45 protein-coding genes, 1 pseudogene and 1 riboswitch (2 of these 47 only partly in view) are annotated in these 57,671 nt (G+C 56.1%); of the genes and pseudogenes, 23 read left to right on the forward strand and 23 right to left on the reverse strand.

All coding sequences use genetic code 11. The annotated features are described in order from the left end of the window. The 7 genes and pseudogenes from GUC22_RS13170 to GUC22_RS13200 form a co-directional block, all read right to left on the reverse strand. On the reverse strand, positions 1–196 hold the start of the coding sequence (locus tag GUC22_RS13170; RefSeq protein WP_008813515.1) for an HAD family hydrolase. 641 nt of this gene lie to the left of the window's left edge; 196 of the gene's 837 nt are visible here — the first part of the coding sequence; it begins with the start codon at positions 194–196; its stop codon lies off the left edge, out of view. Continuing rightward, positions 193–1,842 (reverse strand): annotated as a pseudogene (locus tag GUC22_RS13175) (metallophosphoesterase family protein). The gene GUC22_RS13170 and the pseudogene GUC22_RS13175 overlap by 4 nt, the downstream one beginning before the upstream one ends. Positions 1,843–2,019: 177 nt before the next feature. Next, positions 2,020–5,142 (reverse strand): hypothetical protein, encoded by a 3,123-nt coding sequence (locus GUC22_RS13180; protein WP_160183567.1) that lies wholly within the window; start codon positions 5,140–5,142, stop codon positions 2,020–2,022. 100 nt (positions 5,143–5,242) lie between these two features. After that, positions 5,243–6,676 (reverse strand): restriction endonuclease, encoded by a 1,434-nt coding sequence (locus tag GUC22_RS13185; protein ID WP_160183568.1) that lies wholly within the window; start codon positions 6,674–6,676, stop codon positions 5,243–5,245. A 20-nt stretch (positions 6,677–6,696) separates the two neighbouring features. Then, positions 6,697–7,500, reverse strand: a complete 804-nt coding sequence (locus tag GUC22_RS13190; RefSeq protein ID WP_160183569.1) for a TIGR02391 family protein — start codon at positions 7,498–7,500, stop codon at positions 6,697–6,699. Positions 7,501–7,521: 21 nt separating this feature from the next. Next, positions 7,522–8,001 carry a hypothetical protein gene (locus GUC22_RS13195; RefSeq protein ID WP_008813520.1) on the reverse strand — a complete coding sequence of 160 codons (480 nt, stop codon included), beginning with the start codon at positions 7,999–8,001 and terminating at the stop codon, positions 7,522–7,524. A gap of 569 nt (positions 8,002–8,570) precedes the next feature. Then, complete coding sequence (locus tag GUC22_RS13200; RefSeq protein ID WP_154955005.1) at positions 8,571–11,324, reverse strand: LuxR C-terminal-related transcriptional regulator; 2,754 nt, start codon at positions 11,322–11,324, stop codon at positions 8,571–8,573. A 246-nt stretch (positions 11,325–11,570) separates the two neighbouring features. On the opposite strand from GUC22_RS13200, the gene GUC22_RS13205 reads away from it, so the two are divergent. From GUC22_RS13205 to lpdA, 4 genes are read left to right on the forward strand one after another with little or no spacing between them, the layout of a single operon-like run. Then, positions 11,571–12,530, forward strand: coding sequence for a thiamine pyrophosphate-dependent dehydrogenase E1 component subunit alpha (locus GUC22_RS13205; protein WP_004137130.1), 960 nt, complete (start codon positions 11,571–11,573; stop codon positions 12,528–12,530). 11 nt (positions 12,531–12,541) lie between these two features. After that, entirely contained in the window at positions 12,542–13,561 is a 1,020-nt protein-coding gene (locus GUC22_RS13210) for an alpha-ketoacid dehydrogenase subunit beta (RefSeq protein ID WP_004137131.1), read from the forward strand. A 3-nt stretch (positions 13,562–13,564) separates the two neighbouring features. Then, positions 13,565–15,094: a 2-oxo acid dehydrogenase subunit E2 gene (locus GUC22_RS13215; protein ID WP_160183570.1), complete on the forward strand. Its 1,530-nt coding sequence runs from the start codon at positions 13,565–13,567 to the stop codon at positions 15,092–15,094. After that, positions 15,078–16,475 carry a dihydrolipoyl dehydrogenase gene (gene lpdA / locus GUC22_RS13220; protein WP_049090398.1) on the forward strand — a complete coding sequence of 466 codons (1,398 nt, stop codon included), beginning with the start codon at positions 15,078–15,080 and terminating at the stop codon, positions 16,473–16,475. The genes GUC22_RS13215 and lpdA overlap by 17 nt, the downstream gene beginning before the upstream one ends. 43 nt (positions 16,476–16,518) lie before the next feature. Here lpdA and glgX read toward each other — a convergent pair whose 3' ends face one another. From glgX to treZ, 3 genes are read right to left on the reverse strand one after another with little or no spacing between them, the layout of a single operon-like run. Beyond that, positions 16,519–18,594, reverse strand: a complete 2,076-nt coding sequence (glgX, locus tag GUC22_RS13225; protein WP_049085290.1) for a glycogen debranching protein GlgX — start codon at positions 18,592–18,594, stop codon at positions 16,519–16,521. Positions 18,595–18,596: 2 nt separating this feature from the next. Further along, a complete protein-coding gene (gene treY, locus GUC22_RS13230) occupies positions 18,597–21,137 on the reverse strand; it encodes a malto-oligosyltrehalose synthase (protein ID WP_160183571.1) in 2,541 nt (846 codons plus the stop codon). Continuing rightward, positions 21,134–22,921 carry a malto-oligosyltrehalose trehalohydrolase gene (gene treZ, locus GUC22_RS13235; protein WP_134878430.1) on the reverse strand — a complete coding sequence of 596 codons (1,788 nt, stop codon included), beginning with the start codon at positions 22,919–22,921 and terminating at the stop codon, positions 21,134–21,136. The genes treY and treZ overlap by 4 nt, the downstream gene beginning before the upstream one ends. Positions 22,922–23,168: 247 nt before the next feature. On the opposite strand from treZ, the gene GUC22_RS13240 reads away from it, so the two are divergent. Next, a complete protein-coding gene (locus tag GUC22_RS13240) occupies positions 23,169–24,053 on the forward strand; it encodes an SDR family oxidoreductase (RefSeq protein WP_049090394.1) in 885 nt (294 codons plus the stop codon). A gap of 50 nt (positions 24,054–24,103) precedes the next feature. Here GUC22_RS13240 and GUC22_RS13245 read toward each other — a convergent pair whose 3' ends face one another. Further along, on the reverse strand, positions 24,104–24,334 hold the full coding sequence (locus GUC22_RS13245; RefSeq protein ID WP_024358173.1) for a hypothetical protein: 231 nt from the start codon (positions 24,332–24,334) through the stop codon (positions 24,104–24,106). Positions 24,335–24,651: 317 nt separating this feature from the next. Between GUC22_RS13245 and GUC22_RS13250 the strand changes: the two genes are divergently transcribed. Together GUC22_RS13250 and ivy are read left to right on the forward strand one after the other, a co-directional pair. Next, positions 24,652–24,813 (forward strand): YqaE/Pmp3 family membrane protein, encoded by a 162-nt coding sequence (locus GUC22_RS13250; RefSeq protein ID WP_004120471.1) that lies wholly within the window; start codon positions 24,652–24,654, stop codon positions 24,811–24,813. A 79-nt stretch (positions 24,814–24,892) separates the two neighbouring features. Next, positions 24,893–25,336, forward strand: coding sequence for an Ivy family C-type lysozyme inhibitor (gene ivy / locus GUC22_RS13255; RefSeq protein WP_154063176.1), 444 nt, complete (start codon positions 24,893–24,895; stop codon positions 25,334–25,336). A gap of 104 nt (positions 25,337–25,440) precedes the next feature. On the opposite strand, the gene nqrE is transcribed toward ivy, so the two are convergent. Further along, the gene (gene nqrE / locus GUC22_RS13260; RefSeq protein WP_032711060.1) at positions 25,441–26,052 is read right to left on the reverse strand and encodes an NADH:ubiquinone reductase (Na(+)-transporting) subunit E; all 612 of its coding nucleotides are present in this window, start codon (positions 26,050–26,052) and stop codon (positions 25,441–25,443) included. A 120-nt stretch (positions 26,053–26,172) separates the two neighbouring features. Further along, positions 26,173–27,711, reverse strand: a complete 1,539-nt coding sequence (locus GUC22_RS13265; protein ID WP_064342663.1) for a cyclic diguanylate phosphodiesterase — start codon at positions 27,709–27,711, stop codon at positions 26,173–26,175. A 272-nt stretch (positions 27,712–27,983) separates the two neighbouring features. On the opposite strand from GUC22_RS13265, the gene GUC22_RS13270 reads away from it, so the two are divergent. The 5 genes from GUC22_RS13270 (at position 27,984) to GUC22_RS13290 (ending at position 34,109) form a co-directional block, all read left to right on the forward strand. Further along, a complete protein-coding gene (locus GUC22_RS13270; protein WP_160183572.1) occupies positions 27,984–29,309 on the forward strand; it encodes a glycoside hydrolase family 10 protein in 1,326 nt (441 codons plus the stop codon). A 30-nt stretch (positions 29,310–29,339) separates the two neighbouring features. After that, positions 29,340–29,792: a nuclear transport factor 2 family protein gene (locus tag GUC22_RS13275; RefSeq protein WP_004137151.1), complete on the forward strand. Its 453-nt coding sequence runs from the start codon at positions 29,340–29,342 to the stop codon at positions 29,790–29,792. Positions 29,793–29,915: 123 nt separating this feature from the next. Further along, positions 29,916–30,338: a hypothetical protein gene (locus tag GUC22_RS13280; protein WP_004137156.1), complete on the forward strand. Its 423-nt coding sequence runs from the start codon at positions 29,916–29,918 to the stop codon at positions 30,336–30,338. 16 nt (positions 30,339–30,354) lie between these two features. Continuing rightward, positions 30,355–33,462 carry a multidrug efflux RND transporter permease subunit gene (locus GUC22_RS13285; RefSeq protein ID WP_160183573.1) on the forward strand — a complete coding sequence of 1,036 codons (3,108 nt, stop codon included), beginning with the start codon at positions 30,355–30,357 and terminating at the stop codon, positions 33,460–33,462. 11 nt (positions 33,463–33,473) lie between these two features. After that, on the forward strand, positions 33,474–34,109 hold the full coding sequence (locus GUC22_RS13290) for a TetR/AcrR family transcriptional regulator (protein ID WP_024358181.1): 636 nt from the start codon (positions 33,474–33,476) through the stop codon (positions 34,107–34,109). 17 nt (positions 34,110–34,126) lie between these two features. Here the strand turns inward: GUC22_RS13290 and GUC22_RS13295 are convergent, their stop codons facing one another. Together GUC22_RS13295 and GUC22_RS13300 are read right to left on the reverse strand one after the other, a co-directional pair. Beyond that, a complete protein-coding gene (locus tag GUC22_RS13295; RefSeq protein WP_024358182.1) occupies positions 34,127–34,687 on the reverse strand; it encodes an RNA polymerase sigma factor in 561 nt (186 codons plus the stop codon). 5 nt (positions 34,688–34,692) lie between these two features. After that, on the reverse strand, positions 34,693–35,118 hold the full coding sequence (locus GUC22_RS13300; protein ID WP_004120488.1) for a hypothetical protein: 426 nt from the start codon (positions 35,116–35,118) through the stop codon (positions 34,693–34,695). A 198-nt stretch (positions 35,119–35,316) separates the two neighbouring features. On the opposite strand from GUC22_RS13300, the gene ykgR reads away from it, so the two are divergent. Then, positions 35,317–35,418, forward strand: coding sequence for a small membrane protein YkgR (ykgR, locus tag GUC22_RS27545; RefSeq protein WP_004137159.1), 102 nt, complete (start codon positions 35,317–35,319; stop codon positions 35,416–35,418). Positions 35,419–35,456: 38 nt separating this feature from the next. Here ykgR and GUC22_RS13305 read toward each other — a convergent pair whose 3' ends face one another. Next, positions 35,457–36,599 (reverse strand): alpha/beta hydrolase, encoded by a 1,143-nt coding sequence (locus GUC22_RS13305; protein WP_024358183.1) that lies wholly within the window; start codon positions 36,597–36,599, stop codon positions 35,457–35,459. Between the two features lie 168 nt (positions 36,600–36,767). On the opposite strand from GUC22_RS13305, the gene GUC22_RS13310 reads away from it, so the two are divergent. The 9 genes from GUC22_RS13310 to GUC22_RS13350 all read left to right on the forward strand — a co-directional run bounded on the left by GUC22_RS13310 (position 36,768) and on the right by GUC22_RS13350 (position 46,723). Further along, on the forward strand, positions 36,768–37,802 hold the full coding sequence (locus GUC22_RS13310; protein ID WP_024358184.1) for a LacI family DNA-binding transcriptional regulator: 1,035 nt from the start codon (positions 36,768–36,770) through the stop codon (positions 37,800–37,802). A 184-nt stretch (positions 37,803–37,986) separates the two neighbouring features. Next, positions 37,987–38,910: a sugar phosphate isomerase/epimerase family protein gene (locus GUC22_RS13315; protein WP_160183574.1), complete on the forward strand. Its 924-nt coding sequence runs from the start codon at positions 37,987–37,989 to the stop codon at positions 38,908–38,910. A 14-nt stretch (positions 38,911–38,924) separates the two neighbouring features. Next, on the forward strand, positions 38,925–40,097 hold the full coding sequence (locus GUC22_RS13320; protein WP_024358186.1) for a Gfo/Idh/MocA family protein: 1,173 nt from the start codon (positions 38,925–38,927) through the stop codon (positions 40,095–40,097). A 153-nt stretch (positions 40,098–40,250) separates the two neighbouring features. Beyond that, positions 40,251–40,352: riboswitch (TPP riboswitch) on the forward strand. A 69-nt stretch (positions 40,353–40,421) separates the two neighbouring features. Further along, positions 40,422–41,117: a TenA family protein gene (locus tag GUC22_RS13325; RefSeq protein ID WP_024358187.1), complete on the forward strand. Its 696-nt coding sequence runs from the start codon at positions 40,422–40,424 to the stop codon at positions 41,115–41,117. Next, positions 41,114–41,842: an ABC transporter ATP-binding protein gene (locus GUC22_RS13330; protein WP_024358188.1), complete on the forward strand. Its 729-nt coding sequence runs from the start codon at positions 41,114–41,116 to the stop codon at positions 41,840–41,842. The genes GUC22_RS13325 and GUC22_RS13330 overlap by 4 nt, the downstream gene beginning before the upstream one ends. Then, positions 41,839–42,579, forward strand: a complete 741-nt coding sequence (locus GUC22_RS13335) for an ABC transporter permease (RefSeq protein WP_032711032.1) — start codon at positions 41,839–41,841, stop codon at positions 42,577–42,579. The genes GUC22_RS13330 and GUC22_RS13335 overlap by 4 nt, the downstream gene beginning before the upstream one ends. A gap of 24 nt (positions 42,580–42,603) precedes the next feature. Continuing rightward, the gene (locus GUC22_RS13340) at positions 42,604–43,539 is read left to right on the forward strand and encodes an ABC transporter substrate-binding protein (RefSeq protein WP_102649818.1); all 936 of its coding nucleotides are present in this window, start codon (positions 42,604–42,606) and stop codon (positions 43,537–43,539) included. A 307-nt stretch (positions 43,540–43,846) separates the two neighbouring features. Continuing rightward, positions 43,847–45,232: a diaminobutyrate--2-oxoglutarate transaminase gene (locus GUC22_RS13345; RefSeq protein WP_024358191.1), complete on the forward strand. Its 1,386-nt coding sequence runs from the start codon at positions 43,847–43,849 to the stop codon at positions 45,230–45,232. Positions 45,233–45,241: 9 nt separating this feature from the next. Next, a complete protein-coding gene (locus tag GUC22_RS13350) occupies positions 45,242–46,723 on the forward strand; it encodes a pyridoxal phosphate-dependent decarboxylase family protein (RefSeq protein ID WP_162626001.1) in 1,482 nt (493 codons plus the stop codon). A 254-nt stretch (positions 46,724–46,977) separates the two neighbouring features. Here the strand turns inward: GUC22_RS13350 and GUC22_RS13355 are convergent, their stop codons facing one another. Then, complete coding sequence (locus GUC22_RS13355) at positions 46,978–47,760, reverse strand: SDR family NAD(P)-dependent oxidoreductase (protein WP_101868239.1); 783 nt, start codon at positions 47,758–47,760, stop codon at positions 46,978–46,980. 119 nt (positions 47,761–47,879) lie between these two features. Here GUC22_RS13355 and GUC22_RS13360 point away from each other — a divergent pair, with 119 nt between their 5' ends. Next, on the forward strand, positions 47,880–48,428 hold the full coding sequence (locus GUC22_RS13360) for a TetR/AcrR family transcriptional regulator (RefSeq protein ID WP_064342655.1): 549 nt from the start codon (positions 47,880–47,882) through the stop codon (positions 48,426–48,428). 2 nt (positions 48,429–48,430) lie between these two features. On the opposite strand, the gene GUC22_RS13365 is transcribed toward GUC22_RS13360, so the two are convergent. The 6 genes from GUC22_RS13365 to GUC22_RS13390 all read right to left on the reverse strand — a co-directional run. Next, positions 48,431–49,174, reverse strand: a complete 744-nt coding sequence (locus tag GUC22_RS13365) for a glutamine amidotransferase (protein ID WP_098362682.1) — start codon at positions 49,172–49,174, stop codon at positions 48,431–48,433. Between the two features lie 103 nt (positions 49,175–49,277). Then, positions 49,278–51,197 carry a penicillin-binding protein 2 gene (gene mrdA, locus GUC22_RS13370; protein ID WP_049090384.1) on the reverse strand — a complete coding sequence of 640 codons (1,920 nt, stop codon included), beginning with the start codon at positions 51,195–51,197 and terminating at the stop codon, positions 49,278–49,280. Between the two features lie 184 nt (positions 51,198–51,381). After that, complete coding sequence (atzF, locus tag GUC22_RS13375; protein ID WP_160183575.1) at positions 51,382–53,178, reverse strand: allophanate hydrolase; 1,797 nt, start codon at positions 53,176–53,178, stop codon at positions 51,382–51,384. Next, positions 53,175–56,780 (reverse strand): urea carboxylase, encoded by a 3,606-nt coding sequence (gene uca / locus GUC22_RS13380; protein ID WP_064371758.1) that lies wholly within the window; start codon positions 56,778–56,780, stop codon positions 53,175–53,177. Before uca ends, atzF begins: the two co-directional genes overlap by 4 nt. Positions 56,781–56,948: 168 nt before the next feature. Next, positions 56,949–57,584, reverse strand: coding sequence for an urea amidolyase associated protein UAAP2 (locus GUC22_RS13385; RefSeq protein ID WP_004138008.1), 636 nt, complete (start codon positions 57,582–57,584; stop codon positions 56,949–56,951). A gap of 10 nt (positions 57,585–57,594) precedes the next feature. Continuing rightward, positions 57,595–57,671, reverse strand: partial view of an urea amidolyase associated protein UAAP1 gene (locus GUC22_RS13390; RefSeq protein ID WP_064342652.1) — the 3' portion only. 652 nt of this gene lie beyond the right edge of the window; 77 of the gene's 729 nt are visible here — the last part of the coding sequence; the start codon falls outside the window, past its right edge; it ends in the stop codon at positions 57,595–57,597.

The following is a 57,671-nucleotide window of genomic DNA, read 5'->3' on the forward strand; positions in this document are numbered from 1 at the left end:
ATGGCAACTCTAGAGTAGCAAACGGCTTTTCAGAATTACCAAACCTCTGATGAATGACCTTATACTCCGACAAAAGTATATCTAAAGGAACATTTATCTCCTTTGATAGTTCCTCAGCCATAGCACTAAATGATTGGGAATAAAAACTCACCCAATCGTACAGTGTATTATCCAAATCGGTAATAAGTAATTTCATGATAAACCTTCAATAGTATAGGTTGCCGTTTCATTTGCTCCGTTCTGTCTATCGAGCTTGAAAAATTTGAACGCTAGCTTTTCACCAGAAAAATCCATTATACATGAATAGTTAGCACAATCTTGACTTGGCAATTCTGAACTAGCAACCCCTGAACTTCCCAAAGAAACTATTTGGAAAGTATGTTCAGGATTTGAATCCGACACTCGTTCTAATGGAGATAGTATTTTTTTTATTGTAATACAACTACTTCTATGCATATGCCCATGAAGAATATAGTCAACTTTATGTTTCACCACCCAACGCAACAATCTCTCCGCATCTAGTGTAACACTATATTTTGAATCCAAATAGGCATCTTCGGCCTCATTAATTGAAGTTAGGTGATGATGGAGCATAGCAATTCTTGTGACCCCCCCTTTTTTAGATATATACTCTCCACTTTTGTTCATCCATCCCATAGATTCCGCAACATTACTGAGTTGTTTCTCACCGATAAACCCCATACCCAAAAATGAATCTTTAACTTGTTGTAAAACACATGAATTTAAGGCTGCCACTTCAACTATTTTGTGCCCTCCCAATAAAAACTTTCTTCCTTGCGAGAGATCTTCTTCAGGTTTTCTTTGGAAAACATCTTTATAAAAGTTTATATAGTTTTCTTTGCTTCCTTTATGATAGTTTTCTGCAAGAGTTACCCATGGAGTATCAGTAGTAGGCTTTCCCATTATTTTAAAATATTCTTCTTTAGAAACCAAACCAACATCATGATTCCCTGGGCAAATAATTATATCATCCGGTGTAAGGCTAAGAGAAGAACTAACATCTTTGATAAATTTCGAAGCCAGCTCAAATCCCTCAACCTGTGATTGTCAAGTCAAATCACCTGAAATAGCCAATCCGGCACATTTATTTCCATTGCTATATTTGTCTGCCAACTCTACTACACGAGAAGATAAACATTTCTGTTGATCATTATCTTGCGCTGGAAACGCATGCTTGCCTTTTCCGTTATCGAAATGAATATCTGAAAGCCAGATTATAAACTCCCCTTTTTTTTGGCTATATTTTTGGTTGAAATTATAAGGAATATAATGGGATGCTAACAATTCATGCTGAAGATCAGCATCAATAGCAGGTCTAACCTTCCAAATTGTTCTATCTTGTTCTTTTAATTCAGTTACTGAAAAAACAACTTTATTGAAAAGCTGTTCATCTAAATCCTTTGAGGTGGTAAATAATGAATCTAATGGAATATAGGATAAGGTTTTGAGAACATCATCATTATCATGAATTTCACAAATTTCAGAAACTTTTAACCAACCTAACAACTCATCTTCATTATAATACCTTGGTGTTTTTCTACCATTATCAGGAGCCTTCTTCTTGCTATCCCCAGCAGCTGAGGAGCAGACTTCTTTTAATTCGGCCCTATAGAATTTTAGTCGCCCTGAATCAAAGAAATATATTTGCGTGAGATTTTCGGCAGCAATTCTTAGTTCTTGTGATGGAAAGACCTCACCAGATTTTGCCCACCATCCCCACCAAACATCCCCTTCCTCACGAGCAATTTGGTTATGCTGGTCGATGGTAAATCCTTCACTTTTTCCTAGATCACGGAACCTAAAAATGTAAGTCTCTTTCATTTACTTCATCCTTAAATGCAATGGTTTTATAATATCTTCGTTTTATCAGTAATTCATAGTGAACTCAAATTCGAGTCTTATCTTTTTGAGAATAGCGTTAAGTAAGGTAATCACCTCGCTACCTTCTTCCAGTTTGCCTGATTACACCAATACGATCCGGCAGCTGCTAATGCATGTTCATTCAATCGGCTCGCTTAAATCAATGGACTCAATAGTCTTTGCTAAAGGTATAGATTGGCGGGGAAAGTCACGTCGAAGTCGGCGGGCTAACTCTCCCAATGCATCACTACGATCCATCGCATGATGGACTAGCAAAGACGCAACCTGCCGAACCTGAGCCTTTGCGCCAGGCTCACGACTATTATCCTGCCCGCGAAGTGCATTACGCCACCCCAGTGTTGCCCTGTTTACATCAATTTGATCCAGCACTCGAATTAAGCCTGAAGGCTGGACTTGCACGAGGAGACGAAGAAACATCAGAGCCTCATTGTAAAAAGTGGGGCTGGGCTGAGATAACGCCTCTGCTAACCCACTGTAGTGCGGTTCAAGAAATGTAGAAACCAGTGTTGGCTCCGACTGAGCAATCCTAGCCAAAACTAATGCTCCCAGTGGCCAATCGACGTGACCCCAATGGCTGAGTGCAATGCGTCTGCCCGCGGCTATATGACGTAACGCGCTAGCCGGCGCGATGGCTGCGAGATGCGTCGACATGTTGACGATACGCGGCTCATTGCGCGCAATCATATCCTGAATTGCGAGTCTCGCTGCTGGTACGATGTGCGCAACTCCGAGCAGCATTCTCGCATCGCCGATATTTTCCGCCCAATCCGAGCCTATCGCTTGGTCGATCTCGCTCCAATTGAGTGCTAATACCGTCTCCTCGAACTGCTTTGGCGAGGCCTTATGCATGAAGCTAAGAAGCCCTGCGGCAGCTTGGAAGTTTCGTTGCGTACTGCGCGACAAAGAGATCGCGAGATCCTTAGGCGACCAGCAACGGCAGATTTTCCGCCCCACCTGCCGCATTCTTCGGGACGGTGCCAACTTGCCAACATAGATGTTAAGCGGATCGTAGAGCCGCAACGCGTTCCACACGATATCGTTTAGTTCGTGGAAAGACTCTTGCGGAGCGGCACGCAGTCGATCGGCGATGGCCGGGATAAGTGCTTCGATCAAAGTGAACCCGAACTCTGATTCGACGTAGCAGAAATGTTCGCAAAAATCGGCAACGACCGATAGGTAGGCATCTTGCGGCCACTGTGACACAATGCGAAGGCACGCATCGTGATCAATGTGTTCGAGATAGCATGCCTTCCACATATCATCTCTACAAGCACCTATCATCGAAAGCAGATCGGCAATCTCACCCGCATGCAACGGGGCAGCAGCACTGATCGCCTTTGCTAATGCGCGTGGATCAACTAGCATGACGATGTTTTCACCAAGTGCCCTATTAGTATTGAGTACATGATTAAGCACGCGGCCAATCGCATAGCATGCACCTTCCGGCGCCGCTTGTATCCACTCTGCAAGAGTCTCACTATGATCGGCAATCGTTTCCATCTCATCGGGCAGATAGCTATGCAAATTATTCAGTAACCAGCAAGCATGCCGAATATCAAGTGGTTCTGTCGCTACCCAGCAGCGTTCTAAAGCGGGAGTAAGCCATGCGGGCTGTACAAGCCTTCGCCACATCCCAAATTCGCCAGCTAACGAAAGTTCGCTAAGTAGAACACTTAGGCCACTGAGAGGCATCTGAATGTCGGTCAGAACTGTTCTGAGCATAACTGCAATTGTCTGGCGCTCTTCGGCTGTCTGTCCGTCGAGAATACGTGCCAGGAGTACAATGGCAAGACGCTGGTGTGGACAGCGAAGGTCGTTGAAACTCAGTAAAAATCGTTGCGCTACAAGCCAATCAATCGCAGCATTTCCATCTGAATTCGACAACTCGTCCCCGACTAACCGCAACAACATTTCGCGCGAACAGTGCGCATCACGTGATGCCAACTGTCGAATTGCCGCAGCTGCAAGAACCACGTCAGCGCCTGCTGCGCGCGCAGAACTTGCCATTGCATTCGCTCGACGCCATCCTCCTCCAAGGATGAAACAGAATTGCCAGGGATAAAGCGCTTTCTCCGCTGCATGCTCAAGGCGTAGATCGAATTGCTCATCTCCAGGCCGATCGCCGATGCGATCATCGGCTTGACGAACAGCGGCAAGTGTTGCTTCGCGGGAAGCCAGAAAACCATTCGCAATAACCCGAACCGCTCGCTTAGCATCAAGATGGATGGCGCCTGGAAAGCCGCTCTTATCTTCGGAAATCGTGTACGCACTTAATACCCATCGCGATGCAGTGGCCCGTTCTTCCAACTCACGAAGCAATGCTGGGCGAGTCAGGTGTGCATCATCAACGATGTAGAGTGTCGGTTTCAGACTCTCATCAAAAGAAGGTATCTTTCCAATTGGGTCGGCTAATCTTAGGACACGCCAGCCGCGACAATACATTTGAAGTGCCACTTGAAGAATTGAGATTGATTTCCCAGCTCCCGGTACCCCCGCTAGTCGAGCAGTTCCTGCGCGCTCCAGGTCTGCAGTCAGTAGAGCTACCTCCGGAAGAATGGGACAAGCAGCGACATCTGCAGGCCCGAGTGGACGACCCATTAGAGCAGGCCCAAGATCACGAGGCTTTTCGAACTTAACCTCAGACCAAACTGATGCTTCAATATTGAGTACTGATGATCTTGGTGCGAACACAATGAGGCTCCGCCGGATCTGATCAAGCTCCTCGGAACTTGGTAACGCGCGCAGAGTTGCCATGATTTTAGGCAGATCGCTTGCATGTTCGGGATAGATTTCTTCGATCACTTCCTGATGAGTAGATAGCAGCGCTTGAATCGTATCCCATCCAATAGCAACTACGGGAAATTTTCCTTCCTTCACGCGTTGTTCGGACACTAGTCGGGCATGTTCTTGAAGTCGCGCATCATTAGGCGCTGTAGTAGCAAATGTCCAGTGTCCAAGCTGTGGTTTAAAATTTTCGGCCTTGATGAGTTCCGTATCGAACTCCACGATAGTCGCCTTGGCCCCATAACCTTCGTTTTTCCCTTTGCATTGCACACCAAAATTTATGCCGGGTGTTGCCTGTGGCGTTCCATAGACATCAACACCGTGCTGTTTTTGCCCAGACCGACCATTTTTTTGCGTAAGGGGCGACCTCCACACTGCGGCAAACAATGCACGAGTCAAATCTTCGAATTTCTCCCACGACTTTGGCGGGAGAATCTTTTTGTCAATAAAGTCCATTGCACAAGCCACTTTGTAAGTATTTTGAGGAACAGTCATCGCCTTCGCTTTAACCACATCCTCAAGAACGTGACTAGTCAAGCATCAGGAGTAGATTTTATTATTTCAGAGTTCCAAGTGGAATGAAAAGTAATCCATTTCGACTTGGGTAGCTGACAACGGCATGATCTCCCCACACCAAAACGGCTCTCGGGCCGTTAAGCGCTTCACCAACAAATAGAATTTTTTTTATTTGAAGTGAAGCACGATCTAACGCTACAAGCTCATGATTGTTTCGATTGACCGATAACAGCAAGTCTCCACTCACCGTTTGCGATAACGGGTCTGCCCATGCGAAAAAATTATTATTATCATTTGAGGCAAAGCGAATTTCTTGAGTTAGCTCCCCTGATTCCGGCTCTATTACACAGATGCCACGCTTGGACTGGAACATGCCGACATAGATGCGATTGTAGAGATCGTCATATGTTAGACATGCAGGGGTTGAATCATCTGCGCGACCATTGCTTATCTCGGCGAGCTGGACGTCCGCCGTATATGTTTGACGACTTAGGTCGTAGATAGCTAAATAGCAGTTAGCATGTGGATAACTCAGTCCGTGGATGCGTCCGCCGCGTTGAATGCCAATGTAAATTAATGGCAGCGTCGGATGTCGTAGCAGCGACATGCAGCCTCGGCCACCTTCGGGATATGCTACTGTCTTTACAACGTATGTGGCACTGTCAATGATATAGAACTGGTTGACTCGATTGCTTGCGAAATAGATTTCTTTTTCGTTTTGTGACACTGCTAATTGTCCGTCACCACCCCCAGGTAACACTATTCTTTTAACGATAGCATGCGTAGCCAAATCAATAACGAGCACAAAGTCCGAAAAAACCTGGCCGACAAACAAACGGCCATCTGCAATAACTAAGCTACCAGGAGGATGGCTCAAAATCTCTCTTTCACCGTTTTGCGGGGAGTTCGACTCATATTTATCCAGGTCGATGGTACGTATGATTGACTTGGATGATGGATTAACGATTGAAATGCTGCATCCAGCCCAATTTGCAGTTATCAGGAAGTTGTTATGCAGGAGAATGTCATGTGGTTCAAAGCGGCTTGGAAATTTATAAATCGGGGCTCCATCATCACTACTGTCTAGAGTAAGAGAGGCTTCTGAAGTTGCTGCCCGTGCAGTCTTGGCAAAATCATCCAAGGATGTGACCAAAGTGATGTTCGACCCTCGTGCCGCATCCTGTGCTCCAGGTTGGAAACCTACCTCACTGACCATGATTCCTCGATCGGCACCAAGGTCATCAATGATGCTCTTGAGAGCAAGCACCTTTTCCTTAGGAACGCGAGTTTTCCACAATTTGCATTCGATTACCCAAGTACAGAGGATACCCGATCGAAGAAAGGTCGCGTAGACGTCAATATCATGGGTCGCTCGAACACCTTTGGCTCGATAATCAACCAAAGCATTACATCCAAGACGTCGAAATACTTCAGCTGTGGCCTCCTGATAAACTCGCCAGTCCGCGTAGCTCATGCAACTCCCCAATAATGTGACTATATTTTTCTCTGTGTGCCATCCAGCTTGCGATGAATAAGCGAAACCAACGTAAGGATGTCCAGCGCATCCAATTCAGACATGGGCCAATTCTTCTTAGGCGAATGGGCCAGTGGATTGCGCACAGCGCCGAATAGACCAATAAGTAGGTTCGCAAAACCTTTTTGTTCACTCTTTTCTGAGTCGGTAGTGAGCGGTCCCAAGGTCAAAACTGGTTGTTGTCCGGTAAATGCCTTGTTCACCAAGTCGGCACCATCGCCGCTCAACCCAGACAACTGACGAATACGTTCCGCAACCCCTTTCGTCGCCTCGAAGACGGCATGAAAATAGTTTTCGTCCAGAAGTTCTGCACGACAATAGTTCAAAACTTCTGCATGCACAGCACGGCTTTCAAGTGCAGCCTTAAGTCGCCCGGCGCGGGCTCTGGCAGAATCGAGTGTTGTTGCTTTAGTGGCGTTCGTAACCTTACCATCTTCACGGACATAAAAGCCGGAAAAAGCTAGGACAACATTGAGTTCATCACGCCTCCAGGTAAATACTGCTGGATCACGAGCGTAATTTACCGGGTTCATCGCACGGTTAATGAACATGATGAGATGGTTGCCGACCTGATATTGGTTCTGCGCACCTACGAGCGCATTATACAGCCGTTTCCATTTTGTCATGCTTGGCGATGTGTCGACAACTTTGATTTCTTGTAGAAGTCGCTCGATCTGCGACCCACTCAAGCCACGTTCGGTATCAGCAAGAACGCGACAGGCGGCTTCAAGGTGCTGAGAGTTGAATAATGGAATACGTATCATAAATTATCTTTTTATCACCTTTCAGACCCACTCGAGCGCCGTGATAATCGATTGTCCTTCAGTACCGACCTCCACAAACAAAGCGTGATCGTAGCCAAGCTGCTGCTTATAACCTTGAAGTTTCAGTAGATCGATTCGTCTATCGACGCGACTCGTTGATTTTTTAAATTCTAAGACCAGATGATTCTGTTGCGTACCTCGCCGATGCACGATCACATCAGGAAATACTGTCTTTGCTTCAACGTCTTCGCTGTCTGGATAAAGCTCCAAATGTCTGAGCCGTTTAGGTTCTACACCATCCCGGTTATATTCGCAATCTACATTCCAACCGGGGAAAGATAGCTGGAGGTACATCGCAAAGCGAAAGGTAATGGACCGTTCGTTAGCATCAATACTGAGTAGATCATGATCATTGAATAGTAGCTCGGACAATGCATGTGCCACAGGTTCGCCTGGTTCACATTGATTGAGGTAGCGTATTTGATCCGGGGTCAGTGCCATTATCACGCTCGCATACTTAAGGAATTTTATTGGATTTTTCAGTACGCATTCGGTTACCAACTAAAAGGTATAATAACTGAATACTAAAACCTGATGCTCATCACAAAATCAGAAAAACAAGTTCATGAACCAATGGTAGAAAATTCGTATGATTTGTGTTCAGCTACTTGCACAGTTATGAACCAAAACTTAGTTCATAAGTGCATGCTTTGATTGCTCAATGAGAAAAAATTATTTTATTACAGCGGATTGTAAACTTTTTTGTTATAAATTTAATTATGTATTTCCCTCAAACCCAGAATAGTTAAATGGAATTTGGGAGGCCGTGTTGCCACAATTCGCCCCAGTACCCATATCGCCCACCGAACCGGGATTATTCAAATCATTCCAGTCTCTAAAGAACTAACACCATCTTGTCATCCACCTGCCGCCGCAACGCCTGGATATAGCCCCTCCCGTCACGCGCAGTTTCACTCGGATCAGCACCGTGCAATAACGCATCACAAATTTTGTTGCTCCCTGTGAAAGTATGCCCGTCTTAGTTCCACGCACTTTTTTGAGAGTCTGGGTTAATCCAGTAACTTCATTTCCAGAGCCCGACTCATGGCTTGCGTACGACTACTGACTTTGAGCTTGGCGTAGATGTTCTTGATGTGCCATTTCACCGTCTCAGTAGAGATAGTCAAGGAGCGAGCGATTTCTTTGTTCATCTGACCGTCAGCAATGAGCTGCAATATCTGCTGCTCTCGCTCACTGAGATCCAGGTTAACATCAAGATTTTCACGCTGAATCCGCTTGCCTTCAGACTGGCTTCCTTTGCCGGGCCAAAGAGCATCCCCTTCGCTGGCTGCCGAGGTTTCGCGTACACGGACAAGCAGAGGCTGCAATGTCTCGCCAGCATCAAGAAAAATTCGTTTGAGATGCTGTTGTGCCGCTAATTGCTGGGCGGGCTGCAATGCAGCCACGGCAGCCGCGTTTTCGCCACTATTCCACAAGGATAATGACCATAGCGTACGAAGACGCGCTGCGGATAGCCGGTCGCCCCGACGCTCCTGCTCAGTCACGAGTTCACCCAGTAAAAGGCTGGCTTGTGGGGCCTGGCCTGACGCCAGAAGAAGGCGGCTGCGGCTGACGATTGCATACTGAGCTATTGCGCGTTGACAAGGATTTTCGGCATCAATTGTGGCACGGGCCGCCAGTTGTTCAAGTTGCCGTTGCAGCTGCTCTGCGCCTGGATAATTCGCGCGCTGCAGGCGCACCCTCGCCTGCTCTGCTAACAATAAAGCCTGCGGGCGTTGCCATCCGCGAGACACCGCAAGTCGCTGCGCGTGTTCCAGCAGCCGTTCTGCCTCATGCGGCATATCGTCATTTAAGGCCTGACGCGCAAGATAGGTATAGCAGCGACTTAGGGCGTCGGGCGGACCAAACCGATCGATGAATTCGAGTCTATCTGCTAACAGCGTATTTAAGGAGTCCAGGTTCTTACGCTCGTAAGCCATTTCCGCCAGCAGCGGCGCAAGCGTCGCGCCGCTGGTCGACTGGGGGCCGGTATAACGCTCAGCCTGGCGCAAGGCATTCTCTGCATGCCCCCAGGCGTTCTCCAGGTCCCCCTGACCAAGATGGCACTGAGCAATGATAAAAGCGCGATAAACCGAGACAAACAGATTGTCTAATGGACTTTCCGGGCAAGGCATATGCCGCTGAACCTCAAGAGCGTCGGTATAGCGCTGATTAACCACGTGGCAGTAGCTCAGAATATTGCAAATGAGACCATCGACCCATGTGTCTCCGCAGGGCACTTTAGCCAGCAACGGCTCCACAATCGCCAGGCTTTCCGGGATTTTCTCGGCAAAAGCTTCGCAAATTGCGCGCACGACACGTAATTTGAGCCAGGCGTTGGGGGCTATATCATCACGATGATTAACGACCATTTGGTCAAGATTATCCAGCAACTGCCTCGATTCATCGAAGCGGAAATAGTGCGCCAGCGCCCAGGCCAGATTGATTTGCAGGTCAATGCGCGAAGGGTCAGTACTCGCAGGTAAGTGACGCATCCAGGAAACCAGGGTGTCTATATCCCCTTCTTCCGCCAGTGACTGCGCGCCCGCGCCATCCTGCCCGGGGTTATGGATCGGCTTGCCCGCTGCAAGTGCGTGGCGTACCGCCTCGGACCACAATCTCTGTTCAACGAACCAATGACTGGCTAATTCATGTAAATGCTTGAGGTTGATATCGTTGTTCTGCTGCAATATCGTTCGCAGGGTTTCCTGCAAAAGAGGATGGTAGCGAAACCAGCAGCCTTGTTCGTCCAGGGCTGACAAAAAAAGATTGTGCCGCTCAATCCATGCCAGTATCGCTTCACTATCATCACGCCCAGTAACCCCATTACATAACCCAGCATTTAAACGATTAAGAAACGATGTTTTTACAAGAAAATCAAAAACTTCCGCTGGCAATGGGGCAAGTACCACCTCTTTCAGATAACGGGCGATGGCGCGGGTTCCACCACGGATATTGCGCAGCAGATGTTCTGGATCATTGAGCAATTCTGGGGACAACGAAGCGATTTTCATGCCGGCGATCCACCCCTCTGTCGCGGAAAGCAGCCGCTGTACATGCTGATTACTGAGTGGTACGTCAATCGTCTGGCTGAAATAGTTTCTGGTTTCTTCGAGCGTGAATTGCAGGTCTCGATCGTAGATCTCCACCAATTGGTCCTGCGCCTGAAGCAGGCTCAGGGACAAACTGGGGTGAAAACGGCTGCCAATGATCAGATGCAAGGCGGCAGGAGCATGCTTGAGCAAATATCCCAGGGCTTCATATACGCCGGCATCATTAATCATATGGAAGTCATCAACGATCAAATACAGATCGTGCGGACAGTAATGCAGTTGGTTAATCAACCCGGCCAGCAGCTGTTGCGAGCTGGAGGTCGTCTGTTCTTCTATGTTGCGCCAAAAGTCGGCGTCCCAATCGCCATAGAGCGGCCGCAATGCTTGCAGCAGATAAGGAATGAACTGCCATACGCCATCATCATCCTCATCGAGGCTAAGCCAGGCAACGCGTTCGCCCTGGGCAATCATGTGCTGATACCACTGCGCCAACAGCGTGGTTTTGCCAAATCCAGCGCCCGCGCAAACCACGCCCAGACGGCGTTGCTGCATGCGATCGAGGAGTAAAAGAAGCCGTGAGCGCTGTAGCAGCCGTATCGAAGAGCGTGGCGGGACGAATTTGGTCAGGATTAGCGGCAAATCTCTGGTCAGCCGCAGTGCTCCGGAGACCAGTGAAGTTGCCTGACGACTTTTAACATCCGATGGCTTCATCCGTGGTTATCTACCCGTATTCTTTTTTTATCAATTGTACGCCAGAGCCCGGGACGACATGGAACCGCCCCTCTCGATAGATACATAAAATTTATAAAGTTTGACCTCAAGCATGTAAACCCCCTCCTACCCCCCCATGAAGGTGGCTTCGCACCTCCTCGTCGCACTCGTAGATTCATTGCATCGGCGTGGTTAAGGGGCTTCCAGCCTGCCCGCCTGACGACCTTTACTGAGGAGAATTAAGTGATGCTTAACAAACAGGCTTTACTCCAGGCTTACCGTAAGATGCGCGAAATCCGGACGTTTGAGGAGCGTTTGCATCAGGAAAACACCAGCGGTGATATTCCGGGCTTCATTCACCTTTATACCGGTGAGGAAGCCATTGCGGTGGGGGTCTGCGAAAATCTGACTAACGCTGATTTCATTGGGTCCACGCACCGTGGACATGGCCACTGTATTGCCAAAGGCTGCGATATTCACGGCATGATGGCTGAAATATTCGGTAAGGACAGCGGATTATGCCGGGGCAAGGGGGGCTCAATGCATATTGCCGATCTGTCGAAAGGTATGCTGGGTGCGAACGCTATCGTGGGTGGCGCCCCTCCGTTAGCCATCGGCGCTGCGCTGACGGCCAAAACCCTTAAGACCGGTAACGTTGGGGTCTCTTTTACCGGTGACGGCGGTTCTAACCAGGGCCTGGTATTTGAAGCCATCAACATGGCAGTCGTGCTGCAACTCCCTGCCATCTTTATTTTCGAGAACAACGGTTATGGCGAAGGAACGGGCCATGACTACGCCGTCGGTGGTCGTGATATCGCCGGGCGCGCCGCGGGCTTCGGTTTACCGGCAGTGACGGTTGATGGCACCGATTTCTTTGCCGTTTACGATGCCACCGCAGAGGCAGTCAAGCGCGCCCGAGAAGGTGGAGGCCCAAGCGTGATTGAGGCCAAAGCTTTCCGCTGGCACGGTCACTTTGAGGGCGATCCGGCGCTTTACCGTGCTGAGGGCGAAGTTCAACGTCTGCGCGAACAACATGATCCGCTGAAGATTTTCACCGCCAGGGTCAAACAACACATCTCCCTTGAGGAACTGGCGGCGATCGACGCGGAGGTTGAAGCACTTGTCGATGATGCTGTATTCAAAGCCCGCGCTGCTGCCTACCCGGCACCGGAAGACCTGCTTACAGACGTGTACGTCTCATACTGAGGGTGATAACAATGCCTATAAAAACCTATCGAGAAGCGGTCAAGGAAGCCCTGGCCCAGGAAATGGAGCACGACGAACGCGTCGTTCTGATTGGTGAAGACTTGCGTGGCGGTCACGGCGGAAATGCGCCCGAAGAAGCAAGGATAGAGGCTTTTGGCGGTGTGCTCGGAGTCACTAAAGGGCTGTGGACGCAGTTCGGCTCCGACCGGGTGATCGACACCCCCATTACGGAGTCGGCGATCGTCGGCATGGCTGCCGGCGCCGCAGCAACGGGTCTGCGGCCGGTGGCGGAGCTGATGTTTATGGATTTTTTCGGTGTTAGCCATGATGCGCTGTACAACCAGGCAGCAAAGTTCCGCTATATGTTTGGCGGCAAGGCTAAGGCGCCGCTGGTGATGCGGGGCATGATCGGCGCTGGTTTTTCTGCCGCAGCCCAGCATTCGCAGTCACCCTATAATATTTTTGCTACCACACCGGGGCTCAAGGTGGTCGTGCCATCGACGCCTTATGATGTCAAAGGGCTGCTGATCCAGTCGATACGCGACGACGATCCGGTGGTGTTCTGCGAGCATAAAATGCTTTATGACCTCAAGGGCGAGGTACCTGACGAGATTTATACCATTCCCCTGGGCGTCGCTAACTATACCCGTGAAGGTGAGGATGTCACCATCATCGCGTTGTCGGCAATGGTACATAAAGCAAACCAGGTCGCCGACAAACTGGCCAGGGAGGGGATCTCGGTGGAGGTGGTCGATCCACGTACAATCTCGCCTCTGGACGAAGAAGGTATTCTGGAATCCGTGGCTTCTACGGGCCGCGTGGTCATTGTCGACGAGTCAGCCGCGCGTTTTGGCTTTGCTCATGATGTCGCCGCGCTGATTGCTTCCCAGGCATTCCATTTCCTCAAAGCGCCTATTGTTCTGGTGACACCACCACACACCCCGGTACCGTTCTCCCCTGCTCTCGAAAAACTCTGGATCCCTGGCGTTGAACGTATCGAAGCTGCCGTCCGTCAAGTGCTGGAGGATTAAGCTATGAGCGATATCAGGACACTTGAAATGCCGAAGTGGGGTCTTTCAATGGAGGAAGGCGTGCTCGCGCGGTGGGCCATCCAGGAGGGTGACCGCTTCGCCAAAGGGCAGGAAATCTGTGAAATTGAGACCAGCAAAATCGTCAATGTTCTGGAGGCCCCCTTCGCCGGTACGCTACGGCGGATAATCGCCCGAGTGGGAGATACCCTCCCGGTCGGCGCTGTTTTGGCGCTGGTCGCTGACTCTGCGGTAAGCGATGCTGAACTGGATGCCTTCGCTGCCAGTCTGGCCGCGGCGCAGCCAGCAGCTCCTGTCACGCAGACTACCGAGCCTGCTGTAGCGACCGCGGCGCCCTCCTTTGTATCGGCCCCCGCCAATAAGCCTGCGGCATCCATTGGGCAGACCGAGGTACCCATCAGCCTGCAAGGCAAAACCGATCCGACTCAGGTGAATGCCACTCCCCATGCGTTACGGCTGTCTGCGCGGTTGGGCGTTGACTTGAAAAAGGTCCACGGTAGCGGGCGCGGCGAGCGTATCTCCGTGGCTGACCTGGAGAGCGCGATCGTTGCCGCAGGCGGCCGCGTCGCCTCTCCGCCACCGCCAGTGCGTTCCGGCAAAGCGCCGCGATCGCATACCGATGATAGCCAGGTCCCGGCAACCCCGTTGGCGCGCCGTCTGGCCAACAAACTGGGGATCAACCTGCACGACTGCCGCAAAAGCGGTTCACTTGGACGGGTGAGTCGCGATGATGTGCTGGCGGCCACTTTGCTGCTTGATGGGCTACCCCAGGCCGGGGCTCCACAAGCCACGTCAGCGACAGCCTTTGAGACGTTGCCGATGTCCAGTATGCGGCGAGCGATCGCTGGCCGTTTGCAAATGTCCAAGCAACATGCACCCCATTTCCGTTTGACCGTCGATCTCGACCTGGACCGACTCTTAGCATTGCGTAAGGAAATCAACAGCGAGGTACCCGGCGTCAAGATTTCGGTTAACGATATGCTGGTTAAGGCCTGCGCCATGGCGCTGATAGCGGTGCCGGACGTCAACATACAGTTTGATGAAGCGACCCAGAGCATCCGCCGTTTTGCCGATGCCGACATTTCCGTGGCCGTTGCGCTGCCGGACGGGTTAATTACCCCTATCGTACGTTCGGCCAACAGCAGGTCGATAAGCGACATATCAAACGAAGTTCATTCTCTGATAACCAAAGCCCGGGCGGGCATGCTCAAGCCCGAAGAGTTCCAGGGCGGCACCTTTAGCGTGTCAAACCTGGGCATGCTCGGAGTACGGCAGTTTGACGCCATCATAAACCCACCCCAGGGCGCGATCCTTGCGATTGGCGCAGGCGAGCCCCGAGCGGTAGTTCGCGACGGACAGATCGTCGTCCGCCATCAACTGACCGTATCGCTGTCCTGCGATCACCGGGTCATCGATGGGGCGTCAGGCGCGGCGTTTCTCCAGGCGCTCAAGCGGCTGGTTGAAACACCGACGCTGTTGTTTATCGGGGAGACGAGCTATGCACGACAAATATGATGTACTGATAATAGGTGGCGGGCCTGGGGGGTATGTCGCCGCCATTCGTGCCGGCCAGCTAGGGCTTCGTACCGCATTGGTGGAAAAGCAGCATTTAGGGGGCATCTGCCTGAACTGGGGATGCATTCCAACCAAGGCGCTGCTGCATGGCGCAGAGGTGGCGCACACTATTGCGCATGCCGATCGGCTGGGTTTTAGTCTCAGCGAGGTGAGTTTTGATCTGCAGAAACTGGTGCAGTTTAGCCGCGCCGTGTCGCAACAGCTGACCGGAGGTGTCGAGTACCTGTTGAAGAAAAATGGCGTGACGGTCATAGCCGGCACCGCCCGGCTGTGCGGTAAGGGGCAAGTCACGGTCGCCGATCCCCAGGGGGAAGAGCGAGACTATCGCGCTGATCATGTGATCCTTGCGACTGGCGCCCGGCCGCGAGCGTTGCCAGGAGTCGAGCCAGATGGCGAGCGAATCTGGACCTATTTCGAGGCCCTGCAGCCTGAGCGCTTACCGGAGTCTCTATTAATCATCGGTTCAGGGGCCATCGGAGTGGAGTTCGCCAGCCTTTATAACGATCTTGGCAGCAACGTAACGCTGGTCGAACAAGCCGCGCAGATTCTGCCCGTTGAAGACGCCGAAGTATCCGCTACCGTGCGTAAATCGTTCGAACGACGCGGTATACACGTCCATAGCCAAACGCTGCTGACGCAGGTAAAGCGCACCGATACGGGCGTGCGCTGCGCCTTGAAAACCACCGGCGCCGAACAGACACTGGAAGTCGAACGTGTGCTGTTGGCAGCGGGCGTGCAGCCTAATGTGGAAGGCCTGGGGCTGGAAGCGCTAGGAGTTGAGTTGGACCGCGGGTTTATCAAGACGGATGCAGCTTGCCGAACCAACGTATTTGGCCTCTATGCTATCGGCGATGTGGCTGGCCCGCCGTGTCTGGCGCACAAAGCCAGCCACGAAGGCGTGATCTGCGTCGAGACACTGGCTGGCGTCGAAGGCGTACGCCCTCTTAACCGCGACTATGTGCCCGGTTGTACCTATGCCCGGCCACAGGTTGCCAGCCTGGGCTTGACAGAGGCGAAGGCTCGCGAGACGGGACGGCCAATCAAGGTCGGTAAGTTCGCATATCAGGGGAATGGTAAGGCGCTGGCCAGCGGTGAGACGGAGGGTTTTGTAAAGACTATTTTCGACGCCGAAACCGGCGAACTGCTGGGCGCGCATATGGTTGGTGAGCAGGTCACTGAACAGATCCAGGGTTTTGGTATCGCGCATCATCTGGAGGCTACAGATGAGAGTCTCTTATCGATGATCTTTGCTCATCCAACGCTTTCTGAAGCCATGCATGAATCCATCCTTGCCGCCAGCGGTCAGCCGCTGCATCAATAATGACAATATAAACCCGGCATTCAACGCCGGGTTTACCTGTACGCTAAGGCCGTCTGAATAGCGCAATGCTGCGCCCGGCCAGAACAAAATCAATCGCTTCCGTAATGGTGACGCCGTCACTTTTCACTTCAGCGGTCGACAGCTCAAGAACCCAGCCGCCTTCGCCGAACTGCGGTATCTGGAACGCAACATCGCCCTCAAACGGATTGAACAGCATCAGAACGTCGTGCCAGATCCCCTCCTCCTCTTCGAGATCGGGTCGACTGATGGCAAGGCCTAGCGTTGACCCTTCATCCCACTGCTCAGATTGCTGCAAACCGCCGCCGGCGTTAAACCAGCGTATCTCGAGCCCATCGCGCCAGCTTTCACGGCGTAAAAGCGGTTGTTGCGCGCGCAGCGCGATCAGGCGCTGGGTGAAATGGCGTAATGCGTGGTCATCTTCGGACAGCGCTTCCCAGTTGATCCATGAAATCTCGCTGTCCTGACAGTAGCCATTATTATTTCCCTGCTGCGTACGGCCAAATTCGTCCCCGGCCAGCAGCATCGGGGTGCCGTGGGAGAAAAATAGCGTGGTGAGGAAGTTACGCTTCTGGCGTTCACGGACCGCGACGATAGCCTGATTTTCTGTCGGCCCTTCCTCGCCATAATTGCAGGAACGGTTATCATTGTGCCCGTCGTTATTATCCTCACCGTTGGCTTCATTATGTTTCTCGTTATACGAAACCAGATCGTTTAACGTGAAGCCGTCATGAGCGGTAATAAAATTGACGCTGGCCCACGGACGACGGCCGCGTAAATCGTACAGATCCCCCGACCCCAGCAAACGGGCGGCAAAATCGGTAGACACGTTATCCCCCTTCCAGTATTCCCGCACCGTATCGCGGTATTTGTCGTTCCACTCTCCCCAGCCCGGCGGAAAACCGCCAACCTGATAGCCGCCGGGGCCGATATCCCAGGGCTCGCCGATCAGTTTAAGTTTTGCCAGCACGGGATCCTGGGTAATGGCGTCAAAAAAACCGCCTCGCGGATCGAACCCCTCTGGTTCACGGCCGAGAATGGTTCCAAGATCAAAACGAAAGCCGTCAACGTGCATGGACTGAGCCCAGTAGCGTAGCGAATCCATCACCATCTGCAGCACCCGGGGATGGGACGTATTCACCGTATTTCCCGTCCCGGTATCATTGATGTAATAGCGATGCCGATCCGGCATCGTCCGGTAATAGGAGAAATTATCGATGCCCTTAAATGAGAGCGTCGGGCCCAGCTCATTCCCTTCAGCGGTATGGTTGTAAACCACGTCAAGGATCACCTCAATACCGGCGTCATGAAAAGCGCGCACCATATTGCGGAACCCGGCAATACCCGCGGGCCCGTAGTAACGGGACGCGGGGGCGAAGAAGCCCAGCGTATTGTAACCCCAGAAGTTTTTTAGTCCCCGGTCAAGCAGATGCTGGTCGTCGGGAAACCAATGTACGGGCAGCAGCTCAACGGAAGTGATGCCGAGGCTTTTGATATACTCGACGGAGGCCTGATGCCCAAGCCCCTCGAATGTGCCGCGCAGCTCGGGGGGGAGCGCCGGATTAAGCTGGGTAAACCCTTTCACATGCGTTTCGTAAATCACCGTATTCGGCCAGCGAATGTCGGGGCGATTTTCCCCCTGCCAGTCGCACGCATCCGGGTCGACAACCTTGCATTTCGGCGTAAAAGGCGCGCTATCGCGGGTATCAAAGCTGAGGTCTTTCTCCTCATGCCCCAGCTCATAGCCAAAATGGGCGTCGTTCCACGCGATATCGCCTGCCAGCTCCCGCGCGTAGGGGTCGATAAGCAATTTATGCGGATTAAAACGATGCCCGTTTTCCGGATCGTAAGGGCCGTAGACGCGATAACCGTATAACGCCCCAGGCTGAAGGTCGGGCACGTAGCCGTGCCAGATTTCGTGCGTATATTCCGGCAGTTCCAGCCGGGCTATTTCCTTTTTCCCCGAAGGATCGAACAGGCACAGCTCAACCCGTTCAGCGTGCGCGGAGAAGAGCGCGAAGTTAACGCCTTTTCCGTCAAAATGAGCCCCCAACTGCTGGCTGTCGCCGGGCCGTATTGCAAAAGCTTTTTCCTTGCGCATCGTTATTCTCCCCGTAGCTCAGCGCTAATAAGCGTCAACAACCACCCGGATGTTGACGCCAGTTCGAGCGACGTTTCCACCAGACGGCTCTCGCCGCTAAACACATCGCGAAAACGTTTCCCGGCCAGATCGTCTGGTATGGTTACCGCAGTATTGCCCCATAGCCTTGCGGAAGATTCCGCCAATCCGTGCGCCGCAACGTCAAACGCCAGGCGAGGCACCACCACGATCAGGGCCTCCTCTCCGCTGATGCGCGCGTAGGCAATAAGATTATCTTCCCTCTCCCCGGAGACTTTTAATGGTACCCAGTCACCATAATGGAAGAGCGCTGAATGCCGCTGTCTTAATCGGAGAAAAGAAGCGGTAACGTACTGTTTCAGGCGCCCGTCTCGCCAGGCGGGTTCGCGGGTGAACAGACCCGCATTCCCGGTATGAAGGTTTTGCGCAAGGACGGCGAAATCGGGTTCACGTCGGTTATCCGGATCGACAAGACTGAAGTTCAGCGCCTCGCTCCCCTGATAAATGTCCGGCACGCCGGGCGCAGTCAGTTTTATCACCGTCTGGCTGAGGCTGTTTACCAGTCCGGCACGGATAAAGGCCTGCAAGGCAATGTGAAAATCGTTGAGAAAGCGCGAATTATCCGCAGAAAATAGCTGCTGCACATAATTAAGCACCACGCTCTCATAGCTTTCATTGCTGTCGATCCAGTCGGTTCTCTGCTTGGCCTCGCGCAGCGCTTTTTCCATAAAAGCGAGAAAACGCGTTTCGAGCGATTTCAGCCCTTCGGCATCGTCCGGCAGCAGCGTTGCAGGCCACGCGCCCGCCAGCGCCTGATAGATCATCCACGTATCCGCCGCGTTCGGCGCCGTGCCGTCGTTCAAAAAACGCACATGGGTTTGATTCATCTGACGCCAGCGCGCAAGGTTTTCCGCCCACAGCTGCGGGGCTTCCGTTAAGGTGTAAAGCCGGGCCCGCGCATCTTCCCCGCGTTTCGTATCGTGCGTCGACGTCCCCAGCAGCGCATCGGGCTGGCGCGCAAGACGGATGCGCATCTCCTGATGAAAGCGAGACAATGAGAAGGCGCGAGGCGTAGGATCGGCCCCAACTTCATTCAGCGCCAGGTCGAGGTTATGACGAAAGAACAGCGTATCCTCGACCGATTTCGCCATTAACGGCCCGGTGAGCTGCTGAAAACGGGTCCTGAAGAGTGAAGCGATGTCGAGGCTGCTCGCCTGCAGATTGCCGGTCAGGATAGCGATAATGACGTTAAGCGCGTTGGCATCGGGTCGGTTTTCTTCGGCGTTCACCTGGTCAACCACCCGGTTTAACAGCGTAATATCGCCAGCGGTCAGCCCTTCGGCGGTGCCGTAGGTACGATAGACCGGGAAGGCCAGCAGCAGTTCGCGCAGGGCGTGGCGCAGCGCGTCACTCTCGACCGCCATGCCGTTACGCTGCGCCAGTTCGCTGGCCAGCTTCAATAAAGTGGTAAATTCACCCTCAAAATTGCGATCCGCCATCAGGCCTTTCGCCTCGCGCAGCGCTTTGTGGCGATCCACCATTCCGCCGAGCGCGTCGTCATGCACCTGCTGCAGCTGGTCGAGGTTATTGTCATCCACCAGCACTTCCGCCAGCGAAGCGATAAACTCATACCCTGTGGTGCCGGACACCGGCCAGTCTGCGGGCAGCTGTTCGCCCTTCGCGAGGATTTTTTCCACCGTAATGTAGCACTCTGGCCCGGTGGCCTGGCGCAGGCGCTGCAGATACCCCAGCGGGTCGGCAAGGCCATCGATATGGTCAATACGCAGACCATCGACGATGCCGGAATGCACCAGTTCAAGGATAAGTCGATGGGTGTCGTCAAACACCGCCGGGTCTTCAACCCTGACGCCAATCAGGCCGGTAATTTCAAAAAAACGCCGCCAGGAGAGCTGCCTGGGCGCTTCCCGCCAGGACATAAGGCGCCAGCTTTGCGCCTCGTGCAGCGCCAGAATGGCGTCGCGATCCGGGGATGTTAGTAGTTGCTCACCTGTCGCCAGGGTTTGAGGATTCAGGGGCCAGACCTGGTCATAATAGATGAACGCCGGTTTCCCGGTTGCAGGGTCGCGTTTCAGTTCGAGCGCCCCGCTCTCCAGTTCCGCCTCAAAGGTATCCCCCAGAAACGGCAGCGTAACGGGACGCGTCCAGTCAATATCGAAATAATTCGCCCAGCGGCTGCTCTTGCCCTGCTCGATAACGTCCCTCCACCAGCGATTCTCCAGCGAGGTCGCCATATGGTTAGGCACAATATCCAGGATCAGGCCAATTTGCGCGTTTCGCAGCGCCTTCACCATCCGATCAAACCCTTCGCGGCCCCCGATGGCCGGGTCGATCTCGTTAGGATCGGTAATATCATAGCCATGGGTGGAGCCGGTGGTCGCCGTAAATATCGGCGAGGCGTAAAGATGGCTGATACCGAGCCCCTGAAGATAGGGGGCCAGCGCCGCCGCGCGATCGAAGGTCATGCCGTTACGGAACTGAATGCGATAAGTCGCGGAAGGGATCATACTGAGGCTTCTCCATATGCAAAACGGACAACAATACTGTCTGGCGTTAACGCCTCCTGCTGTTCCGGCCAGCTAAAAATGACCTCGCCAGGTATTTTCGGCATAGCAAGCGGTTCCTCGCCGATATTCAGCGCCACAGAGAGCGTCCCGCCGGCAAATTGCCAGCTCACCGCCAGCGCCTGCGGCTCCGTGTGCAGGATCTTGCCCTCGACGCCGCCCCCTGCCGCCAGCAGCGGGACGATATAGCGATGGCGCAGCAAGATGAGGTTGCGCGTGAAGCGCAGCCAGGATTTCCCCTCCTCGCTTGCCGCCTTCTGCCAGTCGAGCTTAGAACGAATAAAGGTCAGGGGATCGTTCGGGTCCGGGACGGATTCGTCGTGCCCCGCGTGTCCGGCAAACTCTTTTGCCCGTCCTTCCCGCACCGCCTTCGCGAGGGAACCCTGAAAATCGGTAAAGAACAAAAAGGGATTGCTCTCGCCGAACTCCTCTCCCATAAACAGCAAAGGAATATGCGGCGACAGAAGCAAAGCGGCGAGCAAAACGCGCGTTTTCCCGGCGCCGGCAAGGGAGATCAACCTTTCCCCCTGCGCACGGTTTCCGGTCTGATCGTGATTCTGAATAAAGTCGACAAAAAACTGCGGCGGCTGAGCGGCGCAGGCCACGCCGCGGGGCTTCCCGGTTTGCGCAGAAAGCTCACCCTGGTAGACAAATCCCTCGGCCAGCGCCCTTGCGAACTTACTGGCAGGCTGATGCGCAAAATCCTGATAATAGGCGTGCGTCTCGCCGGTGGCGAAAACGTGGGCGGCGTTATGAAAATCATCATTCCACTCGGCGGTAAACAGCGGGGTTTGTCCATCCTCATCGCGCGGATGGAGGAAAATGACGTTCCGGCTGTCTTCGGTGGTGAGGTGGATATGGCGGTCGGGGATGGCTTTGCGGATATTTTCGGCGATCTCTATCAGCACATGCCTGGCGGAGCGATCTTCAATCTGATCGATGGCATCAAAGCGCAGCCCATCAAGATGGTACTCGGTAAGCCAGAACAGCGGCGCCTCGGTAATATACTGCCGCACAGCCTCGGTTTCATAGGCGATAGCGTTACCCCAGGGGGTCATTCGGTTTTGATGAAAAAAGCCCGGCGACAGCAAAGAGAGATAGTTGCCTTCCGGGCCAAAATGGTTGAGAACGATATCGAGAACCACCGAAAGCCCTAACCCGTGGGCGGCGTCAATAAAGGCGTGAAAATCCCCCGGCGAGCCGTACGCGGCGTGCGGTGCGTAAAGTAATACGCCGTCATAACCCCAGCCGCGGGAACCGCCAAACTGGGCAACGGGCATAATCTCGACCTGGGTGATCCCCAGCTCTGCCAGATAAGGCAGCTTATCGATGGCGGCCAGAAAGGTGCCTTCTGGCGTAAAGGTGCCCGGATGGAGTTCATAGATGACGGTTTCTTCCCATGGCCGCCCTTTCCAGACGCGGTTAACCGGCTGAAAAAGCCTGGGGTCGATAACTACCGAGGGACCGTTAACATCATCGCGCTGCGCGCGCGTGGCCGGATCGGGAATACGCCTGCCATCGGCTAAAAGGAGCATATATTCATCGCCATGCTTTACGCCAGGGACGTCAATCTGGAACCAGCCCCCACCCGCGGCTTCCATCGGAATATCCCGCGTCTTCAGGCTCAGCGTCATTGTCTTTTGACCTTCTGCCCAGACGCGAAAACGGACAGTATCAGCGGCAATAAACTCCGCCCCCCAATGCTTGTGAAACGATATGGATTCCATTCAATGTCCTCAGGCGACTTATTCAGATAACGCGGCATGAAATATAAGATTAGACCAGGATGAGCCAAGTGTGCTGGCGGCGTTGGGTCTGTTATTTATAAAGACCTTGGCTGTAATACATATAGGCTGAAAAGTCAGGTAAATAATTCCTGGTTTTAAGCAGTTAATTATTCCTGGTTTACCTTTCTTTTATCCCCCATGCGCAATAATTGACTAATCTTAAATTTCATTTATTAAGGAGGCCGGTATGACAACAGGAAATAATTCAACGCTACACTATCCACTTCCGCCGTTTGTCGAGCAGCCGCAGCAACCCCCGGGGCTGGCATCGGAAATGAAGCCCCTTCCCGACCACGGCGAAACCAGCTACATCGGTTCCGGGAAGCTTGTGGGGAAAAAAGCGCTGATTACCGGCGGTGATTCGGGTATTGGCCGGGCAGTTGCTATCGCCTTCGCGCGCGAAGGCGCGGATGTCGCGATCGGCTACCTGCCGGAGGAGGAATCCGACGCGGCTGCCGTTATCGCGCTGATACAGGCCGAGGGCAGAAAAGCCGTCGCCATTCCCGGCGACATCCGGGTTGAATCATTTTGCGATACCCTGGTCGAAAAGGCGGTCGCGGAGCTTGGCGGGCTGGATATTGTGGTTAACAACGCCGGCAGGCAGCAATATTGCGAATCCATCGAAGAGTTGACTACCGCCGCTTTTGACGCGACCTTTAAAACCAACGTTTATGCGCCATTCTGGATAACCAAAGCCGCGCTTCGCCATCTGTCTGAGGGCGCGGCTATCATCAACACCTCTTCCGTCCAGGCGTTTAAACCCAGCGAGATCCTGCTGGATTATGCCCAGACCAAAGCCTGCAACGTTGCGTTTACGAAATCGCTGGCAAAGCAGCTGGGTCCGCGCGGTATCCGCGTTAATGCCGTGGCGCCGGGCCCGTACTGGACGCCTCTGCAGTCAAGCGGCGGCCAGCCGCAGGAGAAGGTTCAGCAGTTTGGCGAGGATACGCCGCTCGGCAGACCGGGACAGCCGGTTGAGATAGCGCCCCTTTACGTACTCCTGGCTTCCGACGCGTGCTCCTACGCTTCTGGCCAGGTCTGGTGCTCTGATGGCGGCACCGGGGTAGCATAAAAGAGATCGTCGCTGTGGCGCGCTCTATTCGCGCGCCGCAGCGACGAACGCTAGTAGCGTAAAAGGAACTGGATGAGGGTTATCAGCAAATAAAAACCGCAGACGATTTGCACACCTCTCCAGCCCCACCTGAAATAACGCCACTGATAACGCTCTCTGGCATTCGCCTGCGCAATGGCGGGCTCCAGGCTCTGCTTTTTCTGCTTACTTCTCAGTAGGCTCCAGCCCCACCAGACAATGACCATGATGACGATAACTTTATACAGGATGATGTTGCCCATGCCGCCGCCATTTTACGATTGGATAAAACTGCCTGCGAGTGTAGCGCACTTCTCGCCTCGTTACCTGCATACCTTATTGACGTTTAAACATGTTTACGCTGGAACCCTCTTGTTCTGTCAGCGCGGCTGATGTAGCGATATCGTAGAATAATCTTATATATGTCAAAAAGGTGAATTGCGACTTTTCTCTTTATTAAATATGTAGTATCAAGGCGCTGGTAATATTAGCAGTCTTATTATTCAAAAAGTTAAAATTTGCAAAACCAGACGTAACCGCTAAAATAACCATGAGCTAACTCACTAAGCAGGGAGATATTATGGGTTTTTGGCGAATTGTGTTGACGATTATTCTACCGCCACTCGGCGTGCTGCTGGGTAAAGGGTTTGGCTGGGCCTTCATTCTCAATATTATTTTAACCATCCTCGGTTATATTCCAGGGCTTATTCACGCGTTTTGGGTTCAAACCAAAAACACCTAATCAGAAATATCTTACAGTTTGACTCGCCGGCTTATCCCCGGACATTAAACGGAAGCAGAAAGTTCGCAGGAGCAATACCATGCTTAAACAATTAACCGCTATCGTTTTGCTGGCTGCAGCAACCAATGCCATGGCGCAAGACGATATGACGCTGGACAGTCTGGTCAAAAAGGAACCGGCAGCCTTTAGTCAAATGGTAAAAGGTCACCCTCTGCCCGCCTGGGTAAAGACGGGCGGAACCGCCTCGCCTGCCAGAACGGTGAAGCTTGGCGCAGAGACTTATCAGGTACTCAGCGTCTGTAAACCCCACGATTGCGCGACGGAACGCTTCGCCGTGCTGTGGTCTGAAAAGTCCAGACAGATGACCGGGCTTTTCTCTACCGTTGATGAAAAAACCGCCCAGGAGAAACTGACCTGGCTTAACGTTAGCGACGATCTTTCCATCGATGGTAAAACGGTGCTCTTTGCCGCCCTGAGCGGCAGCCTGGAAAATCATCCCGACGCATTTAACTTTCAGCAGTAGCCCGTAGCCAAAAATTGACGCCTGTGGCCGGAACGGTAATCCGGTCATCCCCATTCTGCCGCTCTGACCCGGGGTCTGGACGGCAGAATAACGTCCTTTTCCGGCTACAACGAGATGCCGGCGAATGACATAAACCCCAGCGACATTAGCCCGGCGGTAATAAATACGCTGCCTAACCCGCGCAACCCCTTCGGCATGTTGGCGTATTTCAACTTTTCGCGTATGCCGGCCAGCGCCACGATCGCCAGCGCCCAGCCAATACCGCACCCGGTACCGTAAGTGAGTGACTCAAAGAAGCTGTATTCACGCTGCACCATAAAAATGGTCGCGCCGAAAATGGCGCAGTGAATGGTTAATAACGGCAGAAACGGGCCTAAAGCGTGGTTTAACGCATGAAAGTATTTATCGATGACCATCTCGAGGATCTGCACCAGCGCCGCGAGAACGCCGATAAAAGTGATAAAATCGAGAAAGCTCAGATCGACCCCTTCGATCAGGGCGTTCTCTTTCAGCAGATGATTGTAAATCAGGTTATTTATCGGCGTCGCTATCGCCAGCAGCGCTGTTACCGTCACGCCGAGACGAAATGCGACATCGATTTTTTTCGAGATAGCGAGAAAAGTACACATGCCGAGGAAAAAATTAAGCGCCATATTCTCGACAAAAACCGCGCGGATAAAAATATTGAGGTGAGATTCGAACAAGACAACCTCCATGTTGTTGAGTTGTTTCTCAATCATGCCAAACTTTCAGGTGAAACAGGCAATAACGACTCGGTTTTGCCGAGTCGATCACCTTTTAATTTCCTGAGTTTTGATAAGGCGGGACAGCCGCCTTTACTCGCCCTCTCTGCGCTGGAGAAACGTGCGCGGAAGCATCTCAATAAATTCATCAACCGGCACCGGTTTTGAAAAGTAGTAGCCCTGGTAGAGGGTAATGCCCATATTTTTGAGCATCTCAAGCTGCTCTTTATCCTCAACGCCCTCGGCAATAATCTGGCAATGAAATTTTTTCGCCAGATTGACCATATTCATCACCACCAGCGCTGAAGCGTTATTGGTCACAATGTTGAAGGTAAAGACTTTATCGATTTTAATAATCTCCGGATTAAACTGCTGGATGTAGCTGTAGTTTGCATACCCGGTACCAAAATCATCCAGCGAAAACTGCACGCCAATACGCCTGAGTTGGTCCGTCACCGCTGACGTCTGCAGGGTATTTGCAATCGACTCCCGCTCGGTTATCTCCAGGACAAGGCGTACTTTTGCCGCTTTCATCTGTTGGGTAAACGTCTGGCACAGGGTCACAATTTCGTCGTCCTGGAAGTTTACCGAGCTGGTGTTAAAGCAGATAAACAGCCCCGCGGGAATGACGGACTGCTGTCGCCGGAGCTGGCGACTCACCTCAGCAAAGCAAATCGCCGTCACTTCTTTGATAAGACCGGTCTGTTCGGCGACGGAGATAAATTTATCCGGCGCAATAAACCCCTGTTTTGGATGCTCCCAGCGCACCAGCACTTCGCCGCCGACGATCTGACCGGTGTCGCTGCCGATAATCGGCTGAATATAGGGTTTGAGCTGTTTGAGTTCGATAGCCTGCCTGAGCTGATACTCAATCGTATTCCGGTAGCGGAGGTAGTTTCTGAACAAAAATGTCAGCAGCAGGGAGGCCAGAATAATGGCGATAAGGGTGTGTTGTTCATAACGGATAAATGCGCCGGGGCCGGACGCGTAATGGCGGTCGGCAATAACCGAATAGTGAAACTGCTCTGATTCCATGCGTACGGGAACGCGAATACCCGGGCTCGTTGTCACTTCCCCCTTATGGGTCATTACCCGGTCGCCAACCTGAAGATACAGATGAGCGTCGCCGTCGAGAACGTTTAAAATGTTGTATAAATAATAGCCATCCACGCCCACCAGAATCGTATTTCCCCGGTCGTCCTGTTCGCTGTAAACCATCAATGGATGGAGCGGCGTGATTTCACTGCCGCTCAGCAGACGTAAAGCGCCATGCGTATATTGGCGGCGATCGAACTGAAATTTCCGTCCGCCATAAACCGAGGTGCAGTATATTTCATTATCCTTACCTAAATTCACCGTGCGCACATCGGGAATAGTGGCCACCAGCGTGCGTAGCTCCGTCAGGACATTCTCATTACAGCTTTTCCCATAGAACGGTTCAGCCATATTAGCGGCCTGCTCCGCATGAGAAACGGTCACATCAAGGCTGGCTATCGCCTGCTGAAGCCGCGCATGAATATCGTTATCCACTTTTTTTTGCATTTGCCAGTAACAAAGCCCTGTACCGAAGCTCAGCACCGCAATTAAAAATAAGAATATCCACAGACGATGGCGTGATAAGGAGTCGTTCATTGTGCTAATCCAGTTTGACGCGCCGCAGCGGGCCGACGGCCAATAGTTTGACCAAATTTTAATAAATCCTGTTTATACTCGCCCTGAACCGATCAAGTTTTAATGCATATCAATGATATATCATGGCAAACCGTTGCGTGATGCGAGAGTCGTTTTCTTCGCCTGAGGTTTGCGTGCTTTTGCTGCTGCACCCGTAGCTAAACTATTGACTTAAAGTCGAATAATATGAAAATGACTCTTTTGTGCGCTGACCAGAAAAGCTGGCAAATATCATGACGATCCGCTCCTGTAAATTTCTCCTGAACAAGGTGAAAATATCCGCCGTAGCAATAGCTGCTGCGCTGCTGTTGGCCCACTGCGGCAGCAAACCGCCCGTTTCTCTCGTCACACCCATGCCGCCCGCGACCAGGCAGCCGACGTTACCCAAAAGTCATGAGCCGGTACGCGGCGTGTGGCTGACAACCGTTTCGCGCCTCGACTGGCCGCCGCTGGAATCGGTGAATGGCAGCATTACGGCCAACCGACGTATCGCCCTCCAGCAGCAGGCGCTGACTGCCAAGCTGGATAATTTAAAGAGCCTCGGCATTAACACCGTCTTCTTCCAGGTGAAACCGGATGGCACAGCGCTCTGGCCATCGAAGATCCTGCCGTGGTCCGATATGCTGACCGGAAAAATCGGCGAGGATCCGGGCTACGATCCGCTTAAGTTCATGCTGGACGAGGCCCATAAGCGCGGTATGCGCGTTCATGCCTGGTTTAACCCCTATCGCGTTTCGGTCAACACCCGGCCGAAAACCGTCACCGAGCTTAACGGTACGCTATCGCAGGTTCCCGCCAGCGTATACGTTCTGCACCCCGATTGGATACGCACCTCCGGCGATCGCTTCGTGCTCGATCCGGGCATCCCGGAAGTGCGCGACTGGATAACCAGTATCGTGGCGGAAGTCGTGGAGCATTATCCGGTTGACGGCGTCCAGTTCGACGACTATTTCTACACCGAATCGCCGGGATCGGCGCTGAACGACAGCCGGACGTTCCAGCAGTACGGTCAGGGATTTGCCGTGAAGGCGGACTGGCGGCGGCATAATACCCAACTGCTGATCGAGCAGGTTTCCCGTACCATCAAGCAGCTGAACCCCGAGGTTGAATTCGGCGTCAGTCCGGCAGGCGTCTGGCGCAACCGTTCCCACGATCCGGCCGGTTCCGACACCCGCGGCGCGGCGGCCTACGATGAGTCCTATGCCGATACCCGTCTCTGGGTGCAGCAGGGATGGCTGGACTATATCGCGCCGCAGATTTATTGGCCCTTCGCCCGCGACGCGGCCCGCTACGACGTGCTGGCAAAGTGGTGGGCTGACGTGGTGAAACCCACCCATACCCGCCTCTATATCGGCGTGGCGCTGTACAAGGTGGGCGAACCGTCGAAGAACGAACCCGACTGGATGATTAACGGCGGCGTGCCGGAATTGAAAAAGCAGCTTGATCTGAATGAATCCATGCCGCAAATTCAGGGCACGATTTTGTTCAGAGAGAATTACCTCAATCAGCCGCAAACCCAGCAGGCCGTTAACTACCTGAAAAGCCGCTGGGGAGGTTGATTCCCACACCTGCCCCAACCGGAGAATGTTATGTTGAAAAAATCGATTGTCGCCTTTTCCTTGTTCTGCGCTCTGACGCCCGCCGTTTTTGCGGGCAACAGTGAAAATGAACAGCTGAATAAAAAGAATGTCATTGATTTTTATAATAAAGCGTTAAATGACAAAGACTTTGCCGCCGCCAGACCCTATCTCGGAGACCGCTACATACAGCATAACCCGATGGCGAAAGACGGCGTGGAAGGCTTTCAGCAGTTTATCGCCTTCCTGAAGAACAAATATCCCGACTCCCACAGTGAAATTAAGCAGGCGTTTGTTGATGGCGATCATGTGATCCTGCACGTTGAGGTCACCGGTCGCGAGCCGGGCGTGACGCGGGCGATTATTGATATCTTCCGCGTCGACAAGCAGCATAAAATCATTGAGCACTGGGACGTTACCCAGAACGTTCCGCAAAAAACCGCCAGCGGCAACAGCATGTTCTAAAACCCGGCCAGGAGCCTTCTGCTAACACTCTCGCTTTCCCTTTTTTCATTCGTACAGACTATCGCTTGTTTAAACATTTTATTTACTTTACTGTAAAGTAAATAAACAAACGAGATCAGACTGATGTTCAACGAAAGAAAATGGGGAAAGCTTTTTTATTTCATTGCATTAGCCATTTTTCCCGGCGCGGTGAACGCCGCTTTACCCAGCCTACCCGCGCAGGGCGCCTCGCTCTATGACGCCTGCTCCCACCTACAAGAACCCGCCGAGGCCTGGCGCTGTCGCGCCCTGCTCATTAGCCAGCGCGTGGAACAGCGGCGGCGCTATCTGCACTTTTTACTTCAGCAGAATATTTTCAGCATTCAAACCTACGACTATCTGTGGAGTGAATACCAGCGTGCGACGTCATGTTCTGAGATCGGCGCCTTCTTGATGAGCAAAGTTCACGATGAGGCATTCCATGGGCTGCCCTTTACCCCGCTTCCGCCCGATGATGCGATAAGCGCGCCGCCTGCGGTGTTTACCCTGCAAGACGCCATTAACTGACCTGAGGTGCGTAACAATGCTGGCTCGCTTTTTTGTCTTTCGCCCCGTGTTCGCCGCCGTCATCGCCATCTGCATTATGGCGGCCGGCGCCCTTGCCCTGCTGACGCTGCCGGTAGAACAGTATCCGGATATCGCCCCTCCTGCCGTCAACGTCACGGCGAACTATACCGGCGCTTCAGCGGAAACCGTCGAGGATAGCGTTACCCAGGTGCTGGAGCAGCAGATTAAAGGCATCGATGGGCTGATCTATTTCTCCTCAAGCAGCAGTTCGGCTGGGCAGGCGCGGATTAGCCTTAGCTTCGATCAGGGCGTAAACCCTGATATGGCGCAGGTACAGGTACAAAATGCGGTAAACCAGGCGATTACCCGCTTACCGCAGGAGGTACAGCAGCAAGGCATTACCGTTACCAAACCCCAGGGCGACAGCCTGATGGTGGTTGCCCTGTATGACAAAAGCGAGCAATTAACCAGCCTTGATATCAGCGATTTCCTCGTCAGTTCCCTGCAGGAGCCATTGAGCCGGGTTGAAGGCGTGGGTGAAACCACCGTTTTTGGCGCGCAGTACGCCATGCGCATCTGGCTTAATCCGCTCCAGCTGACCAGCTACGGTTTGATGCCCTCGGACGTGCAGGCCGCCATTGAAGCGCAGAATTCGCAGGTTACCAGCGGTGAAATTGGCTCGCTGCCGACGCTTGAGGGACAGTATCTGAACGCCACGGTGGCGACGCAGTCTCGGCTTGAACGTCCTGAGCAATTTGAGAATATTATTCTGCGCACGAATAGCGACGGCTCGGTGGTGTACCTGCGCGATGTGGCCCGCGTGGAGATCGGCGCGGAAAACTATCAAAACCAAACTACGCTCAATGGTTACCCCTCCGCCGGGATCTCGATTCAACTGGCCTCGGGAGCCAACGCGCTGGAAACGGCGGAAAAAGTTCGGGCCGAAGTCGAACGCCTCTCTTCCCGCTTTCCGCAAGGCGTGGTCGCCGCCTATCCGCGCGACAGCACACCGTTTGTGACGGTATCGATCGAAAGCGTGGTGCATACGCTGATTGAAGCGATCCTCTTTGTCGTGGCCGTCATGTATCTTTTTCTGCAGAGCTGGCGGGCGACGCTGATCCCGACCCTTACGGTTCCGGTAGTTCTGCTGGGTACTTTCGGTATTCTCAGCCTGCTCGGTTACAGCATTAATACGCTCACCCTGTTTGCGATGGTGCTGGCAATCGGCCTGCTGGTTGATGACGCTATCGTGGTAGTGGAAAACGTTGAGCGTTTGATGGCAGAGGAAGACCTCACCCCGCTGGAGGCCACGCTGCGCTCGATGAATGAGATAACCGGGGCACTAATCGGTATTGCGTTGGTTCTCTCCGCCGTTTTTATTCCGATGGCGCTCTTTGGCGGCTCGGTCGGGATTATCTATCGCCAGTTTACCGTGACTATTGTCTCAGCCATGGCGCTGTCCGCGCTGGTCGCTCTGACGCTGACGCCAACGCTATGCGCCCACCTGCTCAAGCCAGGACACATGAAAAAAGGGCGTTTTTTCACCCTTTTCAATCGCGGCGTGACGATAAGTCAGAACCGCTACCTGGCCACGCTCCAACGAATAACCGCCCGTCCGTTTCGTTTTGTCTGCCTGGCCCTGATCCTGACCTTTTTGATGCTCTGGCAATATCAGAAGCTCGCTAGCGGATTTCTGCCCGAGGAGGATCAGGGCGCGGTCATGGTTCAATACACGCTGCCGTCTGGCTCGCCGATGTCAATGACCGAGGAGGTTGGCGCTGATATTGCCCGCTATTTTATGACCGAGGAGGAAGATAACCTCAACGTTATCTTTATGGTCACCGGGAGAAACAATGCCGGCAGTGGGCAGAACGTCGGCATGGCATTCGCTGAGTTAAAGCACTGGGACCTGCGTCCTGGTAAGAAAAACAGCGCCCAGGCCATTATTTCCCGCGCGAACCAGTACTTTAATAAAAACGCCCGGCAGGCCAACATCAGCGTGATGTCGCCCCCGACCGTGCGCGGGCTTGGGCAATCCAGCGGCTTTGAGCTATGGCTGCAGGACAGCGCGGAAAATGGCAGCGCTGCGCTTATGCAGGCGCAAACCACCCTGCTCAATGCCGCCAGAGAAAATCCCGCTCTGGACGCGGTACGAATTAATAGTCTGGAAGAAAAAGCGCAGTTGCAGGTCAACGTCGACAGACAAAAAGCGCAGGCTCAGGGCCTGGATCAGGCTGATATCAACAATACGCTCTCAGCGGCCTGGGGGGGCGTATATGTTAACGACTTTATCGACCGTGGGCGGGTTAAACGCGTGTATATGCAAGGAGATGCGGCCTGGCGTTCGACGCCGGAAAATTTATCCGCCTGGTTTGTGCGCGGCGACAGCAACAACATGGCCTCCTTCGACAGCTTCTCGTCCCTGCGCTGGACCACCGGACCGCAGATGCTTCAGCGGTTTAACGGTCTGTCGGCCGTGCAGTTTCAGGGAGGCGCGGCGCCGGGCGTCAGTTCCGGCGCCGCGATGGCGGAGATGGCCGACCTGGTCAGCTCGATGAACGGGTTTGATCTGCAATGGAGCGGTTTGTCCTGGCAGGAGCAGTCATCTTCGGTGCAAACGCTGTGGGTCTACCTGGCGTCGCTGGCCTTTATGTTTTTATGCCTGGCCGCCTTATATGAGAGCTGGTCGGTTCCCATTGCCGTAATGCTGATTATCCCGTTGGGCATTATTGGCGCCATCAGCGCTTCGTTGCTCGCCGGTTATGAAAACGATATCTACTTCCAGGTGGGGATGTTGACGACAATGGGCCTCTCGTCCAAAAACGCGATTCTGATCGTTGAATTCGCCCTGGCGCAGTTCCAGCAAGGGAAAAACCTGTCGGAAGCCACCCTCGAAGGCGCGCGCCTGCGCTTGCGCCCCATCGTGATGACCTCACTCGCATTTGTTGTTGGCGTAATCCCTCTGGTACTCTCTACCGGCGCGGGGGCTTCCAGCCAACGAGAGATAGGCACCGCGGTCATCGGCGGCATGCTCACCGGGACGCTGCTGACCTTGTTTTTCGCGCCATTATTTTTCCTGCTGGTGCAGCAAGGAATGATGCGGCTAAAAAGACGCAAACCGTAAGGACTCAACTGATGGGAAATCAACGCGGGCGGCCGATGAAAGCCCGCCCACGCATTTTACAAACCGCCCGGGCGCTGTTTCTGCAGCACGGGCTTGATGTGTCTCTGGATACCATCGCCGCCGAAGCGGGAACCACGCGCCCGACGCTGTACAGCCATTTCCCCGGCGGAAAAGACGCGCTGCTGCTGGAGACGTTCGCCTTTCTCAACGACGCTATGCAGCCGCCCCTGCAACAGCTTCTACAGGACAGCCAGCAGGATCTGCCGGCGCTGCTGCGGGGATTCGCCAGGGTTGTCCAGCACCATTTTTATGCACCGGAAAACATCCACTTTCAACGCCTGCTCATCCAGGTGCTGGTGCAAAAACCGGAGCTGTACGTCACGCTAGAGCAGCGCCCCTCGGGACGCGTGTTGCAGGCGCTCAGCGATATCCTCGCGAAGAAACGAGATCAGGGCCAGCTGACCCTCAGCGACCCGCAGCTCCAGGCAACGGCGTTTCTCGGCGCGATTATGGGCTATCCGCTGCCGGGAGCCTTAATTGCGCAAAATGCGCTAACGGCAGAAATGCTGGAGCCGCTCGCCGAATGCGCGATTAGCGTGTTCCTCACGGCCTGGGGCTATAAGCCATCATCATCCGGCGCCCTGTGAACGGGGCCGGAATACGCCTAACCGGCGAGGAGCTCATCGTACAGGCTACGCAGGCGGGTGCGAAGGTAGAGAACGGCTTTATGCTTACGCGAGAGCAGCGCCTGCTCGCTGACGCCGGACTCTTCGGCCAGCTCCCGGTAGCTATAGCCCTGCAGTTCGGTTTTCTCAAATGCCTCACGCTGGGCGGGCGGCAGCTCCGAAAGCGCCTGGTTTAGCTCCTCCCAGAGCAGCGCTTTCAGATACTCATCCTCCGGCGTTTGCGGCACGCCAAACAGCGTCTCGGCCAGCTCGTCCTCAGGAAAATCGCCCTCCTCCTCCTCGCTGAAGCCGCCCGTCAGCGGCAGCTCGCGTTTTTTCCTCGCCCTGTCGGTCATTTCGTTACGCGCCGCCCGAAACAGCCAGGCGGCGATATTCTCCACCGGCTGTTCGACGCGAATGAGCTGATACGTCACTTCCTGCAGGATATCGTCCGCCTCATCGCGCAGCGGGGTCCGTCCGCGGATAAAAGCCTTCAGCCGCGACCGGCAGGCGTTGAGGGCGGAAACAAGCCGTGACTCCGCCACGGTGCCGTTTTTCATTGTGTTCACTCGGGATCCGCGTTTTTAGCTGGACTCTCCTGCTGCGGCCCATGCTCGCCTCGGCGGTCACGCCAGCCGCAGGGGCCGTGATGCCCGCGGCGGCCGAAGCGCTGAGCAAACTCCTCGCGCTGCTCGGGGCTCATGTTCATCCAGCGTTCATGCATCCGCCGCCGGGCGTGCCCCATGCCAAACATGCCCGGCCGAAAACCGAGGCCGCCGAACAGGATCCGCGACAGCGCCAGAATCCCTAACGCCTGCCAGAAACCGATGCTCTTCACGCCAAGAATTGCCGGCAGCAGCGCATTCCACAGCGACATCACCACCAGCCCAAGCACGGCGATTAACGCCACGCCGATAATAAGCGGTTTTGCCATTCTGTGACGACCAAAGCGCTGATGGTGATGCTGACCGTGCATATCGAAATCTCTCATCTTCTGTTTACCTCATAATGCTCGTGAATATTAGCCTGTGCAGAGGTAGACGAATGAGCGGACAAAATATTGCTGAGAAAATTTAAAAATCGACACACTTTATTTGTATGACAAATTTTAATGTGTGATCTTCATCACCTTCTATCGCGCGCGGCGGCGGTAAGGTTCCCCGATGATTCATTGAAAAAAGAGGAACTTATGAACGCAGTAAAATCACTAAAAGCGGACTGGGCGATTATTACGTTGATGATTGTTGTCGCGGTCGTGATGTATGGCTATCTGATCCCTAAATACTGGTAATCGAAGTCCGCCCCATCGCTCAGGGCGGCCTGCCGGCACTATCGCTTATCGTTCAGCGTCTTAATCAGAAACGGTACCGAGTCGCGTAAAGACGGGTTAACCGTACCGCTATGATCCAGGCCGGCATAAATATGAACCTCCGCCCGGGTTCCCGCGCTTTTTACCGCATCGGCAAAGCGTTTTTGCATTGCCGTCGGCACGTTGATATCCGCGCCGCCAATACCGATAAACACCGGGTGATCGATTTTCAGGGTCGGATAAAGCATGCTGCCCACGCTGGCGTTTAACAGGGAGTCTATTCCCGGCTTAAGTGAGTTAGCGGCATTAAGACCGGCCTTCATGACCTCATCGTTTAACGGCGTAATGCATAAATTGCTTGCCTCTTTCAGCAGCGGCAGCGCCTTATCCTGGAAATAATCAGCCGGATTAAGCTGCGGGTTGCTGTCGGCGGCAGACAGATAAATATAGAAAATATAGGGTATTTTCGGGTCGCCTCCGGTCGGCGCTTTGCCGGCTGCCGGTGGAAGCACGTCGGCGGCGGTGGTTCCTTTCTCAAAATAAGGCGTACCGGTCAGCACCGTCGCGCGAACGTTCAGCTCCGGCGCATATTCCGGCTGATATCCCGCGCTGGCGAACGCGGCGTGCGCACCCTGCGACTGCCCTACCAGAATAAGCTCATTCTTAAGCGGAAACTGCTTCAGGGCGGCGCGAACGCCATCAAGAACGCTCCACGCTTCGCCGCGGGCGTTAAGATAATGGTGCAGGCCAGCAGAGCCCAGCCCGGCATAATCCGGCGCGACCACCGCGTAGCCCAGCGACAGCCAGGTATTCAGATACTGCTTATCGCGATCGCTGCGCGGGTTTAACGACGGCGCGCAGTGGTTCGCCACGCCCACGGTACCGTGAGCCCAGACCACCACAGGCCACCCCCCTTCCGGCGTCGCGCCAAAGGGAATAAATACCGCGGCGGTATCTTCGCGGGCGGTTTTACCGTCAACGCCGCTGCGGGAGGGATAATGCAGGAGGTACTGCTTTGCCGCTTCGCTTAAGCCATTCGCGGCGTTGAGCGGAGAGACGGCATCGGTGCTGTCGCCAGCGGCGCTAGCCGGTACCGCGCTCATTGAAAGCAGCAGCAGCGCAGAGGTGGCGGCGAGGAATTTTCTCGAGAGTGAATAGGTCATGGCATCCTGTTCCATTATTAGTGATGCACTTAGTGTAGTCCCCGCCGCCTGAATATCAGCTCAATGAAGCAGACGCTTCGCCATTTTTTTATAAACCCTGAGTGGCTTCGCTTTTTGCCCGCGCAAATAATGATAGATTTTTATCAATAACCTCAAAGGAAGAGACCGATGTCAGCGAAAAAAGTGACCATGACCGACATAGCCAGAGACGCCGGAGTGGGTATTGCGACGGTAGACAGAGTGCTCAATAAACGGGCCGCCGTCAAAGAGAGCACCGAACGTAAAGTACTCGAGTCCGCGCGGCGATTAGGCTTCGCGCTTGAGCAATCCCACTATCGGCTGGCTGCCGGCCAGTCGGCGATAGCCCTCAGAATGGGGTTTATCCTGCTGCAGCCGTCACACTCGTTTTATCAACAGCTGGCGCAGGCGCTTGAACAGGCGGCACTCGCGTGGCATAGCCCGACGCAGGCCCCCGTTTTTCTGCATTATGATATTAACGCCATCGACGATATGGCCGCCGCGATCGGCCGCCTGAGCGCTGAAGTGGATGTTATCGGCATTGTGGCGCTGGATAATCCGCTTATCCGCCATGCCCTCATTCAGGCGATTGATAAAGGGGTGCACGTCTTCACCCTGCTCTCCGATATGAGCATTCCCCAGCGTACCGGCTATATCGGGCTGGATAACCAGAAAGCGGGCCGCACCGCCGGCTGGGCGGTGGACAGGCTCTGTCACGGCGACGGCGAAATTGGGATTATCGTCGGCGATAATCGGTTTATTTGTCAGGAAAGCTGCGAGATAAGTTTCCGCTCCTACCTGCGCGAACAGGGCAAAGGCGATCGTGTGCTTGAACCGGTGCGCAGCCACGAACGTGCCGATGTCGCGCGCCAGGTGACGGAAGAGATGCTGCAACAGTACCCGGATCTGAAGGCCATTTACGCGCCCTGCGGCGGCGTGGAAGGTATTGTCGACGCCCTGCGCGCGCGTCAACGCCAGCACCAGGTCACCCTGATTTGCCATGGCCCGGTAGACAACGGCGAGCTGGCGTTAATCGACGGCACCGTCGATCTTATGCTTGCGCACCGGCTTAGCGAGTTCGCTGCGGCGACAATTAACGCCTTTATCCAGGCAGTCAGCCAGCCGCGGGCGACGTTTATCAACGCTCTGCAGCCGTTTGACCTCCTCACCAAAGAAAACCTCTGATTGACGCAGGCGCGGATAAAGCCGCCGCGCTCCGCTTCAGCGCTATATTTGATAAAAAACCATCATTTATGCTATCAAAATAAATCTTGAATCCCATCAAAGAATTTAAATTTCATCATTGTTGAATATGAAATTTTCATTCAATACTGGTCATGTTTTCTCCTCATCAGAAAAGGAAGCCATCATGACCATACATATTGCCAACGCGCCGTGCAGCTGGGGCGTCGATGATCCCAAAAACCCTTACCTGCCGCCGTGGCCCAAGGTGCTGGAAGAAGCGGCGACGGCCGGTTATAAAAGCATTGAACTGGGCCCGTGGAGCTATCTGCCGACCCGGGCCGATGAACTCAGCGCCGCGCTGAATAAACAGGGGCTGTCGCTGGTTGCCGGAACGATCTTCGACGATCTGGTCAGCGAAGAGAACTTCGCGAATATTGTCGAACTGACGCATAACCTCTGCCGCAATCTGTCGCAGGTACCGGCCGCGGAAAAGACGCCGGGTAACCCCTTCCAGCCGCCTTATCTGGTCATTATTGATTTCGGCAATCCGCAGCGGGCGAAATATGCCGGACGCGGCGAGCTGGCCCCCCGTCTGTCACCCGCCGACTGGCAGCGGATGATCGACCACATTATCACTATCAGCAAACTGGCGTGGCAGGAGTACGGCGTGCGTCCGGTTATCCATCCTCACGCCGGCGGCTGCATCGAGTTTGCCGATGAAATCGACCTGCTGGCGACGCAGATTCCCCATGAGGTGGCCGGTTTGTGTCTCGACACTGGCCACCTCTACTATTCGGGCATGGACCCCATCAGCTGGCTGGATCGCCATTTTGACCGCCTTGACTACCTGCATTTTAAAGATGTTGACCCGCAGGTGTTCGCTAGCGTGATTTCCCGCGGCATCGACTTCTTCTCGGCCTGTGCGGAGGGGGTGATGTGCCCGCTTGGCAGCGGCGCCATTGACTATCCGGCGGTGCGCGCCTTTCTCGACAAGCGCGGCTATCAGGGCTGGATCACCATTGAGCAAGAGCGCGATCCGCGCAACGTCGAGGGCAGCCTGCAGGCGGTCACGGAAAGCCTGCGCTACCTGCGATCCGTTGGGTTTTAATCGGGAGAAAACAGATGATTAACGGTATTAAACCTGTAGGCCGCTCCTTACGCTGGGGCATGGTGGGCGGCGGCGGAAGCAGCCAGATTGGCTATATTCACCGCTCCGCGGCGCTGCGCGACGGATCGTTTACCCTGCTGGCCGGGGCTTTTGATATTGATGCAGAGCGCGGGCGCGAGTTTGGCCAGCAGCTGGGCGTGGACGTCGGACGCTGTTACCCCGACTACGAAACCTTGTTTCGCGAAGAAGCGGCGCGGGAAGACGGCATTGAAGCGGTTTCTATCGCCACGCCGAATAACACCCACTACGCCATTTGTCGCGCGGCGCTTGAGGCCGGACTGCATGTGGTCTGCGAAAAACCGCTCTGTTTTACCGGCGAAGAGGCCGATGCGCTGGTGGCCCTGAGCGAAAAACAGCGCAAAATCATCGGCGTCACCTACGGCTACGCCGGGCATCAGTTGATTCTGCAGGCTCGGCAGATGATTGAACAGGGGCTGCTGGGCGAGATCCGCATCATCAATATGCAGTTCGCCCACGGTTTCCATAACCAGCCGGTAGAGCAGGATAACCCCAGCACCCGCTGGCGGGTGGACCCGAAATTTGTTGGTCCCAGCTACGTGCTGGGCGATCTGGCCACCCACCCGCTGTTCCTGGCGGAGACCATGGCGCCGAAGCTTAATATCACTCGCCTGATGTGCTCCCGCCAGAGTTTTGTCAAAAGCCGCGCACCGCTGGAGGATAACGCGCATGTGCTGATGGAGTACGACAACGGCGCCGTAGGGTCGATGTGGTGCTCGGCGGTCAACAGCGGCTCAATGCACGGACAGAAAGTCCGCATCGTCGGGGAGAAAGCTAGCCTGGAGTGGTGGGATGAACAGCCGAACCAGCTGCGCTACGAAATTCAGGGCGAGCCGGTGCGCATCCTCGAACGCGGTATGCCCTATCTTGACCCGCTGGCCCTGCAGGACGACCGGATTGGCGGCGGCCATCCCGAAGGGCTGTTTGAGGCCTGGTCGAATCTGTATCGCCGCTTTGCCATTGCCATGGATGCAACCGACCGTCGCGATTCGGCCTTGCTGGAAAACTTCTGGTATCCGGATGCCAAAGCCGGGGCGCTCGGCGTGCATTGGGTAGAGAGCTGCGTACGTTCAGCAGACAACGGGGCCAGCTGGGTAGCGTTTCACTGATCCTCTGATAATACGCGCCCGGTAAGGCGTCAGCCGCCACCGGGCGCAAACGATGCGCAATAGCCATTTATTGAGATATTTAAAAGTGACAACGTCACCTATCCCCGGCAAATTCACAGCATTGTAATCAAAAAGGGAATGTCGTATAACAGGGGCCAAACCGAGGGGTGTCCCGTGAGGGCTGAGATGGCGCAAGCCGAACCCTTTGAACCTGATCTGGGTCATGCCAGCGAAGGGACGGGTCGGCATTTCCGCCAGTTTTGCGCCATTGCCTGTTCACACTTCATTCAGCACGCCCGGATCTCCCTTGTTTCAGGAGGTCCTGTGATTCTTCCCGCGTTTACCCAGGGTATTTATGGTCGTCTGCGTCAGCAGGCCGGCGCCGACTGGCAGCACTACGTCGCCCACCCCTTCCTGCGCCAGCTCGCCGATGGCACCCTGCCCGAATCCGCCTTCCGCCGCTATCTGACGCAGGATTACCTGTTTCTGATCCATTTCGCCCGCAGCTACGCGCTGCTGGTCAGCAAGCTGCGTACCCTGGCGGAAATGCGCGTCGCCGCCGCGTCGATGAACGCCATTATTGACGAGCTGCCGCTGCACGTCGGCTACTGCAGGGAATGGGGGCTGGATGAAGCGACGATGGCCGCCGAAGCGGAAGCCGTGGAAACCGTTAACTATACCCGCTACGTGCTGGACATCGGCCACTCCGGCGACGCCCTGGATCTGCTGGCGGCGCTGATGCCCTGCGTTGCCGGCTACGCGGAAATCGGCCTCGGCCTGCTGCACGATCCGGCGACCCGGCTGACCGCCAATCCTTATGCCTCCTGGATCCGCAACTACGGCGATGAGGGTTACCTGAACGGCGTCAATAACGCCATCGGTCTGCTGGAAACCCTCTGGCAGCAGCGCGGCGGCGAGGCGCGTTTCGCCGAACTCAGCGCTATTTTCACCACCGCAACGCGTCTGGAGGCTAACTTCTGGCAGATGGGCCTCAACGCCGTCGCGGAGCGCCCGGCGTGACGGCGCCCGGTATCCAGGTGCGCGGTCTGAGCCTGCGCTTTGGCGCGCGGCGGATATTCGACAATCTGACGTTCGCTATCCCCGGCGGCCAGTGGGTTTCGCTGCTGGGTGCCAGCGGCGCTGGAAAGACCAGCCTGTTGCGCATTATCGCCGGGCTGGCAAAAGCTACCGCCGGTGACGTTCGCGCCAGCGACGGGCAGCCAATAGATAAACGGCTGGCGTGGATGGGACAAAAAGATCTGCTTTATCCATGGTTAAGCGTGCGCGACAACGTCTCGCTTGGCGCGCGTCTGCGCGGAGAGCGCGTAGACCATCGGCGGGTTGCCGCGCTGTTACAGCAGGTTGGTCTTGAACACTGCGCCGGCGACCGCCCGGCCGCCCTCTCAGGCGGCATGCGCCAGCGTGCGGCGCTGGCGCGCACGCTCTATGAAGACCGCCCCATTGTGCTGATGGACGAACCTTTTTCCGCGCTCGATACCCTGACCCGGACGCGCATTCAGACCCTGGCCGCGGAACTCCTGGTGAACCGCACCGTCGTGCTGATTACCCACGACCCGATGGAAGCCTGCCGCCTGAGCCATCGTCTGCTGGTCCTTTCCCCCGCTCCCGGCGGGATTGACGACGCGCATCGCCTGTCCGGCATGCCGCCGCGCGCGCCGGACGATCCGGCGCTGTTGGCCAGCCAGGCGGAGCTGCTGCAACAGCTGATAAGGGCTAACGGATGAGCGCAAAACTGTTTCGCGCCGCCGTGGTGTTCTGCGGCCTGCTGCTGCTCTGGTGGCTGGCGAGCCGCAGCGGCATTCCCGCCTTTCTGCTGCCTTCACCCTCGGCGGTGGCAAGCGCTCTGTGGGTCAACCGCTCGTACCTCGGCGAACACACGCTGATCACGTTGAGCGAGATCCTCAGCGGCCTCGTGCTTGGCGCCCTACTCGGCGTGACGCTGGCGCTGTGCATGATTGTCTCGCCGCGCCTTCAGCGCTGGCTGATGCCGCTGGTGCTGACCAGCCAGGCGATCCCGGTCTTTGCCCTCGCCCCGCTGCTGGTGCTGTGGTTCGGTTTTGGCATGGGCGCCAAGGTGATGATGGCGGTGCTGGTGATTTTCTTTCCCGTCACCTCGGCGTTTTTTGACGGTCTGCGCCGGGTTAACCGCGACTATCTCGATCTGGCGCGCACCATGGGGGCCTCTTTTGGCGCACAGCTGCGCCACGTTCGCATGATGGCCGCCCTTCCGGCCCTTGGTTCCGGCCTGCGGATGGCCGCCGCCGTTGCCCCCATCGGGGCGATTATCGGCGAATGGGTCGGTTCAGCCGAAGGCCTGGGCTACGTGATGCTTAACGCCAACGCCCGCCTGCAAACCGATATCTGCTTCGCGGCCCTGTTTATTTTGGTGGTGCTGACCGTCCTGCTCTGGCTGGCGGTGGATGCTTTTTTACACCGGCTGATCGACTGGACGCCGGAATAACGATTTTAAACAGAAGGAATAACCATGCGTAAACATCTTTATAGCGGAATGGCCCTTGGCGTGCTGTTCAGCGGTCAGGCGCTGGCCAACGAGAAACTCACCCTGGTGCTGGACTGGTATATCAACCCCGATCATGCGCCGATCGTGGTGGCCGAACAGATCGGCGCCTTTAAAGAGGCGGGCCTGGACGTCAAAATCGTGCCGCCGTCCGACCCGGCGCTGCCGCCGCGCTTAGTCGCCGCCCGCCAGGCGGACCTGGCGATTACCTACCAGCCGCAGGTCCATTTTTTTGCTGATGAAGGGCTGCCGCTGGTCCGCGTCGGCACCCTGATTAATTCACCGCTGAACACGGTGATCGCGCTGGATAAAAGCATCAAATCCCCCGCCGATCTGCAAGGCAAAAAAGTGGGTTACTCGGTGAGCGGTATCGAACAGGCGACGCTGGCCACCATGGCGCAGCACGCGCACATCGACCCCAAAAGCATCAAGCTCATCAACGTGAACTTCCAGCTGACCAGCGCCCTGCTGGCCGGCCAGGTCGATGCGGTCATCGGCGGCTATCGTAATATCGAAGCGCTGGAGCTGAAGCTACAGGGGAAAGATCCGCAGGTGATGAACGTCGAGGATTACGGCGTACCGGCCTACGACGAGCTGGTGATTGTCGCGAATCGTGATGAAGCAAACGCGGCGAAGATTAAGGCGTTCCTCAAGGCGCTGCAAAAAGGCGTCGCTTACCTGCGCGCCCATCCTCAGGAGACCTGGCAGGCGTTTGCCGCCGCGCATCCCGAGCTCAATACCGAACTGAACAAGCAGGCATGGCTGAAAACCCTTCCTCTGTTTGCCAGCGATCCGGCGGCGCTGGATAAACCTCGCTATGAAGCTTATGAACAGTTTTTATATAACAATAAGTTGGTGAAAAAAGTCACACCTTTAACGAATTATGCGGTTGAGCTGCATTGAGTCATGCCATTGCTGGCGGAAACTTTTCGCCAGCAATATCCGCGTAACGTTAATAAAAATCGAGAAACTTCCTCACTAATAATTACAATTTTAAAGGTCTTTCACCCCTTAAAATATTCATTTTAAATCAATCAATTAGGTTGATTTTCGCCAGTGTAAAAATAACGTAAATATACCTTAATCAATAAAACGTTGAATGCGTATCTAAAAAGCCATATATTGTGCCCGCTTTAATGCATGGCGATTCAATTTCTTACACCAATTTATTCAACCAGCGCTCAACCGTAACGCTGGTTGTGGGAGTGATATGATGACGGATAAAGTCCGTATTGATACTTTAGGCGCAGATTTATTAGATGCAAACAACGATACCTTTTTGGCCCGTCAGGCTGAATTCGAATCGAATGTCAGGAGCTACCCGCGCAAGCTGCCCCTTGCGATTACCAAAGCGGAAGGCGTCTGGCTGACCGATGCGGATAACAAACAGTATCTGGACTGCCTTGCCGGCGCCGGTACTCTGGCACTCGGCCACAACCATCCTGACGTGCTGCAGAGCATCCAAAGTGTCATTACCAGCGGCTTGCCGTTACATACTCTCGATCTGACGACACCGTTAAAAGATCGCTTCTCTGAATACCTGCTTTCCCTGCTGCCGGGCGAAGGCAAAGAATACTGCCTGCAGTTCACCGGTCCGTCCGGCGCTGATGCCGTTGAAGCGGCGCTGAAGCTGGCGAAAAAATACACCGGTCGCTCTTCCGTGATCAGCTTCTCCGGCGGTTACCACGGCATGACCCACGGCGCGCTGTCCGTCACCGGCAACCTGTCGCCAAAAGCGGCGGTTAACGGCATGATGCCGGAAGTGCAGTTTATGCCTTACCCGCACCAGTACCGCTGCCCGCTGGGTATCGGCGGCGAAGCCGGCGTGAAAGCGCTGACCTACTACTTCGAAAACCTGATCAACGACGTCGAAAGCGGCGTGCGTAAACCGGCGGCGGTGATCCTTGAAGCCGTTCAGGGTGAAGGCGGCGTGAACCCGGCTCCGGTGGAATGGCTGCAGCGCATCCGTAAAGTGACGCAGGAGCACGGCATTCTGCTGATCATCGATGAAGTTCAGGCTGGCTTTGCCCGTACCGGTAAATTCTTCGCCTTTGAACACGCTGGCATTGAGCCGGACATTATCGTGATGTCGAAAGCCGTTGGCGGCGGTCTGCCGCTGGCCGTTCTCGGTATCAAAAAGCAGTTCGACGCCTGGGAACCGGGTCACCACACCGGCACCTTCCGCGGCAACCAGCTGGCGATGGCCACCGGCCTGACCACCCTGCGCCACCTGAAAGATAATAAGATTGCGGATAAAACCGCCGCTCAGGGCGAATGGCTGAAAGGCAAGCTGGCCGAGATGCAGAAACGCTATCCGGTTATCGGCCACGTTCGCGGTCTGGGCCTGATGATCGGCATCGAGATCGTTAAACCGAACGAAGCGCCGGACCACATGGGCTGCTACCCGGCGGATGGCGAACTCTCCGCGCTGCTGCAGAAGAAATGCTTCGAAGCGGGTCTGATCCTCGAGCGCGGCGGCCGCCACGGCTGCGTGCTGCGCCTGCTGCCGTCCCTGCTGATCAGCAACGCTGAGCTGGAAATTTTCTTCGACAAATTTGAACAGGCCCTGCTGGCCGCCGGCGTAAAACCGGTCTGAGTGGAGTAAGTGACCGCAATGTCCAAATTGAATCCGATTCTTGCTGGTTCCGCGCAAAGTATTGATGCCTACCAGCAGGCGATCGCCCAGACCAGCCAGGCGGTAGCGCAGTGGTTGCAGCAGCCTGAAATGTATCAGGGGAAAAGCGTTGATGAACTGCGTGAGCGCATCACCCTTGATTTCAACGAACAGGGTCTGGGCAACCAGGCGGCGATTGAACGTGCGATCGAGTACTTCCTGAAAGACAGCCTGTCGGTACATCACCCGCAGTGCGTGGCGCATCTGCACTGCCCGAGCCTGGTGATTAGCCAGGCGGCGGAAGTGCTGATTAACGCCACCAACCAGAGTATGGACTCCTGGGACCAAAGCCCGTCAGCGACCATCATCGAGATCAAGCTGATTGAATGGCTGCGCGCCCAGGTCGGCTACGGCGCTGGCGATGCCGGCGTCTTCACCAGCGGCGGCACCCAGAGCAACATGATGGGCCTGATGCTGGCGCGCGATGCCTTCTTCGCCCGCCGGGGGCACTCCATCCAGCAGGATGGTCTGCCGGGCGATATTCGTCAGTACAAAGTGCTGTGTTCAGAAAACGCCCACTTCTCGGTGCAGAAGAATATGGCGCTGATGGGCCTCGGCTACCGCTCCGTGACGCTGGTGAAAACCGACGAATTCGCGCGGATGGACGTGGCGGATCTGAAAGCGAAAATCGCCGAGGCGCAGGCTAACGGCGAGCAGATTATGGCGATCGTCGCCACCGCCGGCACCACCGATGCGGGGGCGATTGACCCGCTGCGCGAGATTGCGGCCGTCGCGGCAGAGCACCAGATCTGGCTGCACGTCGACGCGGCCTGGGGCGGCGCGCTGCTGATGTCCGAGAAGTATCGCGACCGTCTGGACGGCATTGAGTTAGTGGACTCCATCACCCTGGATTTCCACAAGCAGTTCTTCCAGACCATCAGCTGCGGCGCGTTTCTGTTAAAAGAAGCCCGCCACTATGAGCTGATGCGCTATCAGGCGGCCTATCTGAACTCCGAGTTCGATGAAGAGCACGGCGTACCGAATCTGGTGTCCAAATCGCTGCAGACCACCCGCCGCTTCGACGCGCTGAAGCTATGGATGGGTCTGGAAGCGCTGGGCCAGAAGCAGTACGCGGAAATCATCGATCACGGCGTGACGATGGCGCTGAACGTGGCGGATTACGTCGCAACGCAGCCGACGCTGGAGCTGGTCATGCAGCCGCAGCTGGCGAGCGTGTTGTTCCGTTCGCGTCCGCAGCAGATGGCGGGCAGCGACGATGCCGCGATCGCCCTGCTCAACCAGCGGGTTGGCGATGCGCTGCTGGCTTCCGGCCGCGCTAACGTCGGCGTGACCGAGCACAACGGCGTCACCTGCCTGAAGCTGACGCTGCTGAACCCGATCGTGACGTTAGAGGACGTGAAGGTGCTGCTGAGCCTGGTCGAGCGTACCGCCCAGGAGCTGCTGGCGCAGTAAGTTCGTTCTCGCACTAACCTCGAAAGCCGATAACTCACCTTATCGGCTTTTTTTATTGGGTTTCGTCCTGAATTTGTGACGTTGTCACTGTATTTCCCGGAGGCGGTGCTGCGCACCTGTCGGGCTACAGGTTCACAGCCATCATCCCGGACAGACGCCCCTGGCGCCGCCTCCGGGATGTACTTGTATTCGAAATGCGCGCCATAAGCGTGTATCGACTCTCCTTTCCGATACACGGTAATACAAACAGCCGATCACCCCAGATAACGCGCCGCCGGTTCAGATTGCGCAAAGCCGGGCAGCATGGCCTGACGCGTCGCGTTAAGCGCCTGCCACTGCGTTTCATCATGCAGCGGCGGAATAGTCACCGATTCGCGGCGGTCGAACCCCACCAGGGCGGCATCGACCAGTTTATCCACCTCCATGACGCCGGGAATGGTATCCACATCTTTGCCGCTGTGCTGCCAAATCTCGGTGCGCGTCGCCGCCGGCAGTACCGCCTGGACGTATACGCCTTTCGCGCTCAGCTCAACATCGAGCCCCTGCGAGAGAAACAGCACAAAGGCTTTCGTGGCGCCGTAGACGGTCAACCCCATTTCCGGACCCAGCCCAACGACCGACGCGATGTTGACAATCGCCCCCTCTCCGGCTTCGGCCAGACGCGGCGCGATGGCGTTCGCCAGGCGAGCCACTGAGGTCACGTTGAGGGTAATCAGGCGAGTGATATCGTCGCTGCTCTGGTGGAGGAAATCACCGGGAATCGAGGTACCGGCATTATTGACCAGAATCCCAATACGCGCGTCTTCCCGCAGGCGCTGCTCCACGGCGATGATGTCGCTATCCTGGGTTAAATCGGCCTGCAGGATGTCGACCTGAACACAGGTTTCACCGCGCAGTCGCTCGGCCAGCGCCGTCAGACGCTCGCGGTTACGCGCGACCAGCACCAGGTCGTGGCCGCGGCGGGCAAAACGTTCGGCATAGACTGCGCCAATTCCGGTCGATGCGCCGGTTACCAGTACCGCTGATTTGCTGCTCATAATAGATGTACTCCTGAATTTATACATGATGATCGTCATGTATAATGGCACGGGTTGGGTATACTGTAAATAATGTTATATGATGGTCATCATAAATAATTTCGCAGCAGGACGACGCCATGAGAGTGAGCAGAAAACAGGTTGAAGAGAATAAGCAGATAATCCTGACCGCCGCCGGACGCTTGTTTCGCGAGCGGGGTTTTGACGCGGTCACGGTCACCGATATTATGAAATCAGCCGGTCTGACCCACGGCGGATTTTATGGCTACTTTAAATCGAAGGATGACCTGATCGCCCAAACCCTCGCGGAACTGAAGATCGAAAGCGAGACGACGGAAAACGACTTCGCGTCGCGCGTTGAACGCTATCTCTCCCCCGAACACCGGGATAATTTTGCCAACGGCTGCCCGCTGGCTGCGCTGGCGGCGGAGACCATCCGCCAGTCCGAACCCGCGCGCGATGAAATGACCGCCCGGCTGCGGCAGCACATAGACCAGCTCAGTGAAGCGATGGATGATCAAGACGCTGAAGCCCGCCGTCGCGCGGCGATTGGCAGCTGGTCGGCCATGGTCGGCGCGTTAATTCTGGCGCGGATGACCGCGGATTCGGCGTTTTCCGACGAAATCCTGGCTGAAACGGCGGCCTGGCTCGCGGAAAAACAGCGCTAACGTTAAGCCAGGTTCAGATCCGGCTGCAGGTAGCCTGCGACAAAGCGGGTCAAAATCGCCGAGGCCACCGGGCTCTCCGCAACGTCACGACTCAGCCTGTCCGGGTCAACCCCCTCGTTGCGCAGCGCCGACTGACGGAACGCGATCAGCGAGCGGGCAATCGCCGGGGTGATCTCCGGATGAAACTGCGTAGATACGGCATGCGCGCCGTAGCGCACAATCTGGTGCGGATCGTGCTGCGACGAGGCCAGCACCGTCGCCCCCGGCGGTAATCGGGTGACCGTTTGCATATGCGTGAGGTGCGCGCTGAACGGCGCCGGGTGGTCAGCCAGCAGACGATCAGCCAGGCCGTGTGCGGACAGTGAAATGGTTTTACTTCCCGCTTCGCGTCCGGCTGGATGGTAGTCCACCTCGCCGCCCAGCGCGTGCGCCATTAGCTGATGCCCGTAGCAGACGCCAAACAGCGGCATCTCTATCGCCATCGCCTCGCGGATCCATGCGGCGGTCATTTCGCTCCACGGCAGGCGCTCCGTGACCATATCCCAGGAGCCGGTAATCACCGCCACGGTATTATTGTCCGGCGCGGGAAGCGGCTCGCCGGCATACACCCGCGCCACACTGATTTTATTGCGCCACGGCGCCAGCAGATTGCCAAACCAGAGGGGAAGATCGCCGTGGTCGGAGACGATTTCATCCGGCGGAGTCCCGGTCTGGACAAGAAGAAGGGTATTTCGGCTTAACGACATCAGAGCGCCTTTTTCACAGCAACACAGAACGCTACTATGCGCAAAAGCGCCGGCGGCGGCAAATAACCAATCCGCCAACGCTTATGCTCTCCGCGAATAACCGCTACTGCGCGTCGGCGCTCTCCACCTGCGGCACCGTCGAGGCCGCGCCCTGTACCGCCGGCGCGTTGGCCGGGTCGAAGATATGGTCGAGGATGGCGCGCGCCGTCGGTCCCGCTACCACGCCATCGCCGCCGCCGTTCTCCAGAATCAGCGCCATCGCCACCTTCGGATGCTGATACGGCGCAAACAGGGTGTAGAAGATATGGTCGCGCAGGCGCACCGGGATCATTTTCGCGTTATAGGTCTGGTTCTCCTTCAGGCTGAACACCTGGGACGTCCCGGACTTGGCGGCGATCTGGTACGGCGCGGTATGGAACAGCTTATAGCCGGTGCCGTTTGGCAGGTTCGCCATGCCGTACATGCCGTTGCGCACCACGCCCCAGTAAGGCGAGCGCGGATCGCCAACCTGCGGCAGATCCTGCGGCGGCTGATAGCGCTCAACCTTATTCCCCTGTTTCATGGAGTAAAGCAGATGCGGGTTTTGCACTTTGCCGTTGTTAATCAGGGTCGTCAGCGCCTTGACCATCTGGATCGGCGTGGCAATCCAGTAGCCCTGGCCGATACCGACGGAAATGGTATCGCCCTGATACCACGGTTTTTTATGCACCCGCTGTTTCCACTCCCGGCTCGGCAGCACCCCGGCATACTCTTCGTTAAGATCGATGCCGGTTGACTGACCGTAACCGAACTTGCTGAGCCACTCGTGAATACGGTCGATACCCATCTCAAACGCTACCTGATAGAAGAAGGTGTCCGCCGATTCTTCTATCGCTTTGGTGACGTTAAGCATGCCGTGGCCGCTCTTCAGCCAGTCGCGGTAGCGGCGCTGGGTTCCCGGCAGCGTCCAGGTCGGCGCGCCGAAGAAGGAGGTGGTTGGCGTGATAACGCCCGCTGATAGCGCCGACAGCGCCATGTAGGGTTTCACCGTCGACGCGGGCGGATAGAGACCCTGGGTGACCCGGTTAATCAGCGGCCGGTCCGGGTTATCGAGCAGCGAACGGTAGGCCTGATAGCCGATGCCCCTGACAAAGGGATTGGGATCGTAGCTGGGGCTCGACACCATGGCCAGCACGCCGCCATCGCGCGGATCGACGGCCACCACCGCCGCGCGCTGCCCCTTCAGTACCGACTCGATATACTGCTGCAGGTGCAGATCCAGCGTCAGGTAGATGTTCTTCCCGGCCACCGGCGGCACCTCTTTCAGCAGGCGCACCACCCGCCCGTGGTTATCCACCTCGACCTCCTGATATCCGGTGGTACCGTGCAGCGCTTTCTCGTAGTAGCCTTCGATACCCTGCTTGCCGATATTATGGTCGGCGGCGTAGTTCTCCTCTTCCCCCGCTTTGGCCAGCTTTTGCAGATCGCTGTCGTTGATTTTCGATACGTAGCCAACCACGTGCGCCAGTTCGGCCCCGTAGGGGTATGCGCGCTGCTGGTAGCTCTCCACCGTGACGCCGGGGAAATGAAACTCATTGACCGCAAAACGCGCCACTTCAACATCGCTCAGGTCCGCTTTTAAGGTCACCTCTTTGTAGCGGCTGTTGTGGTGCATATCGTCGCGAAAATCGGCGATATCCTGCGGGGTTAAATCGACGATCGGCGTCAGCTGCTGCAGCAGCGCCGTCATATCGGCGATTTTGCTCGGGATCACCTGCAAACGGTAGAGGGTAATATTTTGTACCAGCGGGATACCGTTGCGGTCGAAAATCAGCCCCCGGCTCGGCGCGATGGGCAGCATTTTAATGTCGTTCTGGTTTGAACGCGTCTGATAAAAATCGTGCTGATCGACCTGCAAACGGTAAAGATTAAGGATCAGGATGGCAAAGCAGACCACCACCAGTAGAAACGCAATGACGGCTCGGCGGATAAATAGCATCTCTTCCGCTGAATGGTCGCGAATTTCATCTCTCATTAGGGACATTAGCGGTCATATACCTGGGTTACAAAGGGCCTGAAAAAGGAAAAGCGGGGAAGAATAGCGTTATCGCAGCGAGAGCCCTATCGAAAGGTTGCTAATGATTTGGCAGAAATGTTTCAGCATGTTAGAAACGTGACGTCGTCACAAAAATCACCTCCCTCGGGACTTCGACGGAGGTGATGATGTCCTAGCGCGCCAGCCAGGCGCGCCAGCCGCCGTAGGCGGTAATCTCCGTGGCTTCGCCTAATCCTTCGGCTTCGCAAATAAAGCCCGTTAACCGGCGTCCGTCGGCAAGCTCAACTTTCCCTAAGCCCAGCGGCGCGGAAATGGCCGCCAGCAGCGAACCGACCTCCGCGCTGGGTAGCTCCCACACTTCAACCGCAATCGCCGCCCCGCCGCTCTCATCGCGAACCATTGCCGGGCGCTTACCGTCCGCGAGGGCGTACAAACGATAGTGCGGCGCGCTGCGGGTTTCCTGCAGCAGCTGGCCGCCCCGCGCCAGCAGCTGATCGTTTAGCGGCAGGCCGGCAAGATGCGCGCCGCAAACAACCAGCGCCATCCGGTCATGACCGGCGGCGCGTTCGGGCGGCGGGGTTTCCAGCCGCGTCCCGCCGGCCAGCGGCAGCCGCTCCGCTCGCTGAAACGCGTCGGCCAGGCTGAGCAAATACTGGTCGGTAAATGCCCGGCCAAACAGGGTAACGCCGGAGGGCAAGCCGTCCGGCATAAATCCGCACGGCACACTCACCGCGGCGTAGTCCAGCAGGTTCATAAAGTTGGTGTAATACCCGAGATCGGCGTTGCGCGCGATCGGTTCCGCTTGCAGCTCGTCGAGCGTCACCGGACGCGGATAGGTTGGCGTCAGCACGCAGTCGAGGGTCTCGAGGATCGCGTCGCACCGGGCTTTGTACTGCTGTAGCTGATAAATCGCCTTAAAGGTCGCCGTGGCGTCGGTATCCGGCGCTTTCGCCAGCACCTCGCGAATGACCGGCAGCACCGCCTCCGGCTGCCGCGCCATCAACGGGCCGACTACCGCGTAACGTTCGGCGACCCACGGTCCGTCATACAGCAGTCGGGCTGCCGCCAGAAACGGCGCGAATTCGATCTCAACCGCCACCCCACCCAGCGCCGTCAGCCGCTGCCGGGCCTGGGTAAACAGACGCTCGCTTGCGCTGCAGCCGAGGAAATTCAGCTCGCGCGGAACGCCAAAACGAAAACCGGCTGCCGGCCTGCCGAACGCCTGACGGCTGTTCCACTGCGGATTATGGCGGCTCCAGGCATCCAGCGGATCGTACTGCGCGACCAGCGCCAGCAGCTGGCTCGCCTCGTCGGCGGTGGCGCTGAAAAAGGTCACACAGTCTAACGTACGGCAGGCGGGCACGACCCCAGCGGTGGAGATCAGCCCTTTCGTGGCCTTCAGACCCACCAGGTTATTCAGCCCCGCCGGGACGCGGCCGCTGCCGGCGGTGTCCGTTCCCAGCGAGAAGCTGGCGACGCCCAGCGCCACCGCCAGCGCGGAACCGGCGCTGGAGCCCCCGGATGGGTAATCTGCAAGATAGCCGTTGCGGCAAGCACCGTACGGCGAGCGGGTACCGTTCAGGCCGGTGGCGAACTGATCGAGATTGGTTTTACCGACCGGCACCGCCCCCAGCGCGATCAGCTGAGCGACAATCGTCGCGCTCTGCTCCGCCCGGTAAGCAAACGCCGGGCAGGCGGCGGTGGTGATAATCTCCGCCAAATCGATATTGTCTTTGATGGCGAACGGCACGCCGTATAGCGGCAGCTCGGTCGGCGAGAGGCCTTCCAGCGCCGCCAGAAGCGGCTCCTGCTCCTCTTCGCTCAGGATATGGATAAATAAGCGGAATTCGGGGTTCAGCGCCTGCGCCCGCTGGCGCACTTCCGCCAGCAGACGGCGCGGGGTGGTTTTGCCGTTGCGATAGTCTGCCGCCAGGGTCGCCAGGCGTAAATCAAACGTCTGCTGCATCATGCCTTCTCCTCAATAATCACCGCCACCCGCTGCCCGGCGCGCACCGCGCTGCCCGGCTGCACGTGAACCTGTTGAATAACGCCGTCGCAGGGGGCCAGCAGCGGGATCTCCATCTTCATCGACTCCAGAACGACCAGCACATCCCCCGCGCGAACCCGACTGCCTGCCGCGGTTTGTACCTGCCATAAGTTGCCGGAAATCGGGCTCTCCACCCCCTGCTCGCCCTGACGCAGCGGCGCGTCGCCGCCCTCATCCACGGCGCCCTCCTGGCTGTCGAAATGGGCCTGGCCGCTGGCTATCCAGCGATCGCGTTCGGCGTTAAACGCCCGCTGCTGATGCTCGCGAAACGCGCCGATGCTGTGCGCTTCGCGGTGGAGAAACTGCTGGTATTCCGCCAGCCGCAGCGTGCTGTTCTCAATGCGCAGCGGGTAGCGTCCGAGCGGAAAATCGCGGCGAATTTGCAGCAGCTCTTCGGCCGAAACCGGATAGAAACGCAATTGGTCGAAGAAACGCAGCAGCCAGGGTTTGCCGGCAAAATCCGCCACGTCGTGGTAGCGATTCCACATTTGCAAGGTCCGGCCAACGAACTGATAGCCGCCGGGTCCCTCCATGCCGTAGACGCACAGATAGGCCCCGCCGATGCCGACCGAGTTTTCCGCCGTCCAGGTGCGCGCCGGGTTGTACTTGGTAGTGACCAGGCGATGGCGCGGGTCGAGCGGCGTCGCCACCGGCGCGCCGAGATAAACATCGCCCAGCCCCATGACCAGATAGCTGGCGTCAAACACCGTATTCCATACCGCCTGCTCGTCAGGCAGATCGTTAATCCGGCGGATAAACTCAAGGTTGCTCGGGCACCACGGCGCGTCCTGGCGTACGGTGGTCATGTATTTATCGATCGCCTTGCGGCAGGCCGGGTCGTCCCAGGAGAGCGGCAGATACACCACGCGCGTCGGCACCTGCAGATCGTCGCTCAGGCATACCGTGGACCACTCGCCGCGCACCCGGGCCAGCAGCGTCTCCAGGGGCAGGGTTTCCGGCTGGAAATGAATTTGCAGCGAGCGGATCCCCGGCGTGATATCAATCACGCCTTCTGCGGATTGCGCCTCCAGGGCCTGCATCAGGGCATGAATGCGGAAACGCAGCACCAGATCCAGCTCCGGCTCCCCGGCTTCCAGCAGCAGGTGGGTATCGCCGGAAAGGCGCGCCACCAGGCGTTTATCCGCCTCGCCGCAGGTCATGACGACAGGCGACGTCAGCGGCGCGGGCTGCCAGGCTATCGCCTGGTGACTTAGGGTCGTCAGTTCGGCGCGCCGCCCTTGTGCCAGCCGCCGGGCGGTGGGTAAATCTACCGCCACGAAACGTACTTTGTCCCCGGCCTTGAGCTGGCCTAACTGCCAGAGGTCGGCTTCAATAACGGTGACCGGGCAGACGAAACCGCCGAGGCTCGGCCCGTCCGGCCCGAGGATCACCGGCATATCGCCGGTAAAATCGACCGCGCCCACCGCGTAAGGATTATCGTGAATATTCGACGGATGCAGTCCCGCTTCGCCGCCGCTGTCGCGGGCCCACAGCGGCTTGGGTCCAATCAGGCGCACGCCGGTGCGGCTGGAGTTAAAATGAACCTCCCAGTCGGTGGCGAAAAAAGTCGCGATATACGCCGGCGTAAAAAACTCCGGCGCGCCGTGGGGGCCATAAATCACCCGCAGCGTCCGTACCTGCGCAAGCGCCGTGCGGAGCGCGGCGGGCAGTTGATCCCCGACTCTGGCGGCGGCGCGCGGCGCCAGATGCAGCACGTCGCCGCCGCGCAGCGCCCGTCCGCCGTGGCCGCCAAACTGGCCGAGGGTAAAGGTGCTTTTACTGCCCAAATAGTCCGGCACCTGAATACCGCCGCTCAGGCAGAGATAGCTTCTGACCCCCGCGCCGTTTATCGCGCCCAGCTTCAGCGTCGCCCCCGCCGGAATGGTAAAAACGCGGTCCAGCGGCTGGTCAACGCCATCGAGCGTCACCGCCAGCGGCGCGCCGCACACCACCGCCTGAACGTCGGTATTAAATTTCAGGGTCGGCCCGTTGAGGGTGATTTCCAGCGCGGCCTCTCCCTCGGCATTACCCAGCAGACGGTTGCCGAGACGCAGGGCGCGATCGTCCATCGGCCCCGACGGCGGTACGCCCACCGCCCAGTACCCGAGACGTCCCGGATAGTCCTGCACGCTGGTCTGGGTCCCGGCGCTCAGCACCTCCACGGTGGCCGCCCGGTAGCGCAGCTGCTCAAGGCAGCGGGTCCAGGGCTCGCCTTCGGTAAACGGCGCAAAGCCAAGAATTTGCAGCAGGTACAGGCGGTTGGTTTCTACGCCGTACAGGCGGGTCTCCGCCAGCGCCTGCGCCAGGCCGGCGATAGCCTCATCGCGGCTGGGGCGCCAGGCGATCGTTTTCGCCAGCATCGGGTCGAAAAACGGCGGCACTTCGCAGCCGGCTTCCACCCAGCGGTCGATACGCAGGGCGGCGCCGTCCGCCGGTGGAAAGATGGCTTCCGTTAGCAGTCCGGGAGACGGCTGAAACTGCCGTCCCGGATCCTCGGCGTAAAGCCGCGCCTGAATAGCATGCCCCTGAGGCCGTAACCCGGCGGCCAGCACGTCTAGCGGGGGTAAATCGCCCGCCGCCAGCTCAATCATCCAGCGCACCAGATCAACGCCCCACACCTGCTCGGTGACGCCGTGTTCAACCTGCAGCCGGGTATTCACTTCGAGGAAATAAAACTGCCGCGCCGTGCTGTCATAGACGAACTCCACCGTGCCGGCGCTGCGGTAGCTCACCGCTTTACCCAGCGCGATAGCCGCCGCGCATAGCGCCTGCGCGGTGCCTTCCGGCAGATTCGGCGCGGGCGTCTCTTCAATCACTTTCTGGTTACGCCGCTGTACCGAACAGTCGCGCACCCCGAGGGCGATAACGTCCCCCCGCCCGTCGCCGAAGATTTGCACCTCCAGATGGCGGGCGCGTTCGATATATTTTTCGAGAAATACGCCGGCGTCGCTGAAGTTGTTTTGCCCCAGCCGCTGCACCGTGGCGAACGCCTCCGTCAGCTCACGAGCGTCGCGGCAGACGCGCATGCCGATCCCGCCGCCGCCGGCGGTGCTTTTAAGCATCACCGGATAGCCCACCGCCTCCGCCGCCCGGCAGGCTTCGTCGCTGTCGGCCAGCAGTTCGCTGCCCTCCAGCAGCGGCACGCCCTCGGCTTTGGCTAAGGCGCGGGCGGTATGCTTCAGGCCGAAGACGCGCAGCTGCCGCGGGGTTGGGCCGACAAAGGCCAGCCCCGCCGCTTCGCAGGCCTCGGCGAAGGCCGCGTTCTCCGACAGAAAGCCGTAGCCGGGGTGGATCGCCCGGGCGCCGCTCTGCTGCGCGGCGGCAATGATCTTCTCCGTGGCCAGATAGGTTTGCGCCGCCGGGCCGTCGCCGAGGCTGAGGGCTTCATCGGCGTCGCGGATATGCAGACTGCTCAGGTCGGCTTCGGAATAGACGGCGACGCCCTTCACCTGCATCGCGCGCAGGGTGCGCAGAATGCGGCAGGCAATCGCGCCGCGGTTGGCAATCAGTAAGGTATCAAACATAAGCGGAACTCACAGGGTCGCGGGTCGTCCCGCAAAAATTCGATGTTCCCCTGAGGTCGTCCCCGGGGTGAACCGGCGCTTAAGGTTTGCGCGTCGGCGTACTGTTCAGGCGATCGGCGCGGACGGCGAAGAGCCGAAAGGCCAACAGGCGCCAGCGCTGCCAGCGGGTCAGTTCCATACCAGCACCTCGGCGGGCGTGGGGTTCCAGCCGTTGCAGGGATTGTTCAACTGCGGACAGTTGGAAATCAGCACCACGGCGCTGCACTCGGCGCGCAGCTCAACGTATTTCCCCGCCGCCGATATGCCGTCCTCAAAGGTCAGACCGCCTTCCGGGGTGACCGGGACGTTCATAAAAAAGTTGATGTTGGCGCCGATATCGCGCTTGTGCAGGCGACCATCGTGCAGGCAGGCGCAAAGGAAATTATCCCGGCAGCTGTGCATATAGCGTTTATCCTGGGCGTAGCGCACGGTGTTGCTCTCCTGGGCGCAGGCGCCGCCGAGGGTATCGTGGCGACCGCAGGTATCAGCAACGATGGTCAGCAGCGGATTGCCCAGATTGGAATAGAGCACGCTGCCGGTGGTCAGATAGGCATTGCCCTGGCGGCGCAGCGTGCGCTGCGGATCGTAGCGTTCGCGGGGGTTATCGGCGTTGTAAAACAGAGTATCGATGGCCTGGTTGCCTTCGAGGTCTAGCAGGCGCAGGGTTTGCCCTTTTTGTACCTCAAACAGCCAGGGTTCCCCTGCCGGGATCACATGGCGATAGACGGCATCTTCAGGACGACGGTTACTGGTGATAAGACGCATCGCAGCCTCCTTACAGGGCAAAAAGTTGGGTGTTGAGGAACGCGCGCTGGTTTTCATCGCGAGTAAAGAGCGCTTCCGCGGTCGCCT

The sequence above is a fragment of the Klebsiella sp. MPUS7 genome (assembly GCF_009905335.1).
In the GTDB taxonomy this organism is placed as follows: Bacteria; Pseudomonadota; Gammaproteobacteria; order Enterobacterales; family Enterobacteriaceae; genus Klebsiella; species Klebsiella grimontii.

What these genes read in the sequence shown, in the direction of transcription:
- GUC22_RS13290 (WP_024358181.1), top strand. Translation starts at nt 33,474, where the DNA reads ATGGGAAATCAACGCGGGCGGCCGATGAAAGCCCGCCCACGCATTTTA.
- GUC22_RS13300 (WP_004120488.1), bottom strand. Translation starts at nt 35,118, where the DNA reads ATGAGAGATTTCGATATGCACGGTCAGCATCACCATCAGCGCTTTGGT.
- GUC22_RS13365 (WP_098362682.1), bottom strand. Translation starts at nt 49,174, where the DNA reads ATGTCGTTAAGCCGAAATACCCTTCTTCTTGTCCAGACCGGGACTCCG.
- GUC22_RS13200 (WP_154955005.1), bottom strand. Translation starts at nt 11,324, where the DNA reads ATGAAGCCATCGGATGTTAAAAGTCGTCAGGCAACTTCACTGGTCTCC.
- GUC22_RS13340 (WP_102649818.1), top strand. Translation starts at nt 42,604, where the DNA reads ATGCGTAAACATCTTTATAGCGGAATGGCCCTTGGCGTGCTGTTCAGC.
- glgX (WP_049085290.1), bottom strand. Translation starts at nt 18,594, where the DNA reads ATGCGCAAGGAAAAAGCTTTTGCAATACGGCCCGGCGACAGCCAGCAG.
- GUC22_RS13315 (WP_160183574.1), top strand. Translation starts at nt 37,987, where the DNA reads ATGACCATACATATTGCCAACGCGCCGTGCAGCTGGGGCGTCGATGAT.
- GUC22_RS13285 (WP_160183573.1), top strand. Translation starts at nt 30,355, where the DNA reads ATGCTGGCTCGCTTTTTTGTCTTTCGCCCCGTGTTCGCCGCCGTCATC.
- nqrE (WP_032711060.1), bottom strand. Translation starts at nt 26,052, where the DNA reads ATGGAGGTTGTCTTGTTCGAATCTCACCTCAATATTTTTATCCGCGCG.
- GUC22_RS13190 (WP_160183569.1), bottom strand. Translation starts at nt 7,500, where the DNA reads ATGATACGTATTCCATTATTCAACTCTCAGCACCTTGAAGCCGCCTGT.
- GUC22_RS13210 (WP_004137131.1), top strand. Translation starts at nt 12,542, where the DNA reads ATGCCTATAAAAACCTATCGAGAAGCGGTCAAGGAAGCCCTGGCCCAG.
- GUC22_RS13270 (WP_160183572.1), top strand. Translation starts at nt 27,984, where the DNA reads ATGACGATCCGCTCCTGTAAATTTCTCCTGAACAAGGTGAAAATATCC.
- ivy (WP_154063176.1), top strand. Translation starts at nt 24,893, where the DNA reads ATGCTTAAACAATTAACCGCTATCGTTTTGCTGGCTGCAGCAACCAAT.
- GUC22_RS13335 (WP_032711032.1), top strand. Translation starts at nt 41,839, where the DNA reads ATGAGCGCAAAACTGTTTCGCGCCGCCGTGGTGTTCTGCGGCCTGCTG.
- GUC22_RS13185 (WP_160183568.1), bottom strand. Translation starts at nt 6,676, where the DNA reads ATGAGCTACGCGGACTGGCGAGTTTATCAGGAGGCCACAGCTGAAGTA.
- GUC22_RS13295 (WP_024358182.1), bottom strand. Translation starts at nt 34,687, where the DNA reads ATGAAAAACGGCACCGTGGCGGAGTCACGGCTTGTTTCCGCCCTCAAC.
- GUC22_RS13205 (WP_004137130.1), top strand. Translation starts at nt 11,571, where the DNA reads ATGCTTAACAAACAGGCTTTACTCCAGGCTTACCGTAAGATGCGCGAA.
- GUC22_RS13195 (WP_008813520.1), bottom strand. Translation starts at nt 8,001, where the DNA reads ATGGCACTGACCCCGGATCAAATACGCTACCTCAATCAATGTGAACCA.
- GUC22_RS13355 (WP_101868239.1), bottom strand. Translation starts at nt 47,760, where the DNA reads ATGAGCAGCAAATCAGCGGTACTGGTAACCGGCGCATCGACCGGAATT.
- treZ (WP_134878430.1), bottom strand. Translation starts at nt 22,921, where the DNA reads ATGGAATCCATATCGTTTCACAAGCATTGGGGGGCGGAGTTTATTGCC.
- GUC22_RS13385 (WP_004138008.1), bottom strand. Translation starts at nt 57,584, where the DNA reads ATGCGTCTTATCACCAGTAACCGTCGTCCTGAAGATGCCGTCTATCGC.
- GUC22_RS13305 (WP_024358183.1), bottom strand. Translation starts at nt 36,599, where the DNA reads ATGACCTATTCACTCTCGAGAAAATTCCTCGCCGCCACCTCTGCGCTG.
- GUC22_RS13320 (WP_024358186.1), top strand. Translation starts at nt 38,925, where the DNA reads ATGATTAACGGTATTAAACCTGTAGGCCGCTCCTTACGCTGGGGCATG.
- GUC22_RS13310 (WP_024358184.1), top strand. Translation starts at nt 36,768, where the DNA reads ATGTCAGCGAAAAAAGTGACCATGACCGACATAGCCAGAGACGCCGGA.
- GUC22_RS13265 (WP_064342663.1), bottom strand. Translation starts at nt 27,711, where the DNA reads ATGAACGACTCCTTATCACGCCATCGTCTGTGGATATTCTTATTTTTA.
- ykgR (WP_004137159.1), top strand. Translation starts at nt 35,317, where the DNA reads ATGAACGCAGTAAAATCACTAAAAGCGGACTGGGCGATTATTACGTTG.
- lpdA (WP_049090398.1), top strand. Translation starts at nt 15,078, where the DNA reads ATGCACGACAAATATGATGTACTGATAATAGGTGGCGGGCCTGGGGGG.
- atzF (WP_160183575.1), bottom strand. Translation starts at nt 53,178, where the DNA reads ATGATGCAGCAGACGTTTGATTTACGCCTGGCGACCCTGGCGGCAGAC.
- mrdA (WP_049090384.1), bottom strand. Translation starts at nt 51,197, where the DNA reads ATGTCCCTAATGAGAGATGAAATTCGCGACCATTCAGCGGAAGAGATG.
- treY (WP_160183571.1), bottom strand. Translation starts at nt 21,137, where the DNA reads ATGATCCCTTCCGCGACTTATCGCATTCAGTTCCGTAACGGCATGACC.
- GUC22_RS13240 (WP_049090394.1), top strand. Translation starts at nt 23,169, where the DNA reads ATGACAACAGGAAATAATTCAACGCTACACTATCCACTTCCGCCGTTT.
- uca (WP_064371758.1), bottom strand. Translation starts at nt 56,780, where the DNA reads ATGTTTGATACCTTACTGATTGCCAACCGCGGCGCGATTGCCTGCCGC.
- GUC22_RS13245 (WP_024358173.1), bottom strand. Translation starts at nt 24,334, where the DNA reads ATGGGCAACATCATCCTGTATAAAGTTATCGTCATCATGGTCATTGTC.
- GUC22_RS13215 (WP_160183570.1), top strand. Translation starts at nt 13,565, where the DNA reads ATGAGCGATATCAGGACACTTGAAATGCCGAAGTGGGGTCTTTCAATG.
- GUC22_RS13250 (WP_004120471.1), top strand. Translation starts at nt 24,652, where the DNA reads ATGGGTTTTTGGCGAATTGTGTTGACGATTATTCTACCGCCACTCGGC.
- GUC22_RS13280 (WP_004137156.1), top strand. Translation starts at nt 29,916, where the DNA reads ATGTTCAACGAAAGAAAATGGGGAAAGCTTTTTTATTTCATTGCATTA.
- GUC22_RS13180 (WP_160183567.1), bottom strand. Translation starts at nt 5,142, where the DNA reads ATGGACTTTATTGACAAAAAGATTCTCCCGCCAAAGTCGTGGGAGAAA.
- GUC22_RS13275 (WP_004137151.1), top strand. Translation starts at nt 29,340, where the DNA reads ATGTTGAAAAAATCGATTGTCGCCTTTTCCTTGTTCTGCGCTCTGACG.
- GUC22_RS13345 (WP_024358191.1), top strand. Translation starts at nt 43,847, where the DNA reads ATGATGACGGATAAAGTCCGTATTGATACTTTAGGCGCAGATTTATTA.
- GUC22_RS13360 (WP_064342655.1), top strand. Translation starts at nt 47,880, where the DNA reads ATGAGAGTGAGCAGAAAACAGGTTGAAGAGAATAAGCAGATAATCCTG.